The organism is Aliidiomarina sanyensis (genome assembly GCF_003987175.1).
Taxonomy (GTDB): Bacteria; Pseudomonadota; Gammaproteobacteria; order Enterobacterales; family Alteromonadaceae; genus Aliidiomarina; species Aliidiomarina sanyensis.
Window position 1 is genome coordinate 57,672 of sequence record NZ_PIPM01000003.1, and the last position, 57,671, is coordinate 115,342.

The window sequence follows — 57,671 nt, forward strand, 5'->3', positions numbered from 1 at the left end:
ATGTCTTAGTCTGCACGACCATTATTGAGACAGGAATTGATGTACCGAGTGCAAACACCATTATTATCGATCGGGCTGATCACCTCGGTTTGGCGCAACTTCATCAGCTGCGTGGTCGTGTGGGACGTTCGCACCACCAAGCGTACGCATATTTACTGACGCCTCATCCAAAACGCATGACTAAAGATGCTGTAAAACGCCTTGAAGCGATTTCCCAACTCGAGGATCTTGGAGCAGGTTTCGTACTGGCCACCCATGACCTTGAGATCCGAGGCGCGGGCGAACTGCTAGGCGACGTGCAAAGCGGTCAAATTGAAACCATCGGGTTCAGTTTGTACATGGATATGCTTGATCAGGCAGTCCAAGCTTTACGTGATGGTCGGGAACCTTCGCTCGATCAGCTTCTCAAACATCGGACTGAGATTGAATTGCGGATCCCTGCGCTGCTCCCTGATACTTATATTCATGACATCAATACACGGCTGTCTATGTACAAGCGAATTGCGGGAGCGGAAAGTAGCGAAGCACTGGAGCAGATTCAGATCGAACTAATTGATCGGTTTGGTTTACTCCCAGAACCGGCGAAAAATCTCATTCGAATGAGCGAAATCCGCTTACTCGCAGATCCACTTGGTATTCGAAAAATTGAGTTAGGTCCACAGGGCGGCTATATCGACTTTGCTGAAAAAACACCCGTAGAACCTGCTACGATTATCCGATTAATCCAGCAGGAGCCAAGTACTTTCGGAATGGAAGGCGCACAACGCTTGAAAATTCGCAAAGCCACCGAGCATACCCAGGAACGAATAAAACTGGTACAGTCGTTGTTAACTGAGTTTGCGTGAGCACTGTCCGGATAATGATGGAGTTTTACATGAGATTTAGCGGCACAGCCGTCAGCTTCTTAGCGCGCACTTTCAGCGGCATAATGCTCTTCACTACAGTGTTTCTTTTGGGCACCGTGAGTGCTGGGGAGTCGGTCGAAGACCGGGGGTATCGATGGTTTGAAGTTGAAGTTCTGGTCTTTCGATATACGGACGTCGAGATTGAAGATCCGGAACAATTTCCGCTCGCAGTTCGACCTATTTCGATTCACAACAGCCGAGATCTGTACACCGAACGATTGACTCCGCCAATCGAGTCGCTCTATTACGCGCTCCCAGTCTGTGAAGGCAAACGTCGCTGGGTTGCCCCTTTGCGTTCCGTGTTTCTCTCTGGCGCATTATTCGCTGAAGAAAATCAGCTGCCATCAGCACAGCGCATTGGCTGTCGTCGCCTTCATGATGACGCGCTCGTCCGTTCTTTTTACGCAAAGCAAACTGAACTCAAAACAGTCGCGCCGGCTCATCTCCCCCTCGTCATGAGCGGAACCAAACAAGGAACCCGCGAGGAAATGTTGAGAGCGGAGACTCCGTTCTTAGTGCCGCGTGAGCAATTCGCTCTGACACCTTTGCGTCAGCAGCTCGAACGTCGTCGCGATGCATCTCCGATTCTGCATACCGCCTGGCGACAGCCGGTTTTTACTCGGACGGTTGGACGTCGTCATCGTCTGGTCGGGGGTAAAAACTATACCGACCAATTCGACTATTTTGGTTTTCCAGTTTCACCCGCAAACCAGCAAGTTCAAGAGCGCTTACAGCACTACCTAAATTACCATCTGAATGGCGTTTCAATGGATGACGAAGGGCCGTTTGCCGGTCTTCTCACCGTGCTTGACGCTGCGGATCGCGGGGAGTTTCGACTCAGTCGGCCGAACTCAGACGATTTGCGTTTTCCCGAGCGACCAGGGCAAAACCCACGTGGTATACCCGAACAAGTGTGGGAGTTTGACGGGCTAATGCATATCTATTTAGTGGGCAATTACCTGCATATCGATACCGATTTCAATCTCCGCGAACCTATCACAGTGAGCGCTGCCGCACGGGATGTGCGGGAACAAGTTCGAGATTTTCTTGAACCCGATGCTCATGAATTGGAGTTTTTACGCGCCTACCCGTTTCAGCAGTTGCGCCGCGTGATTTCCCATCAGACGCACTATTTCGACCATCCCAACTATGGCGTCGTGGTCCAAATTCGCCGGACTGACCTCTCGAATCGAAGATAAAAAAAACCGGCGAAAACGCCGGTTTTTTTTTCAGGATGAAGGTGGGAGACTTCGAGGCTTTCTACGCCACCAACTGGCGTAGGACATGATGTAAAATACCACCGCTGAGGAAATAACGAACCTCATTCGCGGTATCGATGCGCGACTTGACCTTAAACTTAATTTCGTCGCCCTCTTTGGGCTTCGCCACGACATCATAGACTTCACCGGGTTTGATGTCCCCTGATAAACCAAGGATACTGATCTGTTCTGTTCCATCAAGTCCAAGACTCTGAGCACTCATATCCTCTTCAAATTGCAGAGGAAGCACCCCCATACCGACAAGGTTTGAGCGGTGTATGCGTTCAAAACTCTCTGCAATGACAGCCTTCACGCCCAATAACCGCGTACCCTTCGCAGCCCAATCCCGGCTTGAACCCGTGCCATATTCTTTCCCTGCAAGAACCACCAGTGGCGTTTTCTCTTCCTGATATTTCATTGCGGCATCATAAATAGACATCGATTCACCGGACGGAATGTGAACGGTATAACCTCCCTCACGACCATTCGCCATCAGGTTTTTAATGCGGATATTGGCAAAGGTGCCACGCATCATGACTTCATGGTTTCCGCGCCGCGAGCCATATGAGTTAAAGTCACGAACTTCCACGCCTTGTTCTTGCAGGTATTTTCCAGCGGGTGAATCCGGTTTGATAGCGCCGGCTGGCGAGATATGGTCCGTGGTAATGGTATCGCCAAATACAGCTAAAACATGCGCACCTTTAATATCCTTGGGCTCCTGCGCAGGTTTATCGATCCCAACAAAAAATGGTGGATTTGCCACATAGGTGGAATCCTCATCCCACGCATAGGTTTCACTGTCTGGTATCTCCAACGCCTGCCAGTGCTCGTCCCCATCAAAGACATTCGCATACTGGTGTTTAAACATCTCGCTTTGGACTTTCGCAACCTCCGCTTTGATCTCTTCAGTGCTTGGCCAAATATCTTTCAGGTAAACGGGGTCTCCTTCCGCTGTTTGGCCGAGCGGTTCGTGGGTTAAATCGATACGCGTCGTTCCTGCTAGCGCGAATGCGACCACCAGTGGCGGCGATGCTAACCAGTTCGCTTTCACTTGCGGATGAATACGTCCTTCGAAATTCCGGTTGCCAGAGAGCACTGAAGAGACCACCAAATCCCCTTTATCAATTGCGGTTGATACATCATCAGGAAGTGGTCCTGAGTTTCCAATACAGGTGGTACAACCGTAACCTACCAGGTCAAACCCGAGCCGATCTAAATAGTGATCAAGCTCTGCCGCAGCAAGGTAATCGGTCACTACTTTTGAGCCAGGTGCCAATGAAGACTTCACCCAGGGTTTGCGCTGGAGCCCTTTCTCGATTGCTTTCTTCGCGACGAGGCCTGCCGCCAACATCACACTTGGGTTTGACGTATTGGTACACGACGTTATCGCCGCAATCACGACGTCACCGTGGCGTAACATGTGATCGGTGCCCTCGAGTGGAACTCGAGTTTCATCATTCACGTCTGCCCGGGTTAACGATTCAGGCGCACCCATTTCTGGATCTTCAGCAATCCCGATGGAATCTAAAAGCAGCTCAAAACTATCATTCAATCCACCCAAGCTCACCCGATCTTGTGGCCGCTTCGGTCCAGCTAAAGAAGGTTCTACGGTTGCCATATCAAGCGTCAAAGTATCAGTAAATACGGGCTCAGCGTCCTCTTCACGCCACATCCCTTGTGCTTTTGCGTAGGCTTCGACTAACGCAATGGTTTCCTCATCACGTCCTGAGAGCTTTAAGTAGGTCAATGTTTCGTCATCGACTGGGAAGAACCCACAGGTTGCACCGTACTCTGGAGCCATATTCGCAATGGTTGCGCGGTCGGCCAAGGGAAGATGTTTAAGCCCTGGTCCATAAAACTCCACGAACTTACCCACGACACCTTGCTTGCGCAGCATTTGCGTCACAGTCAGAACCAAGTCCGTTGCCGTGACACCTTCGGGCAATGCACCCTCAAGACGGAAACCGACCACCTCGGGGATCAGCATCGAGATCGGTTGACCGAGCATCGCCGCTTCGGCCTCAATTCCGCCGACGCCCCAACCGAGCACACCGAGGCCATTAATCATGGTAGTGTGCGAGTCCGTTCCAACCAAGGTGTCTGGATAGGCAACCTGTTCACCGTCCTCTTCGGAAGTCCAAACCACTTTAGCCAAGTACTCTAAGTTCACTTGGTGGCAAATCCCAGTGCCCGGGGGAACCACGCGGAAATTATCAAAAGCCTTCTGACCCCACCGTAAAAACTCGTAACGCTCTTTGTTGCGCTCCATTTCAATTTTCACGTTTTCTTCAAACGCTTTCGGAGATGCAAACTTATCAACCATCACCGAATGGTCAATAACCAAGTCAACGGCAGACAGCGGATTAATTTTATTCGCGGGTAGCCCTGCTTTTGCTACCGCATCGCGCATTGCAGCGAGATCGACCACCGCAGGCACCCCTGTAAAGTCTTGCATCAACACCCGCGCAGGCCGGTACTCAATCTCACTGGTTGAGCGTCGTTCTTTCAACCAATCGGTGAGTGCCTGAAAGTCATCTTTCTTGACGGTGGTACCATCTTCATGTCGAAGCAAATTCTCAAGTAAAACCTTCAAAGAAACCGGTAGCTTCGAAATATCTCCGAGCGATTCTGCGGCTTTGGGAAGACTGTAATAGACATACTCTTTATCACCGACCGAAAGTTTCGAGCGGGTTTGCAAACTATCATGGCTCGCCATTTGGGTATTCTCCTCATTGGCAACGTCTCATGCGACGTGTGCGTGTGTGCGCAAACAATACAAGTAAGCTTGGGCTGAATTTGGAAAAATTCAAGCAATACTGACCATATACGCGAGAAATACGAAATCGGTCATGTCACAAAAAAGACCCGGACGCGCTCAGTTATTTTTCGGTATACTAAACGCCTGTATGAAAAAAGGATGTTTACATGAGCCAAGTTCTTGATGATCTTCTCAATCTGCTCCGTCTCGAAACGATTGAACAAGGCATTTACCGCGGTCAAAGCCAAGATTTGGGTTTTCGTGCCGTTTTTGGTGGCCAAGTTATGGGCCAAGCCCTCTCCGCTGCAAAGGAAACCGTTGCAGAGGATCGTGCAGTTCATTCATTTCACAGCTATTTTTTACGACCTGGCGATGCGAGCAAGCCCATCGTTTATGACGTTGAAAACGTGCGGGACGGTAGTAGTTTCTCGACCCGTCGCGTCAAGGCGGTGCAATTTGGAAAACCTATTTTCTACATGACAGCGAGCTACCAAGCTCCGGAAGCAGGTGCAGAGCATCAAGATACAATGCCTGACGTGCCCGGGCCGGAAGGCTTAGTTTCTGACCTTGATATCTATCGCGAGCATGCCGAGCTCATCCCTGAACCCATTCGCAATAAATTTATCAGTGAAAAGCCCATCATGATGCGGTTTGTCACCGAATATAATCCTTTCTATCCAAAGGCCTGTGAGCCAAAGCGCTATGTTTGGATGAAGGCAAATGGAACCTTGCCAGATGACTTGCGTGTTCATCAGTATCTGCTCGCCTATGCGTCGGATTTCAACTTTCTGCCTACGTCAATGCAACCACACGGGAAGACGTTTGCCGATCCGAAGATTCAAATGGCCACAATTGATCATGCCATGTGGTTTCACCGGTCGTTCCGCATGGATGACTGGCTGCTGTATGCCATCGACAGTCCAACAGCCCAAGGAGCTCGCGGACTCGTGCGAGGTCAAATCTTCAGTCGCGACGGGACGCTCGTAGCGTCGACCATACAAGAGGGTCTTATTCGCGAACGGAGTAAATGAACGTCTCTGGAAGCATAATGTTGCGTGGATATTGAGCTAAATCAACGCAAAGCACCAAATGCACGGGCACACTCTTAGCTGAGAGTGTGCTTTTTTTATGGCCAGTTTTCGAACCCTTGCTATAAATGAACGACATATCATTGTGTAAGGAAGCCTCTTGTGACAAATACTCCAGCCAATCGTAACTCCCAAACGCCCGTTTTTAGAGCAAAAGGTGTGACCAAGACTTACACCATGGGTGACGTGAAAATTCATGCCCTTCGAGGCATCGATCTCGAGTTGTTCGCCGGTGAATTTGTCGTCTTGCTCGGCGCCTCAGGCTCTGGTAAGTCAACACTGCTGAATATTTTGGGTGGTCTGGATACCGCGAGTACGGGTGAGGTTCAATATCAGAATCATGCATTGGTGGGCATCCCCGACCGCGAACTCACTCAGTTTCGCCGTGAACACGTCGGCTTTGTTTTCCAGTTCTACAACCTTATACCTAGCCTCACGGCGCGAGAGAATGTTGCTATCGTGACTGAAATCGCTCGCGATCCAATGACGCCCGAAGCAGCGCTCGCCCTCGTTGGACTCTCTGAACGCATGGACCATTTCCCCGCACAGCTTTCGGGTGGAGAGCAACAGCGTGTTGCTATTGCACGTGCCATAGCAAAACGCCCCGCCGTTTTACTCTGCGATGAACCCACTGGCGCGCTCGATTCCAAAACAGGGATTCGCGTGTTAGAAGTGCTTGCGCATATCAATCAGAGTCTCGGTACCACCACTGCGGTCATTACCCACAATGCGGTGATTGGCGATATGGCAGACCGCGTGATTCGACTTTCTGACGGCATGATCGCAGACATTCAGCATCGTCATGAGAAGCGTAAACCCGCGGAGCTATCATGGTAAAAGCGCTCCCCAACGGATCGTTAAAACGAAAAATGCTCCGCGAACTCAGTGGAATGATGGGGCAGCTCGTTGCCATTGCCTCCGTTGTTGCAATTGGAACCATGGTGTTAATTATTTCGCTCAGCACACGCCTTTCGATTGCACAATCTCAGCAGTATTTCTACGACCAATATCAATTTGCCGATGTTTTTATGCATGTGACGCGTGCACCGAATGACATGGCAATGAGACTGCAAGAGCTTCCCGGCGTTAATCAGGTTGAGACGAGAATTATCGCAAGTGCTCGTATTCAAATCGACGACTTTCCCGAGCCTATCCAGGGCCAATTTCAATCGGTTCCTGACTTTTCCGAGCCCATGCTGAATCGACTTTATTATCGGTATGGAGGACCACCTCAGGCAGGTCAAATTCCGCAAGTTGTCGTCACTGAGCCCTTTGCAGAAGCGCATCACCTGCAAGTAGGTGATTCAATTCAAGCCATCTTAAATGGTCGGTTACAACGACTCGAAATCAGCGGTATTGCGCTCTCGCCAGAACATATCTATCAGCTCGAGCCAAACTCCATTCTTCCAGATTACCAGCGCTTCGGGGTCTTCTTTATGCAACGGTCTGCCCTCGCGACAGTCTTTGATCTCGAAGGCGCATTTAATCAGGTTTCGGTGAGCATTCAATATGGTGCTGATCCCCACGACGTTGTATCGCAGATGAATGCTCTGCTCGAGCGTTTCGGAAGTCATGGTGCCTATCTTCGAGAGGAGCAAGCCTCGCATCGCTTCCTGAGTGAGGAACTTGAACAGCTGCGTATTCTCAGTTGGGTATTACCGACCATTTTCCTCAGTGTCGCTGCATTTTTACTGCATGTACTCATGGGTCGGATGATGCTTATGCAACGACAGACTATCGCCTTGTTAAAAGCATTTGGATACTCCAATAGACAAATCCTCACGCACTATTTGAGTTTCTCTCTATGTATTGTTGGTCTTGGCTTGATCGTTGGTACGCTTCTTGGTTATTGGGTTGCCGAACCCCTCGCGCGACTCTATGCCATGTATTTTAAGTTTCCCGAGTTTATGTTCGGCATCCAAATACAAGCGTTAGGTGTTGCTATGGCAATCACTGCTCTAGCTGCGCTCGCTGGCACCTTCAGCTCGGTTCGGAAGGCGCTCATCATGTCTCCGGCCGAAGCAATGCGCCCCCCTGCACCACCAAGTTTTCATCACCACCAAAGCATTCTGGGCCCTATGTATCAAAAACTCACGCCCGGGACACGAATGATCGTGAGAACCTTATCACGTCATTGGTTTCGCTCGGTTATCGCTATTTTTGGCATTGGCATGTCAGGGGCCCTGCTCATCTTGGGTGGTCATCAATTTAATGCCGTCGACCATATGCTCGATCACCAGTATCGGGGGGTATTCCGAATGGACTTGGACGTGCAATTCACTGAAGCTCGTCCACATCGAGTGATTCATGAGCTCACCTCAATCCCGGGAGTTTTCTTCGCAGAGGGCTATCGTCAAGTCCCTGTGCGTCTTCATAATCGGCACCGATATGAACGAGTCTCCTTGTCGGGCCTTCCAGAGCAACCTCACCTCCGCCATGTACTGAATCAACAGATGAAGAGCGAAACACTACCCGGTGATGGCATTTTGTTGACTCGCTATCTTGCCGAGAGCCTTCAACTAAATGCGGGTGACTCAGTCTATGTGGAGACGCTCGTCGGTCATCAGCGACGTTTAGAACTCCGTGTGGCGGCTCTTGTGGACGAGCCTATTGGCATTGGTGCTTACATGGAACGCGTTGCGCTCAACCGAACTCTTTTCGAAGATGATGTAGTGGACGGTGCGTGGCTCCTGATCGATGCGACAGATCCGACTGTGTACCAGACGCTTCAACGTCTGCCGTATATTGCGAGCATCGGTTCACTGCTCGATGCGGAGTCTGACATTCGCGACTACATTCAAGACACCGTGCTCTCCGTCATGATGATTATGTTTTTCCTGGCCGGCACCATGACCTTTGCTGTCGTCTACAACAACGCCCGAATCATGTTTTCAGAACGGGAACGAGAGCTCGCCTCCATGCGTGTATTAGGATTTACCCGTTGGGAGGTTCTATGGGTGCTGGTGGGAGAGCTTGCGGTACTTATTGTGATTGCAATACCGCTCGGATGGATTTTCGGCGCTGGATTTAGTTACGCAATGGTATCCGCACTCAGTATGGATATGTTCCGAATTCCATGGGTTTTAGATATGCGACTTTTCGCAATGGCAACCTTTGGTGTTCTGTTTGCAGCGCTTTTATCCATTGCACTCATTAGTCGACGTGTACTGAACCTCGATATGATTCAAGCCCTTAAAACCGAATAAGTGTGGAGACGCCCGATGATACATTGGAAACATAAAGGAATTTGGCTTGCGGCTTGTGCCGTGCTTATATTTATTTGGGCCATGCGCCCGTCTCCCGAACGAGTGACTACAGCACTCGTGGAGCAAAAGCCCTTTGCCGAATTTATTACCGAGGAGGGACTGACCCATCTTGAAGACACGTTCAATGTGGCAGCACCTATTCAAGGTTTTTTGCGCCGGGTTGAGCTCAATAGTGGAGATCCGGTCGAAGTCGGTGCTCCACTATTTTTCATGGAGCCCATGCCAGCTCCTGCGTTGGATGCGCGAAGCCGTGAACAAGCGCGCGAGTCAGTCAGTGCAGCGGAAGCTCGCCTTGAGGCAGCCCGCGCTGAATACGAAAATCGTCAATCAGAAACCCGTTTTGCCACCAATGAGCTTGCTCGGTTCCGACAGCTTTCGCAGGAAGGCGTCATTTCTGCAACTGAGTTAGAACGAGCAGAAAATAACCTGCAACGCTCCAGATCAGCAGAGCGAGCCATGCTGGCAGCCGTGGGTGCAGCTCAATCTGAGCTCGACAACGCACGGATTGTACTTGCCGTGACCGAGGGCACGCGGGCGGCAAGCGAAGTCCAAGCGCTGCAAATACCAAGCCCAATCGATGGGGTTGTTTTACGCCGTTTTCGTTGCTGTGAAGGGGTTGTGCAAGCTGGAGAGCGCGTTGTCGAGGTGGGGAATCTCGAAGCATTAGAGGTGCGGATTGACCTTCTGTCTCAGGATGCAGTCCGCGTGAGACCGGGAATGCGTGTTGAAATCACCCGCTGGGGTGGCGACGAGACGCTGATCGGAACCATTCGGCGGATTGATCCAGCTGGATTTACACGGGTTTCTGCTTTAGGTATTGAAGAACAGCGAGTGCGAGTTTTTGCATCCTTTGTATCTCCACCAGAAACCCGTCAGGCCCTCGGCGAAGGATTCCGCGTGGAAGCTCGGATCATTCTATGGGAAACAGAACAAGGTTTGGTCATTCCCAGTAGCGCGTTATTTCGTGATGGCGATCGTTGGTCTGTGTTTAAGATTCAGGATGGACGTGCGGTTCAACAGCCGGTTAATGTGATCCGCCGCAGTGGCATTGAGACACTCATCGATGACAATTTGGAACCGGGCAGTTTGGTTGTTACTCACCCTCCCCGCGGACTACGTCCTGGGCAACGGGTGCAAGAGATCTCTCGCTAGTAGAATGCCTGAGTCTATTTGACACTTGCAAACTACAGCAGGGTTGTTAACGTGGGTAAGACACCTGTGAGGAGTTTGACATGATTGCGACCTTTACACTTGCTGCCCGCGACCCGCAAACCCAGAGTTTTGCGGTCGTCACTGCCTCGAATTTTTTAGCGGTGGGCGCATTAGTCCCGTGGATTGACTGTCATGGCGGGATTGTTGTCTCTCAGTCATATGCACATCCCGATGCAGCGGGCGCAGCGCTCGCAAATTTGCGTCACCAGACCCCCCTTGATCGCGTATTGAGCTCGTTTCTGGAGGACGATCCAATCGCATCAAAGCGACAAGTTGGGCTCATGAATACGCAAGGAGAGATTTTACTCTACGATGGTCCTGACTGCACCGCATCGGTTGAGAGCCTGAAAGGTGAGAACTTCTTCGTGTGCGGCAACATGCTGGTGCCCGGAACGGTTGAGGCAGTGGCAAAAGCGTTTACTGAGGCACGTCGAAAAGGTACCGACTTGGGCGATGCAATGCTTCGAGCCATGTTTGCAGGTCAACAGCATGGTGGCGACCATCGAGGTAAACTTGCTGCCGCGTTGCTCATTAAACGCCCTGGAGCAGGATATTTAGAGAGCTCTGATACCTTCGTCGATTTACGTGCCGATGCGTCGTCACATCCACTTGCCTTGCTACGCGATCTCTACAGCTTATTTAAACTGTATAACCCACATCATTTTTCCCATCAAATGATTCCGGAGGCTCAGCTTAGTCCGGCTGACAATGATCTGATTGCGCAAATTCTCACCACATTACAAGGCGTATCAGAATTAACCCTAGATTCACCCGAATCTGTGCACGGGATGCTTGCCCGACACAACCTCGCACAGAACTATGAACCGGACAAACATCGGTTTAGCTCCTTGCTCTTGAGTGAAGGGCATGCGTTACTTCGCTTGCTTCGTGTATAGCCAATTCCGCGCACGCGAACGCCATTGCTTGAAGAAACCTCGGCGCTTTCTTTGGGGTTCAAAGTCCTGCCAATTCTCGACAAAAAACTTACTCTGTGAGCGAACAAACCGCGTGTGCATTGCCGGGAGTGGCTGAGCGGAGATATCCTCCGGAATCCGATATTTTTTGACCTCATTGAAGCGCGCTTGTAATTCAGGCACATGCCCTCGCGCAATGATATACAGCTCACAAAAGTCACCTTGTGCTGGATTCAGAACAATCTCACGTTCAGCGGTGCGGATCCGGACCAACCCCTCACTATCAACCTGAATATGTGGCGAGCTCATCGGTACCCGAAAACGGCTTGGAACATAGTTGTATGGTAGTGGGTAAAATGAATCCGCACGTAATGGGACTGGTATAGTATTCATTGGATAGCGACCACTTGCTTCTACTTCGTAGGCGGTCTCATAGGTTCGTAAGAAACAGTCAAAACGCAAGTTATAGAGGCGCAGTGATGATGCGATATAGAAATGAATATCAAGGAAGGTTTCACCCTCTTCTGCGCTCCACTCGGTTTTACTACGAAACACAATGTTGTCACGACTCAGGACGAAAAATTTGTAGATGATAATTCCGAGAAAAATCGAGGGTGATAACAGTGACAGGGTCGCCAAAAACGCACGAATATTTTGGTACATAAACTGATCAGGCAAACTCCACCGGGGCTCCTTACCGAACAGTTCTGTATAAATATGATAAAAGTATGTGACTGTATTCCTCGCATCCCCGACCACCCAGCCAATCATAAACGCGAGGAGTAACGCTAGCACCGCATTTACCACGACGAAGTCAAAGGTCAAACGCAGAATAGAATGCGATGCTATATATTGCCGGATTTTAAAGTTCTTCCTTGGATGAATCATGCGTGCCTTCGCTATATTGGGTGTTAACGCTGCAAGTAATTGAGCCCACCTACAATCGCAGCTACTTGCGCATCAATGCACTCCTGAGGCGTCGCATTTGCACTGTCGGGATAGACTTCGGTCGTCGATACATAGGGCGCATCGGACAGCCCCATGCACAGTCCCGCTTGTTTTCCAGGGTAGTGGATCACGCCAAATTGCTCCACCGGTACACCGATCAGCTCATTGCGTTCATCCGCCTCCGCGATGTGCGTGACTTTCTTAACCGAGTTTAAAATGGCCTTCTGAAAATCGGGTGTTGGACGTTCCGTATCACCGACTAAATAAAACCCGTCCGGAATATTCCAGTTGGTATTCACTGTGCCATCACGGGCCGCCAAAGCGGGACGGAACTCGGTGTTATCCGTATCTGTCGTCTCGTGAAGATCGATGTGCATTAGCAACTCAGGGGCATGTTTGGCAACATAAGCCATCGCCAGCTGTGCCTCTTGGGCCGGCGCATCCTCGGTGAACGAGCGATTAGGATCAACCGCATCTGGGTTCCAACGGTTAATCGTCTCATAGCCCCAAGGACTAATGCATGGCAGGACCAAAACATTAAAATGCGCTTGATATTGCGCCGCGACCGTCTCTAGGAACGCCAGAGCTCCTAAAACACCGGATGTTTCATACCCATGAACACCGCCTGTGACGAGAATCGTTGGACGCGAGTCTAGCCAATTTTTGGAGCGCACAGCAAAGAGTTCATAGTCGGTTCCAACCTGCTCCGAGTAAGGTAAAACGCCATAGACTTCGACATCATAATGAGCCCGTAAGGCATCAATACGGCTCACCACATCCTGAGTATACGAACGACGTTTACGTTGCTTCCGTAACCACGCTGCCTTCTCGTTATCACCCCAAGGGATTCCCGGGCTACCGATTGGATAACCTTCACTAAACTTCATATAAAGCCTCGATTCATAACGTCGCCGTGCAGCCAACATACGCGGCGGCCAACGCCACCAGGTATAGACTACCGCAAGAAAAAACAAGGCATAGGTTGCCATAAATATCCAAGCAGGCAAATCAAAGTAGATAAAACGCGATACCCAGTAGTCGATAAACGATGAATCGAAGCTTGGCTGACCCGCCGCAAGTCGCAAATCTTGTTCAACGTAGGTCAACGGGCAGTAACGCCCGGAAAATGACTGAATCACGACGACAACAATGATGGCAAAGTGTATCGTGCGAAACCATGAGTTGCGGATCCAATGCCACCGCCGATACCCGCCAACAATTGTAAGTGGCAATGAGAGAACAACAAAAACGACGATTAAGGCGTGAATAATCATCACGATATCGGCTGCAAGGCCCGGGAATGGAACCATTTGTGTCCACGTAGGGATCTCATTAATTTTCGACATTTATCTCGCTCGTCTTCACACTTCAGTCGGAATTGGTCTATTCTGCTTGTAACAGGGGCGCAAAAGCAAAAAATCCAACGGTCATCCGAATTTTTTCAGGTGGACAACAAATGGAATATAACGATACAAGGTTGCCAAGGACACCATGCTGAAAGGTTTTCTTTAAAAGGATTTGAATCGGTGCTTGAGAACAAACGTTGGCACGCCCTTCTTTGGGTGGTTGTTTCAACGATCTTCATTTCGGCGTACGCGACCGCACAAAATAGAATCGGTGGCGACGGCGTTGCTGTGTCTGATCGGTTTGAAGTGTATCCTCTCGACATGCGGGTTAGCATGCTCCGCGATCCAAGTCGTCGTCTCGATTTTGCACAGGTCCGTGAACGTCCCGATGACTTTGTTTTGGTCAATGACCGACGCCAACTCCAACTAAATTACACCGATGAGCATGTCTGGTTGCGCACGGACATACTCAATATGCAACCGCGCCAAGCCACCTGGTATCTGCAGTTTGAGTATCCGCTATTAGCCCATCTGACCGTTTACGTTGAGAAGAACGGCTCCTTAGACGTGATGAATTCGGGGGTTCAAGTCCCACAAAATCAACGTGCAATGCGGGGGCGATTGCACACATTTCCAATTACCATTGATGCCGGTGAAAGTGCGCGGATTTATGTGCAAGCGCGCTCTGACGCGAGCATGACATTATTTAGCGCCCTTCTCTCCGAACGTGCATATGCTGAGCAGAATAATCGACAAAACTTTTGGCTGAGCATTCACTTTGGAATGATCATTGCCTTGAGCCTCTACAACCTCCTGTTATTCTCAGGAGTTCGAGAGAAGGTCTTTTTATTATACTCTGTGTTTGTCATGAGCTTCGGGGTTGGAACCCTCGCCGCAAACGGTCTGGGGACCCTCATCTTGCTTGACTCCGCCACAATCGCAACAGAGCGGGTAGTCTCCATTGCCTTTATGTTATCCGCACTTTTCGGAACGTTATTTGTTCGAACCTTCCTCGATACGCGTCGGTATCAGCGAGGATGGCACTTTTTCCTAACCATATTGGCAGTCGGTGTCTTCCTTGCAATTGGAGGAAGTCTGTTCCTTGAGCTTCGACATGCGCTCATTTTGATGGACTTCGTCGGTTTCTCAACCTGTCTTATTTTGTTTGCCTGTGGGATTCAATTTTATCGCCGGGGCGTTTCTGGTGCGGGACTCTTTGTCCTCGCTTGGTCTATTTTGCTTACCGGTGCGTCCTTGTTTGCACTGCGCAATTTAGGAATTCTACCGTCAAACTTTATCACCTTGTACGGCATCCAGATCGGTTCTGCCATTGAGATGCTGCTACTGTCCTTTGCACTCGTGGCGCGGGTCAATAAATTGAAACGCCAGAAAGAAGAAGCACAAAGTCGTGTGGTTGCCACATTAAAAGCACAAGAGGCCGTGCTTGAATCCAAGGTTGCGCAACGCACGCGCGATCTTGAAATCATGGCCAACAGTGACACCCTTACGGGATTACTGAATCGAAACGGGCTGACCCGACACCTCAAAAGCGCCATTAAACGATGCCAACGGGAAGAGCGCGCGCTTACCCTATTCATGCTCGATCTTGATCAATTTAAACCAATCAACGATCAATACGGGCATGATGCAGGTGACTACGTTCTCCAACGAATCGCACAGCGAATCCAAGAAAGTGCCCGAGGCAATGACGCCGTTGCACGTTTTGGCGGGGATGAGTTTATCGTTGTGACCGAGAACATTCAGACAAAAGAAGATATTGAGGCCGTCAAGCGCCGCCTTAAACGTGTCATCACCCATCCCATCCAAATTCCCGGTGGCGATGAGGTCAGCGTGGGCGTGAGTATTGGTCATTGCATTGCTGAGGCACCGAGCAGCATCAACGAGCTGTTACGCAAAGCCGATGCTGCAATGTATACCGCAAAACACAAGCAAGGTTAACGCAGACTGTGGTAGCCGCCGATCACCCGCGTGAACGTGGTAATAAAGCACAGCGTTGCAAATGCGAGGGCTAACACCGGAAAAAACTGCGGAAAAATACAAAACAACACAAAAATAAAAATAGTTTCAAAGCCCTCGGTAAGACCACTCGCGTAGTAGAGCGACTTATTCGGGTACTTCGGGTTTTTTAGATTACGTTTAGCCGCCAACGCTGCAAAGGCAAGAAAACTCGCGCCCGTACCCATGAAGCTCAGCATTAACACAGCGCCCGCCACTCCGTTTAGGCTCGGATCAAAGAGAATAAATGCGAATGCAAACGCATTATAAAACAAGAAGTCGAGTACGATATCTAGAAACGCGCCTTGGTCGGTAGGTTCGGTCAATCGTGCAAGCTCGCCATCGACTCCGTCGCTCAATCGATTCAGCGCCAAGAAAAATAAAGCCCAGTAAAATGCTCCAAAAGTCACCGCCACACAGGCCAAAAGACCAAGAAAGAAGCCTCCAATCGTGACCTGATCAGCACGAACACCTTTGTTGTGTAAAAACTCCGCAATCGGGTGCGTGACTTTAAATACCAGGGGTTGAAGTCGATTATCAAACATAAATTACCTGCGCATGTTCAGGAATATCTTGAATATCATGAGTTACCAACAACGTCGGAAGCCCTTGACGCGCTAATTGCGCAAAGGTCCAAGCACGGACTTCTTCACGAGTCGCCGTATCCAGAGAAGAAAACGGCTCATCCAGCAACATGACCGCAGGTTGATTGAGTATTGCACGTGCCAAAGCCACTCGAGCCGCTTGCCCACCACTCATTACATCCGGCGCCTGTTCAGAAAGGTGAGCAATGCCAAAAGCATCAAGACACGCCTGAAGCTGCCGAGCTCGCTCAGCAGGCGTCTCTGTTCCCCTTTGGGCACATTGTAAGTTTTCGCGAACGGTTAAGTGAGGAAACAACCATGGTTGTTGCATTCGCAGTCCAATCCGCCGCGCTTGAGTTGGCAAAGCATCTACACGCACCCCACCGACTCGAATCTCTCCTGAACAGTCGAATTCAGGCAGTGAATCACCCACAAGCCAGTGGAGCAAAGAGCTTTTACCACTCCCACTCGGTCCCATCAACACGACAATCTCACCTTGTTGTATGGTGAGCTCTGGTAATTCGATTAGCGGACTCGATTGGCTACGGAGCTGAATGCGAATACCTCTAAGCTCAAGCTGACTCACCGTTCGCCCTCTCTTATGTTGCTATCTATTTGCATCTTAGGCCTCGGCTCTGCCCGTTGCAGGATCTTCAACCCGAAATCGTCGCGCAAGCCACGCTCCGCCGATAAAAACCACCAATGGAAGCACAACTTGGGCAAATGCGTAGAGCGCTGCTAAGGAACGATCAAACCCACTTCCATACGCTGTCGCTTCGACCGTGATCGTGATCACCCGTCCCGCACCGAGAATAACTGTCGGTAAATACAGCAAAACACTCACTGAAAAAGCAACAGTCCAAGCAAGTATAAGCGGCGCAAGTAGCATCCGAAGCTTTATCTTTACCCAAGCCTGCATATCACTATAGCCAAGCACCTTGGCCTGCAACAACCAGATCCGAGAAAACCGTCGATACGTGGCAGCAAGGGTAAGCCAGACATAACTAATCGCAAAAATCAGCTGTGCCCAGAAGACCCACAAAAATGGTGCCGTCAGCGAATGCACACCAACAACTTGCTGCCAAATAAAAACAAGCGCAAGTTGTGGAATGATTAGGGGTAAAAGCATGAGAATATCGGGCAGTTGACGTTGCGTCTTTGCTTCGAGTTCAAGTGCAACCACCACGAAAATGAGCGCCCCTGATGCAACGCCAAGGGCGAGAAAGCCCGTTTGCATAAGTGCGTTGACAACCTCCTCCCACTCCCATTGCCAATGACTCCATGTCCACGCCTGCGGAATCATGGTGTGGACAGGCCAAGATTCAATCACAGACCACAGGATTAAAGTGAAAAAGGCAGCCCCGGTCAGCAGGATACTCAGATACACCCCTGCGGTACCCATGATCCGACCGAATTCTTGATAAAGGTGCACTACTCGGCGCGACACCGGAACACCTTGAGACAGCTGTCTGCTGGCCCAGAGGCAGGCGCATCGTTCGTGCAACCAGACAAATGCAAGGGTGACCAGACCCATGATAAACAACAGGGCGGTCCCCCACAGTGCTCTTTGTTGGCTAAGGTCAGTAAACTCCTGTGACCACCCAAGCACTCGTACCGCGAGTGGCCCAGGCGTGTTTGGCCCCACAACCGACGCCACATCGACCACCGAAACACCATAGATAGCGACCACGCACAAGGGGAGCCGGAGCTTTTTCAAAAGGTAGGGAAAGACGAGGCGCCAAAAATAGTCTATATCACGATAGCCAAAGGTCCGGGCAACGAGGCGCCACTGCTTAAGCGGTGCACTGTGAAGCGCAACGGCTGTCATCAATAAAACGAATGGGAGTTCCTTAAGCCACAACACCACCACGAGGAATGAGAGGGATTTATCCACAAAAAGAGACTGGAAGAATTCCCAACTGCCCGGCAACATTCGGGATGCAAGTCCACCCGGCAATAAAAGCAAACCCATGCCCACCGCAAATGCAACATGGGGCATCGCTAACAAGGGTGCAATCCATGTGGGTAATTGCGAACGACGACTTAGAAACCAAAACGCCGTGTAACCTGCGAGCAAAGGTGGCAGGACGCCAAGTACCAGACTTATGCCCAATGACTGGCGAACCGAAGGTTCACCTATGAATTCCCAAAAATCAGCTGCAAATATGCTTGCGGTAACGGGAATAAGACCGATAACCGCCAGTCCAAGGGGAAGTAAAAATAAGCCGGTCAGCATGAGGATGCCCCCGCTCATGAAAAGGCGGCCAGCGCCTTTACTCATAACGAGCTCGCCATGCAGACTCAAGCGCATCATGCCATGTTACGTGGGGTTCAGGTGCAGGGGGAAACGGCATGCCGACCACGTCCTTCGATTCGGAAAATTTGATCACTGGCGGATCCCCCCAGATCTGCGGGTCAGCTTTTTGTCGTTGTGCGTCCTCTGACAGAAGAAAGTTGAGCACCACCAAGGCCCCTGCTTGATTTACGCTCGCTTTGGGGATAGCCAAGAAATGATGATTGGTTATGGCCGTCGCTCCGAATGAAGTCTGGCGAACGTGATTCGAAACCTGCCCGCGCGCTTGCAACCCTGTTAAAGCTGCGGGGTTAAAATTCGGAGCCATACTGAGTCGCCCATCAAGCATCAATCGTTGTTGCTCTGCGGCACTATTTGGGAACGCTTGCCCCTGTCGCCAAGCGTACGGATGGAGCGTATCGAGATAGGTAAACAATAATTCGAACAATTCTGACCGCGCTTCGTCGGTAATCGGCGCCTGCAGCCTCGGATCGTCCCCACTCAGCGCTAACAGCAGTTGCTTTAAAAACGTCGTCCCATGAAATTCAGGCGGCTTTGGGTAGGTGATGCGGCCCGGATTACGTTGGGCGTACTCAAGAAGCGACCTTGGAGTCACCGCACCATCCTCCTGCAATTCCTCATTTTTTATCCAAAGATGAAACTGGGCCATACCCCAGGGCAATTCATAGTCATCGGTAGGAACACCAAAGTCTTCAGTGAACGGCTGTTCGGGATCAAGAAGCGCGGCATTCGGCACTCGAGCCGAGAGTTCACCGAGGAGTGCACCGACATCTTTGAGTGCATGAAAGTTCTTTCCGTTTACCCAAATCAGATCCACAGCGCTGCGTGCTTGATTGTTGACCATTTCTTGACGAACCAAAGCGACACTTTCGCTGACGTCACCTAGACGTACATGCTGGAGTCGCACGCCATACTGCTGCTGAATTTCCTGAGCCGCCCAGCGCAAGTAGCGATTAGCTTCGGTCGAGCCACCCCAACCGTGAAAATAAACTGTTTGGCCACGGGCTTCCTGAAGCGTTACCTGCCAATCATCGGTGATTAATTCCTCGCCCTGCGAAAGCGCCACGCAAACAAGCCAGAGCGTCACGATGAGTGGCACGCGACCCGCTTTAAACATCCGTTTTCCCTCCGCGGCGCCAGCGATGAAAACGTTCGACGAGCTGCAACAGCTTCTCTGGTTTTCGTGCTTTACGCCATTCACCCGCAACATATTTATTTGCTTCATTCATGGTCGGATAAATATGAATGGTACCCAGAATCTGATTCAGACCAATTTTATGTTTCATCGCCAATACAAATTCAGCAATCAAATCCGAGGCCCGGGGACCGACAATGGTCGCCCCTAAGATCTTATCTTTGCCAGGCACAGTCAGGACTTTTACAAAACCATAATTAGCATGATCGGCAATCGCTCGATCCAAATCTTCTAAATCATAACGTGTGACTTCATAGTCCACTGACTGCTTCTGAGCTGCCGTCTCCGTCAGACCGACCGTAGCAATTTCCGGATCGGTAAAGGTCGCCCACGGTATTACTCGATAATCCACGACAAACCGCTTGAATGGACTGAATAGCGAATTAACTGAGGCGTACCACGCCTGATGCGCCGCCACATGGGTAAATTGATAAGGACCCGCCACATCCCCTGCAGCATAGATCGTTGGAATCTCTGTTTGCATCCAGCCATTCACCATCAGAGGCCGCTCCACATCGATTCCGAGCGCTTCCAAACCAAATCCTCGAAGATTTGCTTTACGTCCGACGGCGACCAGAATCTGATCAAATGAAATGCGTTCTTCGCGTCCATCCAAAGTAACTGAATAGCTCTGCTCGTCCGCATGAAACTCACGCGCCGCGGCACCCAGCGCTAAGGTCACTCCTTCAGCTTCAAGTCGACTCGCGACAAGTTCTGCCACCTCTTGGTCTTCACGCGGAAGAATCCGCTCTTGCGCTTCCAATAAGGTCACCTGACTACCAAGGCGCGCAAACGCCTGTGCCAATTCACAACCGATCGGGCCTGCCCCCATCACCACGAGGCGTTTTGGTAATGTCTTGAGCGACCACAGATTTTCACTGGTTAGGTAAGGAACGTCTTGCAGGCCTGGAATATCCGGTACAAAAGGTGATGCACCGGTTGCCACAATAATAGAACGTGTCGTGAGCGTTTGGGTGCCTTCCGAGGTTTCAATCTCGACTTTCCATGGTGAAATAATTCGTGCGTATCCTTGCACCACGTCGACGCCCAGCCCAGTGTAACGCTCGACCGAGTCATGTGGCTCGATCGTCTGAATCACTTCGTGGACATGCGCCATGGTCGTTGCAAAATCGATTTGCAGATTCGGTTGTCCCGGAATTCCCAGCCCGCCCAGCCGAGCTTGCTGCGCATGTTTCGCTACCTGAATGAGCGCTTTGGAAGGAACACAGCCCGTATTTAAACAATCCCCACCCATTTTGTGCGCTTCGACCAGTGTAACCTTTGCCTTCACCGTCGCCGCGATATACGAAGAGACTAGCCCTGCGGCACCGGCACCAATCACCACCAAATTACGATCAAATTGCTTGGGCTTGCGATACCCTTGAAGTGCCTTACGGCGTTTTATCCAAGCAACCATACCCTTCGCAATCAATGGAAAGAGAGCCAAAAGAGAGAATGAGAGCACTAACCGCAGCGAGAAAATATCACCCATGCGCTCAATCGTGGCCAGCTGTGTTCCTGCATTCACATAAACCGCTGTCCCCGCCAGCATCCCCACTTGACTTACCCAGTAGTAAGTCCAGATTTTAATGCGGGTTAACCCCATCACGAGGTTAATTAAGAAAAATGGAAAGACCGGAAGCAGCCGGAGTGTCAGGAGGTAAAACGCGCCATCTTCTGAAAAGCGTTTATCAAATAACTCCAAACGTTTCGAGAACTTCGATTGCACCCAATCACGGAATAAGAAACGAGCAGCGAGAAACGCAAGCGTTGCACCAATCGTGGACGCAAACGATGCAATCAGTAACCCCCAACCGAAGCCAAAGATAGCCCCCACCGCCAAAGTCATGACCGCAGCACCAGGAATGGAGAGCGCCGTCACTCCCACGTAAATAAGAAACGCAGCAGCGGCTAACAACAAAAAGTTAGCATCCCGCCACGCGGCCAAGCGTGACTGCTGATTTTGCAAGGTTTCAAGATTGAGGTACTGGGGCACATCGAAGGCAAAAACCAGCGCAATCATAAGCCCGAGGACCACCACCAACCCTAATTTTTTATAATTCATTGTATCGCCCTACTAGAATCGGTACGTCGCGCGGATTCGCCAATGACGCGGAAGATTTGGCATAACGAGGTCCGCACCAAAGTAGCCCCCCTCAAAAACCGCCGACCAGTTATCCTCGTTGGTAACGTTCAGAATGTCGAGTCGCAGCTGAAGCTGTGGATTCAGGTCATAACTTGCCATCGCATTCACTTCAAATTGATCGCGTATCCACACCGTTTGCAAGAAATCGAGCGGATAGGCTTCGCTATACCACGCATCCACACCGAAACGGAGCTGGGAATTCCATTGATATCGAGCCGAGGTAGCTGCCGTCCAACGCGGGAGACCTTGGACGCGATTACGTGATGGTGGGAATGCGGTGAAATTTGGCGAGCCGAGCCCTGTGCCCTGAATAATATCGGGACGTGAATCATCAAATACATCGCGGACTTGTCGCGTACCTTGCACCGACGATGAATTATCCCAGCGCGTATCTTGATATGCTAACAGCCCATTCCATTGCCACTGTGAGCCTACAAAAAAGACCTGCATTTCTGTCCCTTGGCTACGAATCCCCGAATTCGAACCATCTAAGTTCCGCAGGCTCCGTGTTTGTTGATACGCCGCGACGTCCGCATACCAACGGGTATCCAATGAGCTCCACTTGAGGCCCACTTCATACAGCTCATTTTCCGTGGCGAAATTCTGGCGGTTGATTCGATTATCAGCACCGAGCACGGTGCCGCCCGCCATACTATTGGAGGTTGATTCCATATAGCTTGCGCTGCCATAGGCGTTTAGCTGTGCAGTCACACGATACACAACACCAAACTCCGCAGCACCTAAAAACCGCTCAATAGAATCCCGAGCCGCCTCGAATCCCTCTGGCGGGATCGGATCCCGTGCGGTGACCCAATAGTGATCCCCGCGAACCCCGGTGCTGATGGTCAGTGCATCAGTCACTTGCCAGTCATGCTGTGCAAACAAGCCCCATTGCCAATTCGAAGAATCCGTCGTGTCGGACAGATTAAAATCGCCCTGCCCATCGCCGGACACATCATACTGCCCACCGGGCGACACAAACAGGCCAGGCCTAAGCTCCACGAACCGCGCCTGTTGCTCGGGCGTCAGTGGAATCCGACGCTGTTCAATGGTGCCGGTCAGATCAATCGGATTATCTGCTTCTGTCGTGAATTGACTGTAACCACGAACACCGGTGTAGCGAAGGCTGGATCCAAATACAATCCGCGCACGTGTCGCATAGTCGTAGTAAAGCTCAAGACGATTTTCCGCAGTGTGCGCTCGGTCAATGATCTCAACAAAACTATTTTGAGCAATATTTTCACGCTGCATGTTTTCATAATAGCTGCGATTGACTAATTGCCAGTCAGGGCCCAGATCACGCTCATACACGCCATGAAAAATATGGGTTCGCGCATCGGATATATTATCGGGGTCCGTCAACACACGATTGCGCGGAATTCGCACTTCACCCGTTGGGCTCACCACAGCAAGTGGTCCGGGCACTTGGGAGCCATTCGGTTGGCGCCCTTGCCCCGTGATGTAGAGGCCCTCATCAATCAGCGCTTGGGTTGGGCGATTCAATCCCGCATTGTCGGTAAATTCGACGTCGTAATATTCCCAGCTGATATTCCATTCAGATACATCATCCGGCCGCCAACGTGCTGTGACGAATAAATTCTGACTATCCCAACCGGTGAAATCATAAAAGCTATTTTCATCACGGATCTCAACACTCGCGCGCAGCGCTAGCACGTCCTCTTCGATCACCCGCGAACCGTCAAACTGCACCCCATAGTGGTCCCAACGCCCGACATGACCACTGAGGGTGCTAAACTCTCGCGTGAAATGCGCCTGCTTTGGCTGGATATTGAGAAAGCCCCCCACCCGTTGTGTCGTTCCAAGCATCACAGGGGGTGTCCCCCGAGCCACATCAATTTGCTCAGCACTATTAAACGATAAAGGGATTCCAAACCCGTTGTTGCCACCTTGACGTCTTAAGCCGTGGGTAAAGACCTCACCAAGCTGTCCACGCAATGTTGGCAAAGATGCTGAACCGAACCCAACTGCTCCATAACTTCCGGGGACAATGCGATTTAACTCATTCACGTCAAGAATCAGTTGATCACCCAAGAGCTCTGCGCTTAAGGGGGTCACCGCCCGCGGAATATCAATCAAGTCCTGGTCAAAACCAAAGGTCCCGCGTAAGCGAGCGCCTTGAACCGTCCGTTTCTCTTCACGGGACTCCCCGACGACCTGAATGACTTCAATGGGTTCTTCATTGTCAGCCAATACAGCCGAGGCGAGTAGCGATAATGGGAATAGCAGGGAACCAATAATCGGGCGTGACATGGGCGTCTCCAACGCACAGGTGAGCAGTAACTCACCAATTAATACAACAGGTTAAGTGTAATCGTTATTTGCTGAAAGAGATCAACCCAAACACTTTTTTTATCGCTTAAAAACCAGAAACCGCATTCTTATTGGAATGCGGTCTCCACGTTGGATTTAGATCGTGAACTCGCTCATTGAGGAACTAAATTAGGTCCTGAGCCGAAATGAACCGGTGAATTCGCTGAAAGCCAGGTGAAAACAAGCCATGCAGCAACATTCTGATCCAGATCCCGCCGATCGACTTGATCGAGGGTATCGTCTTTGGTGTGGTGGAAATCAAAGTAATAGGTTCCATCCTGTGCAAGATCCACGACCGACATCCCAAGCGCACGCATCGGCAACATATCCGGACCGCCGCTTGCGTCACGATTTCCAAGGGTAACCCCCAGCGGCTCAAGCTCAGCCGCAATCTGCTCAATCACCGGCCAAGCCCGCGAATGAACCCGTGCATTGATTTGATACACTCGACCAGCCCCAAAGTCAGACTCAGAGCCGACCTGATGATTTCGCACATTGTCCCCATGCTGTTCCGCATAAGCACGTGCACCGAGAAGGCCAATTTCTTCTGCTGCAAAGAGGATCAAACGAACCGTTCGTTTCGGACGCTCGTCCAGTGCTAACAAGCGCTTTGCCGTCTCTGTCACAATTGCAACACCAACACCGTCATCAAGAACACCGGGAGACAAGTCCCACGAGTCGAGGTGAGCCGAGATAATCACAATTTCTTCTGGCTTCTCAGAGCCTCGAATATCTGCGATCACATTATGCGAGGTGTATTCATCCCCATAACGTGGCTGCAAATCCAAATGCATACGGATGGGCTCGCCCAAATTCATCAGCACTGGCGGCTTGTAAGGCTGCGAGATCATCAAACATCACCACGTCCGCCTCGAGGCCACCCTCTGGCGTGGGCGGTGCATATCCAAGGGTCGTCACGATCAGTGGTTGCGCAAAGTTACCCACAATTCGGGCCTCTTCTTTGCCGCGCTGCCACGTGGGAAACGTCACCGGCTCTAAACGAACCTCATCAAACCCCATTCCCTCCAGCTTCTCTTGTGCCCATGCCACCCCACGAGCATCACCGTCACTGCCTGGCATCCGCGGTCCGACTCGGGTTGTTAAATCTTCCACAATTTCAAACGAACCCGTGCCTTGCATGGCTGCATCTCGCAATTCACGCGCAGTCTGTAAGTCTTCATCTGATAACGAGTTGGCGTTTGCACAGGCCACCAACCCGAGGACTAATGTTGCGCTCATCAGGATCCGCATGATGTCTCTCCATGTCTGTATTCTTGTTGTGCTGTAGCTGTCTCATTGTTACACGCCCTTTTTATTTTTGCACACTGCCTTGAACGTTTCATAATCATCCCCATCTAATGGCTAAGACGTGCGATGGATATTCGTAGCGCCTCAAAGAAGATTTCGATATACTAAGGAAAGTAACAACATCTGGGGCTGATTAGGATTCGACGGGATATATAAAGCTCAAGGTGCATGCCGAGGTGAGGCTGGCCTCGTAAAAAGCCTCAAATATATAGTTGCAAACGACGACAACTACGCTCTAGCGGCATAATAGCCCGCTAGCTATCCACTGGCGCTTTGTCTGAGAGACCAGGTCTGGATAGTCATCTAAGTCAGACTCGCGTGGCGGCTTCGTCCGGAGCCAAGACGTTAAACTTAATCGGACTCGCTGCTGAAAAGCCTGCCCCTCGGCGCTTCAGCAGTTAACTAAAAGAGACGGCTAAGCATGTAGGACCGAGGGTGGCGATATTGCGGACGCGGGTTCAAATCCCGCCAGCTCCACCAAATAAACAAACCCTGCGCCGAAAGGCGTGGGGTTTTTTATTGGCTGCTGGTGTGGATGCAGGACCCGCGTTACGGGTTCACCAAAACGCCGGGAGCGTTTTGGAACGGCGGCTCCACCGCCGGCCCGAAGGGCGCAAGCCAGGGATGGCTTGCGTAAATCCCGCCAGCTCCACCAAATAAACAAACCCTGCGCCGAAAGGCGTGGGTTTTTTTATTGGCTGCTGGGTAGCCAACGCACTGCGTTGGGTGACAGATTTACGTGTCACTTTGTTTTACGGTACCAAAACACGCCTTATTCGCTCGCAAAACCCATTTGCTACACTTACCTCGACACTTTGAAAATGGAAGCGAGGTGATGCCATGCATTTGGATTGGAAAAGTGATTATGCCTATGCGGGATCGGGTAAGGACATTCCCCTATGGATCAAGATTGGGTTCACGTTAATTGCAGTGGTGGTGCTTGGTTTTTGGTGGGACTACATGGGCCCTGCAAACTATCTGTGGTTTTCGGACATCGCGCTCATTCTTCTAGTCCCTGCCCTCTGGCTTGGAAACCGATTATTGGCGAGCACTATGGCAGTCGCGGTATTGATTCCAGAGCTCGTATGGGTGTTAGATTTCGTCACTTTAAGCCACTTTAGTGTGCTCGCGAATTACATGTTTGACTCCGATATGGCATTGCATATCCGCACTCTGTCCGCCATTTTTCATATCGCAATTCCGCTTGTCCTTTTTTACATGCTGTATCAATTTGGCTATGACCGGCGTGGATTTCCGCTGCAATGTTTAATTGCCTTTATTGTATTACCCGTCACGTATTTGGTGAGCGAACCCTCTGCCAACATCAATTGGGTCTATGGTCCGGGCGAACCACAAGAATTTATGAATCCTTGGCTTTATTTGTTGTTGCTCTGGTTTGCCATGATTCTTATTATTTATCTCCCCACTCACTTACTTCTCAAGCGCTATTTCCGAAAATGCCGGGTCACTCCCAAACACACTTGAGCACACATAAAAAAACCCGCAGCGAACTGCGGGTTTTTGATTCGAGAGAGACGGTTTAGTTGCGTCCGTTCCCACCACGATTGTTCTGATCACAACGGGGAACAGGTAACTCTTTACCCCGAGGGTGTGCTGGGCGATTGACAATACCTGGCGCACAGGTTGGCAATGCCGGAGCAAACTGCAACTCAATGACTAGCGGATCATGATCCGATGAGCGGTATGGGTCCGCATTGTAGAAGCTGCTAGGCTTAAACAATGAACTGGACGGTAAGCGCTCATTGAAGTTAAACGCTGGGGTTTCATCTGAATTAATATTCCATGCACGGGCATCCACCACGAATTGCATAAAGGCTTCATTACCCAGTGCGTGATCCAACGAACCTGCTTGACCCATAAAGGTGTAGCTATACACCGCTGGGTCACCGCCATTGGCTGCAATCGCGAGGTTGGTGTAACCGGCATCCATCAGAAGGACCATCGGGTCTTCCATCGCGTATGCGTTGAAATCACCTAAGATCACCACAGCTTCAGCGCCAGTATTCGTCGGATCGGTCTCAAGCCAACGATCCAATGCGCCTGCCGAGAGTGTCCGCCACTCATTCCAACAGCCTTGGCCATCGCCTGAGTCCGCGTTAGGACCTGAGCCGCTTGGGCATGAAGCTTTTGCGCGCAGGTGCACAGCGACCGCTGTGAATAGATCACCATCGAGTGTCCGGAAAGTCTGAGCTAACGCAGGACGTTGACGTGAGTCGTCAAAGTCAGGATCGACCGCTGAAGTCAGGACTGCAAAGTCGCCTTCCAATGCTAAACGGCTGGTGCGGTAGATAAAGGCTGGCTTAATCGCGTCAGTCCCCAGGTATCCCGTTGGGATAAAGGCCCAATCAGCCAGTTCATCTTGATCATTCAACGCATCTACGAGCATGGCCAACGTATCGTCTGTTGCGTCATTCTCAATCTCAATGAGCGCAAGCATATCCGCGTTGATAGCTAAGATAGCTGCGGTCACTTTGCCAAGCTGACGATCCAACTCGTTTTGGTTCGCCGCACCGCGACATCCTAAGCTATTTGGACCACACTCGTTTGCAGAACCAAGCGTCGCAAACAAGTTTTCGACGTTGTAGGTCGCGATACGCAGGTCACCTACACCCTGCATTTGCGGTGCTTCGGTACGAGGATTAGCTGAAGCATCGAACCGGGGCGATGCTTCGCTACGCAAACGGTATGAACCGAACGCAAAGCCCATGATGGCCTCGAATCCTGGCTCAACCACAAACCCATTGCGAATCGGGTTGCTGGCTGAAAGCTCAGAGAAGCCGTCCGCACCCGTCATGTACGGAGTACGGTAGCTGCCGCCACGAGCGTTATCGATAATCAAACGGTTCAAGTCATTGGCGGCTTGAACAGCACGGGCTTCATCACCACCGCGAACCACTTGGGTCGGTTGATAAAGACGACCGTTCGAAACCACGATTTCACCAAAACGAGCGACGTTAAATACGTCCGTGACTGTCAACGGTTGAGTCGTTTCGACCAACATGCCTTCGACCGCTTCTAACTGAATCAGATCGGTAACTGGTAGCTCTACCGTCGCAGGTGAGATTCGGTGGCTTTGATTGGTGTTACAGAGTTCGACTGCAGTGAGATCTTGAATCTGCGTATGTCCGAAGAATTCACCCACAGTGCCGGCAACCCGAACTTTGTCGCCAACTTGCACGTTGATGCGGTCAGCAAATTCCGCGTCGTAGACGAAGATACCTTCCGACGTGAGTGGGTTGTCATCGTGATTCTCATCCGCTTCTTGCAGATAGAAACCGCCTAAGCCACCGTCAAAAGTGTCTTGGAAGCTGGCCACAACAATTGCTTCAAGTTGCACTTGAGCGCGCTGCACTGGGCTTTGGAAGCCAGCACCTTGTACCCAGTGAATCCGATCCGTCGTTGCACCACATTGGAACGGCGCGTCATTCACATACACATCCGCTTCAATGAGGAAGTTCGCCACACGCCACGTGCTGCAGTTACCGCTATCAAAGGCATAGCGGAACGCGACATAAACGTCTCCTTCCAGTCCTTCAAGAACATCGAACGGACCAAATGTGACATTGGTATTGTTGCTGGTAAAGTCACTGCCGGTGATTTCGGTTATGAGGTTCCAATCGGCCATATCAATGGCGCCCGAACCGTCATAGGTGGTTGAGTACAAAACGTCAAAACCGTTTGTACCATTGAAACCACGCGCGATATCAAACGAAAGTTGCTGCCCAGTCAGACCTGTCGTATTAAATGCAGGAGAAATGAGCCAGCTATCAGCTTCCGTACATGTCCCCCCGCTGAAAGTAGTGTATGTCACGTTACCGAAACTACCATTCCAGTCCCACGGCACATCACCCACCACATTCACTTGGCTCCAGCCACGGGTGAATGGATTATCAACGAAATCACGCTCGTACACGGTCATCCGCGTCAAACTATCGAGGCTGGTTCCGGAGACGAGAATATTATCGAAACGATTGTTACCGGTAACGTTGGTCGCCCCATCGACGGTGATTCGGAAATACACCAGAGCGTTATCATTAAGGTCTTCAACGCTGCTCAAGTCGTAACTTTGGGTGAACCAAGAACCGCGGCGTACATCAACATCGATTAGGTTATAGTTACTGCCATCAGTTGACCACTCGACGGTGCGCGTATCGAAACCGGTCGCTGTCGTATTCACAGCAAAGCTAAACTGGATATCTTGGAACCCGCTTGTGTCCACTTCCAGAACAACCTGCGCGCCATTATTGAAAAAGCCTGTGCCCCCCTGGATCGAAAGTGAACCACCGGCTGGGAAGCTCGTATCGAGTCGGTTCTGCGTGGTCCCTGCAAAACTGATGATACGAGTGTAGGCTCCATTGGCCTGAAGTGTTTCCTCGAAGTTTTGCAAATACAAAATGCCGTTGCCAACATCTGCTTGTTGCGGGAAGCTTTCCGGTGCGAAACCACTGGTTCCGTCCGCTAGGGTGTTGTTGTTTTGCGCCCAATAGGCGATTGGCTCTTGCGCCCACGAAGGCGCAACTGCGATAACCAATAGTATTACCGCAAATAAAGTTCTCATGGTGAGAATCCCCATACAATGTTTTAGCTATAACGATTGTTTCATGACTGGCTATTCGGTGTTACGACAGACCGAACCGGCCGCTTCGCCATGTCGATAGATGACGTCGTTTTCAGACTAGGGGATCTTCGTTGCAAACGTGTGACAATGGAAGAGGGGTTTTCCCCTATTTTTATATGACAAACATCATATAGAGCGGGTAACCCCCTAAGACTTGATGAGTTTTTGTGCAATCGTCGCGGTGTGCTCCCCTTGAAAGAAAGCGCCCGCCAATTCATTCTCCGAAGGCTGACGGGCACCATCCCCGCCCACAATCGTGCTCGCTCCGTAGGGCGAACATCCGGATATTTCACTGACCGTCATTTGCCCTTGAAAGCTGTAAGGAAGGCCGACCACAACAAAACCAAGGTGTAAGAGAACAGTGTGGAAACTCAGGAGAGCAGCCTCTTGGCCACCATGCTGTGTTGCTGAGGCGGTAAAAACGCCCGCTGCTTTGCCAATTAATTCGCCCTTGGCCCATTGTGCGCCGCATTGGTCGAGGAAGTTCTTCATCTGTGCGGCCATCATTCCGAAGCGCGTCGGTGTACCAAAAATAATCGCATCATACTTGACGAGATCCATGGGCTTGGCCACAGGTGCTGCTTGATCGAGATGATAACCTGACGCACGTGCAACATCTTCAGGAACCAACTCGGGAACGCGTTTAATATCCACATCCGCCCCACCCGCTTGGGCACCTTTCGCCACTTCGTAGGCCATCCGCTCGATGTGTCCGTGGCTGGAATAATACAAAACTAAAACTTTGGCCATACTCTATCTGCCCTTCTATTCAGGTTGACTGAGCACCACGGCCGCACGCAATCGAGAACTCCCGTAAGCAAACGCCTTTTCAAAGGTAGCGCGCGGAATGGGTAAATACTGACGTTCAGTGATGGTTTGCCATGGCAAGAGATCATCGTCAGGATCATTCAAATACACATACTCTTGGTCGATTGCGGTCAACAATACCCAATGAGGTGCCTTTTGGCGGTCAAATTGCCAAGTACTGATCAATGCGATCACTAGTTTGCCCGCATTCAAGTCTTTTTCCAACCGGCTGAGGGCGTAATCACGATGACGCATTTTGACACCCGCAGCTTTTAATGCGGCGATATCTGCTTCTTGGATCCGCGTCATCACATGGCGCTTTTGTTCATTTCGAACTGAGTCAAGGAGCACAGGACCCGCTTGACTCGCGTAAAGCTCTACCTGCAAGCCGCGCCGATGCGCTGCGCGTGCCAATCCGTGCGGGCCGCATCCCCCATGACCCGAGGTCATGTAGATGGTGGTGGCTTCACGCCAAATCTCCAACTCTTCGTGTTGCGGGTTCGCCGGCGCAATCCCAAACCACCCCATCGCCATCAGCAAACTGGCCGGCCCGCAGGTGAATTCTGTACTTTGCGTGAGTAACGGAACCAAGCGAGGAACTTTCGCTGAATCAAAGAAATGCAGCTGCTTTTGCACCACCACTGCGTCCGAATGATCATCGTAGTAGTCGGTACGCAACCCGAGATGAACAAATCCGAAACGGCGGAAAAATTCCAAGGCCCGCTCGTTGTCAGCCTTGACCTCGGTTCGCAGAAACAAGCAGTGCACGGCGCGCGCTTGCTCAATGCAATAGTCCATCAGCCGCTGTCCGAGTCCGGTGCTCTGGAAATCAGGATGCACCGCAAAGGAGTACAAACGACAAAGTTTCGTTGCCTGGCGGAAGAGCAGAATGGCGTAACCAATCACCCGAGACTCGTCACGCAAAACAACAAAATCACCGTGTTCATGTTGCATAAAGCGCCGTAAGCTTCGCCGACTCATGGCGTCGTACGGAAAACAGATTCTGTCAATTTCCAATAACGCGTCTAAGTGTTCTGGCTGTGCTGGGCTGATGTGCACAGAAGTTGTTTGCGTGCTGTGAGACGGCATGTCATTCCCATATCGAGGTCGTGAGCGTCGCTTATTTGACGCTGAATTGAGTATAGGCACAAGCCCTTGGAAATAAAAAAGTTGGGGAAAATACCAACAAAGCATTCATCCGAGGGCTCGCTGCTGCTAAAATACTGCCCCGACAAACTCACCCCCGCCAACGCTCTGTAATCAGGGCACGAGAGGACCCGTCGTGAACGAACAAAAACCTTCGCTTAGCTACAAAGACGCTGGTGTCGATATTGACGCCGGAAATGCTCTGGTTCAACGGATCAAGCACGTCACCAAACGCACCCATCGCAAAGAAGTCATGGGAAATATCGGTGGATTTGGCGCCTTGTGTGAGATTCCTGCAGGTTACAAGCAACCCGTCCTCGTATCCGGAACCGATGGCGTTGGAACGAAATTACGCTTGGCGATTGACCTGAAAAAACACGACAGCGTGGGTATCGACTTGGTCGCCATGTGTGTAAATGACTTGATCGTTCAAGGCGCTGAGCCTCTCTTTTTCCTTGATTACTATGCCACTGGCAAGCTCGATGTCGATGTTGCAGCCGATGTAGTGGCCGGTATCGGTGAGGGCTGTGTGCAATCTGGTTGTGCCCTGATTGGTGGCGAAACTGCAGAAATGCCGGGCATGTACGAAGCTGGCGATTATGATCTCGCAGGGTTCTGCGTGGGTGTGGTGGAGAAAGAAGCGATTATCGATGGCAGCAAAGTCGCTGCAGGCGATGCGCTCATTGCAGTGGCCTCGAGTGGTCCACACTCCAATGGCTATTCGCTGATTCGTAAAGTCATTGAAGTGAGTGGTGCCGATCTGCAGTCAGACTTTCACGGAAAATCCCTTGCTGAACATCTGATGGCTCCGACCCGTATTTATGTAAAGCCTGTTCTTGACCTAATTAAGCAGGTTCCGGTTCATGCGATCTCCCACATTACGGGCGGCGGTTTCCAAGAAAACATTCCACGCGTCCTTCCGGAACACTGCAAAGCCGTGGTTCAACGGGAAAGCTGGTCATGGCCGGTCATCTTTAGCTGGCTGCAGGAGCAAGGAAATATTCAGCGGGAAGAAATGTTCCGCACTTTTAACTGTGGTGTAGGGCTTGTGATTGCAGTGCCGGCAGAAAAAGCCGAGACCGCAGTTGGAATTCTGAAAAACCACGGCGAAAATGCGTGGGTCATTGGTTCAGTTGCTGACCGGTTTGACGCAGAAGCGCAGGTGGAATTCGTCTAATGGAGAGCGGTGCGCGCAAACGAATTGTCGTTCTGATCTCAGGCTCGGGTACAAACATGGCTGCGATTATCGCAGCCTGCCAAGCCAACCAGATCCACGGAGATGTCGTCGCTGTGGTCAGCAACAAACCCGATGCAGGCGGTCTCGCAAAAGCCAGAGCGTCGGGGGTCGTTGCGGAAACACTCCCCCATGTGGATTTTTCCACTCGTGAAGCCTATGACGCTGCGCTGGTTGAAAAAGTCCAAGCCTATGAGCCAGACCTCATTGTACTTGCAGGTTTTATGCGGGTGCTGACACCTGTTTTTGTGGGGGCTTTTGCGGACCGAATCCTCAATATCCACCCATCATTACTGCCAAAATATCGTGGCTTACACACCCACCAGCGCGCGCTTGAAGCCGGTGATGAAACGCACGGCGTAAGCGTGCATTTTGTCACGGAAGAACTCGATGGCGGGCCTGTCGTGCTCCAAGCCGAGGTGCCAATTTTTGCGGGAGATGACGTGGAAGATTTACAAGCTCGGGTGCACGAGCAGGAATATCGCATCTATCCACTCGTGATTCGTTGGTTTTGCGCTGGGCGCCTTGCGCTGACTAGCGAGGGCGCAACACTCGATGGACATCTTCTCGGGCCGCACGGATACGCCACAGACGAATAGTCCCGTTGGCTTATTCAAAAAACTCCAACGATGTTAAGCTCAGCATGGCGGCTTCCCGGCCGCCTTCAATTTGTTGCATCCGAACCAAGGTGTAATTCCATTCTGGTGCAAACCAAAAGTAGGTTTGCCGACGATCATGCTCACGCACACGCGATACGCGAATGGTTTCAATTCGTTGGTCTCCGAGCACAATTACTTCACGTTTATCGATTTCGAACTCGTAGATCGATAACGAACCATCGTCATCGACGAGGGGATAGGTAAAAAAGGTCTCTTGCCCAAGGGCGACATCAATTTGCAACTGATGGAGCACGGCGTTCGGATCCAACAAGTCATCCTGCCACTCTACCGTAACCGGATCGCCGTTTGCCGGTAAAAGCTTTTGCTGCTCCCGATCAAAGGTTACTTTGTAATGTCGATTTGAACCGGTTCCACGCCGTTCATACTCGAACGAAAGTGGCTCTACCCGAGTCTCTGCAAGCTGAAAAACCGTGTCATTAAAACGTCGATCGGATAGCAACAGAAGTGATGCACGCGAAAACGTCTCGTACCGCCAGCTTCCGTTTTCCAAACGTGATAACTCGCGGCCAGCCGTACCATGATTTCGCCCACGACGGCTCAGATTGTACTCGGCTTTGTATGGGCGCGTGATGACTTGAGCAATTTGACTGCTGTTTTCCGCTGCGTCGGTTCGCTCTGCTACGTCTTCATCTTTGCCCGCCGCAAGAGCGCTAAAAGAGGTCATCAGAACGACCACACTGAACAGCGTGCGAATCGCTCGCGGTGTCCATCGACCCAAATTTGGGGAATGACCTTCGATAGAGCCATTTCTGGCTTGGAGTACCTGCATATACGACATTTTTTGCATGGGTTTCCTTTGTTTCAAATCGTCCATAAACGGCTCGCAATCCTTCTGGCAGGTCAGACCGTAGATCATAGGACAAGTTCACTGCGCTCGCACGCGCAGGCTTCGGAAACTGGGACATGAGTCGATGACGCTTTGCTTGCAATCAGGTGAAAATTGTTCTAGTTTAGAGCTACTGGTCAGACCTCAAACCTTAGGAGTTGAAGATGAGTGTCGCAATTTGGTGTATCGCTGCCCTAATCGTTCTGGGCGCGTTACTTTATCATCGAGCTTCCCTGCGCAGTTTCACTGTCGGGGTCGTTATTTTACTGGCCATCGGCACAGCCTTTGGACTATTTGCTGTGGTTCCGTGGATTATTGCCGCCGTGATTTTGGTTCCATTGAATCTGGGCTTTATTCGTACTTCGTTACTGACAAAACCCATTCTCAATGTCTATCGCAAGATCATGCCGGAGATGTCTCAAACGGAGCGAGACGCGATCGAAGCCGGAACGGTCTGGTGGGACGGTGAGATTTTCCGAGGTGAGCCAAACTGGAAGAAGCTGCACAGTATCCCAGCGCCTAAATTAACCGCTGAAGAAGAAGCATTTTTAAATGGCCCGTGCGAAGAAGTATGTGCCATGTTGGATGATTGGGAAGCCACTCATGAACTCGCTGATATGCCGCCTGAAGTCTGGCAATATCTGAAAGATCAGAAATTCTTTGCGATGATCATCAAAAAAGAATTCGGTGGCCTTGAGTTTTCAGCCTATGCCCAGTCGCGCATTCTGCAGAAGCTAGCCGGTCATTCAACTATTTTGGCAAGCACCGTCGGTGTACCAAACTCGCTCGGACCGGGTGAGCTGTTACAGCATTATGGAACCAAAGAGCAACAAGACTACTATTTGCCGCGTCTAGCAAGCGGCGAAGAGATTCCGTGTTTTGCACTAACAAGCCCTGAGGCAGGTTCAGACGCGGGCGCAATTCCAGATACCGGCGTTGTGTGCAAAGGCGAGTGGGAAGGCAAAGAAGTGGTCGGCATCAAGCTCAACTTCAACAAGCGCTACATTACACTTGCGCCGATTGCGACGGTCGTAGGTCTTGCATTCAAACTCTATGACCCTGACCAACTGATCGGTGAACAACAGGAACTTGGGATCACCTGTGCCCTCCTCCCACGTGATCTCAAAGGGATGGAAATCGGTCGGCGCCATTTCCCATTAAACGTGCCGTTCCACAACGGACCTATCCGTGGGAAAGACGTATTTATTCCGTTAGATTTTATTATCGGTGGCCAGAAAATGGCTGGCAAAGGCTGGCGTATGCTGGTTGAGTGTTTGTCGGTCGGGCGCGCCATTACCTTACCTTCCAACAGTGCGGGTGGTGCCAAGTCACTGGCTCTGGTGACCGGTGCTTACGCTCGCATTCGTCGTCAGTTCAAGCTACCGATCGGTAAGATGGAAGGCGTTGAAGAAGCCATGGCACGAATTGGCGGAAACGCATACCTGATGGATGCGGTGACTCGGATGTCGACCATCGGTATTGACCAAGGTGAAAAGCCTTCGGTTATCTCTGCTATCGCTAAATACCACATGACCGAGAAACTTCGTGAGTGTATGAACGATGCAATGGATGTCCACGGTGGTAAAGGGATCTGCTTAGGTCCAAACAACTACCTCGGTCGTGGCTATCAAGGCACACCGATTGCAATTACCGTCGAAGGTGCAAACATTCTGACGCGTAGCATGATGATCTATGGTCAAGGTGCGATCCGTTGTCATCCGTTTGTCTTAGAAGAGATGGAAGCCGCATCTACGCCCGGAAAAGAGGGCCTACAACGCTTTGATAAAGCCCTGTTCGGTCATATCGGATTTGTCTTTAGTAACTTCGTTCGTTCATTCTGGTACGGTCTCGGTGGCTCACGTTTTGTGAGTGCGCCCGCAAACGACAGCACGGCTGTGTATTACCGTCAAATGACGCGCTTCAGTACGAACTTAGCATTTATGTCCGACGTGGCCATGGGTGTACTCGGTGGTGAGCTTAAGCGTCGTGAGCGCATTTCAGCGCGCCTCGGTGACATGCTGAGCTACCTCTACATTGGCTCTGCTATCCTCAAACGATTTGAGGATGACGGTCGTCCAGCAGAAGACCTCCCTTTCGTTCACTGGGCAATGCAAGACACGCTGTACAAGTTGCAAGAGAGCCAACGTGGCATGCTTGAGAACTTTGGTGGTGTCGGACGTTTCCTGAATGTCCTGATGTTCCCATTCGGACGTGTCGTAAAAGCGCCTTCAGATAAGCTCGGGCACAAAATTGCTCGCTTGTTGATGGAGCCAAACGCAGCGCGCGATCGTCTTGGTGAAGGCCAGTTCTTGTCTGAACGCGGTCCATTTGGCTACGTCGAGCAGGTCTTGCGTGACATCATTGCCGTCGAGCCTCTGTACGACAAAGTCGTGAAGGCCTCAGGTGAAAAACTTCCATTCATGCGCTTGCATGAAGTTGGCCAGAAAGGAAAAGAGCTCGGTGTTCTAACGGATGAAGAAGTCGCGCTCTTCGTTCGTGCCGAAGAAGGCCGCTTGAAAGTGATTAATGTTGATGACTTTGATCCAGCGGATTTGCTGGCAGGTAAAGCAGCGCGCGAATATGCGTTGAAGACCCAAGCAAAAGCGAAGTCTGTGGCCTAACAAAAACTGAGGCCTCAATAGAAAACCGCCACTCCACTGTGGCGGTTTTTTTATACGTAAAGTTTCAGTAAAGCGAATCGCTTCTCTCCTCGCTTCCACGTACCTTGAATCTTGCCGATCGCAATCATCGTGCAACCCTGTATCGCTTTCTCGATTTTCGTTTTGTCCTTGTGGGGGACGCTTCGAGTGTGTGTTGTGAGAGAAAGCGGATTTTGAGCGCCTCATCCTCTGGGGCGCTTTTTTTTGCATAAAAAAGGCTACTCAAGGTAGCCTTTCGTGCTATTCAACTTTCAGTTGCCTATTTCACCAACCCAATCTCACGCAAACGTTCCATGAGATAGTCGTCCGCTGTGATCGGTGGGAATTTCTTCGGATTCTCTTCCGTAACACAATCCGGCAGCGCGTCGATCACAACATCTGGATTGAAGTGCAAGAAGAACGGAATCGAGTAACGAGAGACCTCATTGTATGGTGCTGGAGGATTGACCACGCGGTGCGTTGTCGAGGGCAAAACACCATTGGTCAGACGTTGAAGCATATCGCCCACGTTACAGATAATCGCCCCGTCAATAATCGTCACTGGGACCCATTCACCTGATTTCGACAGAACCTCTAACCCAGGTTCACGTGAACCGATCAACAAGGTAATTACATTGATATCTTCGTGAGCAGCTGCGCGCACTGAAGGAGTCCCCTTCTCGACGATCGGAGGGTAGTGCAAGGGACGCAAAATCGAGTTGCCCTTGTTCACGCGGGTCCGAAAGTAATCACGCGGCTGGCCGAGGTAAACCGCAATTCCTTCCAGGACCTGGTTCCCAAGCTCATCCAATGCATTGAACAATGCTGTCAGCTTCTCTTTAAACTCGGGTACTTCTGAAGGCCAAATATTTGGAATCAATTGTGGATACTCAGATGCATCATCCACTTCCCGACCAACATGCCAGAACTCTTTTAGGTCAACATGCTTTGCGTCTTTAGCAATTTCCGTTCCAAACGGTGTGTAACCTCGCGCACCACCGATCCCCGGTTTGTGATACTTACGCTTCACGTCTTCCGGAAGAGCAAATAATTCACGCGTGATATCCAATGCTTCCATGATGGTTTCGGTTGGAATTCCATGCTGGGTCAAAGCAACAAAGCCATTGACTTCATAACCTTGACCAATCGTCTGAACGAATCCGTCAAAGTCTTTTTGATACTCTGACATGTCTACATGAGGGATCGAACTCATTATCATTGACCTGCTGTTAATTTCGGGTTGATTCACATTACCAATGTACTGCCCGGCGCCATTGGCAAATCGCGGGCACAGATCCTTGATCCTAAACCGAGCAGGCTGTGCAAGCAATGTCAAAAACCATCATTTTTTCGGAGAGTAAGTGGCAAAGTGTTCACAAGGGCATACAACTTAAGCCTCCTTCGATCGTCTCAACCACCGGCTTATTTACTGTACCACGCGTTTACTAACTAGGTTATTCCGATCGATAAATGTAACAAAATGTTACAGGTATTTTCCCATAAAAACGCCCTTTTCGATCTATCTGTTTATTATTTAATGACTTTTTAAATTAACTTCTGTTGCAAATTTGTGAATAAAAATGCTTCGCAAGCGCGCAAATATACCGTACTATCAAGAGGCGCTTCGTCCGATGTCGAAGTTATACAACTTTTGCATACAACGAGACACTCAGAGCGCCACACCATAATCATAAGAGGAAGATCTGAGGATGAAGGTAACTAACACATTACCGCGAATTTCTCTGGTTGCTACGATGATTGCGTCCGCCCTTGCACTCGGGGCCTCCGCAAGCACTAAGGACGTACATAACCAGAATCTCGAGCGGGTCAATACAAATGATCGGACTATCTTTATCGATCAGACTGGACGTGACGTCCGCGGACAATTCCGCGATCGCAACCAGCTGACGCGTGAGATGCCGAACTACTACATCATCGAGCTGAAGGGCGCACCTGTCGCATTATACGACGGTGAATTGCCTGGGTTCGCTCCAACACGTTCATTTGCCGAGCGCGGTGAAAACTTCAATTTGAATGCCCCTGAAGTAACCACGTATCAAGACTACTTGTTGCAACAACAACAGCAGTTCGCAAGTAACCTGCAAGCACGGTTCCCGCAAGCTCAAGTCACTCGGAATCTAACGAGTACTATCAACGCGGTGATCGTTGAAGCCACGGGGCCAGACATTATCCGCGACTTGCGAAAGATGCCAGGGGTTGTGCGCGTTCATGAGCATCAGATCTATCACACGCAAATGGATGCTTCTAACCCTCTGATAAACGCTCCAGAGGTATGGGAGATGGTTGGAAGTCGAGCTGCTGCGGGCGCTGGTGTTCGTGTCGCAGTCATTGACAACGGCATTCGTCCAGAGAATCCAATGTTCCAAGTAAACGGTCACGCGCCGGTTCCTTCGGATCAACTTCCTGGCGATGATTTCTGTGCCGAGAACGAGGGGTTCTGTAACGATAAACTCATCGTTGCTCGCTGGTATCAGCCAACGTTCCAAATTCACCCTGAAGAAACACTCGATCCACTCGACTACAACGGGCACGGTACTCACGTGTCTGGCACAGCGGTTGGTAACGAAGTGACCATCACTTACAACGGTGTCGAACTGAATTTTTCAGGGGTCGCTCCAGGCGCATACTTGATGACTTATAAAGCCTTGTTCGCAACACCAACAGGTGGTGGTTCAGGAAGTAACGTCATGTTAGTTGGCGCACTTGAAGATGCATTCAACGACGGTGCCGACATTGTAAACAACTCATGGGGTGGTGGTGCTGGTGGCTTGCCAGGCTCATCTCCCTATCGGACCCAATTCCAAGCAATGGAAGCCGCCGGTGTTTTGATTGCAACTGCAGCAGGTAACTCAGGCCCTGGCCCTCGGACCATTGGTTGCCCAGCCTGTATCGAGTCGGGATTAGCGGTTGCGAACAGCCAGCACGGTCGTGAATTCGCGAACGAGGTTGATGCAGCCGGTATCACTGGAATTGAAGCCGTCATCGGTTCGGGTCCATTTATTATCAATGACGACATCGTCGCACCTTTGATGCCAACAATGGTGGTTGATGAGGCGAACGCATTAGCTTGTGACCCATTCGAGGCCGGAAGTTTTACAGGCCACATCGCCCTCGTGCAGCGAGGTATATGCGCATTTGAGGTCAAAGCGAACAACCTACAAGACGCTGGTGCGGTGGGAATGATTCTGTACAACAACACAACAGGATTTATCGCCCCATCAATGGGGGCTGCCACCCTCCCTACTGTGTCTATCTTGCAGGCAGACGGTGAAGCCATACTAGACGCCTTTGAAATTGGTGACCAAGCGCGCATCAGCGCGACCTTTACACGTATCAATCAGCAATTTGTTGATGCGATTTCAAACTCGAGTTCACGCGGTCCTAATGGCGACAGTACATTCTTGAAGCCTGATATTGCAGCACCAGGAACAGCCATTCTGAGTGCCTATGCACCGCGAGTGGGTCCTTTCAACGCAATTTCTGGTACCAGTATGGCGAGCCCGCACGTTGCGGGTGCTGCGGCATTGGTTCGTTCATTGCGTCCTGAGCTCGATGCTCATGAGCTGAAATCAGTACTGATGACCTCCACAACATCCGCTGTTCGTCGTCAAGATGGTGTCACACAAGCCACACCTTTTGATATGGGTGCTGGCCGGTTGGACATCGCGGCGGCAATGAACACGGCCGTCGCCTTTGATACAGCATCGATCGCAAATAACGCATGTGTCGTTACCTGCACATTCGAACGTACTGTATCTGATTTAGTAGGAGAGGATACCGAGTGGACACCATCGTTCAGCTTCCCAGGCAATTCATCTGTATTCGGTGAAGTTTCAGTTGATGTGCTCGAAGTTGAAGCGGATGGTGAAACCACCTTCACAATTACGTTAAATACCGCCAACGCCTCTGAGGGCTGGCAGTTTGGTGAAATTGTGTGGACCGATCGCAGCGGTAACTACGCCGATGCTCGGATGCCAATCGCAGTCTTTGCTCAGTTGTCTGACAACGAAGCGATCGCAGCGAACGCGCTACTGACTGAAACTGTCACCGTGGGTGAACCGGCACGCTTCCGTGCGCGGGTTGCCGATCCAGCAATGGATGGGTCGTTCAACGGTGAAATCAAGATGTCTATTACCAACCCAAGCAACACGGCGATTCAAGAAGACGGTCTGGAAGACCATGTCGGTACAGTTCTCCCTGACTCAGTTGTTGTCACCGCAGTTCGAGCTGAAGGTGAGTTCAGTGTGACCGGTAACGGTTCCTCACTTGAGTGGGTTGGTGAGTTTGATTCTGAACTTCCATCAGCAGGTTTTGCAGGCGCAGCAGCAGCGGGTGTCAACCTCCGCGGTCTGATTGGTCCAATCTATGCAAATGAAGCTGCCATTCCACGGATTCCGTGCTCAGCGGGCGAAGGTGAAGTGTGTGATGAAGTGATCGCATCGCTCGACGTGAGTGGCCGTGGTGGTCTGAACTATTTTGGTGTGAATTATTCCACCATCAACATTTCAGAAAACGGCTTTGTCACCTTGGGACAACAGGACCATAGCACTGGCTTTATCAACATGCCGTTCCCGAACGAGAATGCCCCAAACAACGTAGTTGCACCATATTGGTCTGACTATGTGTTCGGTGGGGATGTCGGCGGAAACATCTACGTTGAGAACAGCCTTGCATCAGGCGGTTTCCCAATCTTAATCATTCAGTGGGATGAAGTCGTTCTGTATGATGATTACGTGGATGCGCTGGAAAGCGATACCGATCTCAGCACGCTCGATCGTCACACCTTTACTATGTGGTGGTGGTACGATGGAAATGTGGGCGGCACCGATGATTTCGCGTTCCGTTATTTGCCGTCGGTGAATTCACCGAACTTCCCTGAGAACCTCTCAATTGGTTTCGAGAACGCCACAGGAGAAGTCGGTGCGACTTTCCACTTTAACGGTCAAGGCAATACTCCTCAAAGCCCTGCAACCTTATTCGGTGTCGTGACTCCGGGTGAGCAAGCGTCGCTTGCCGTTGAGTATGACCTCTTAGTCACTTCGTTTGGATCGGCCAGCAACACGACAGCTTCAGTCAATCGGACGCAAGAAGTCATGATCGACCTAAGCAGCCATGTTGATGCGTCTGCAATTGCGGCAACCTCACTGCTTCGAGTTGAGCACAATGGAACTGCCTACAATTCAGTCGTACCGTTCACAGTAGAGCCTGTTGGTGACGTAGAATTGGTTATCACGCAAGAGCCAAGCTCAGGTAGCCTAATGTTGATGGATGACTACGTAGTCGCTTATCAAGCAGCAGATGACTTCAGTGGTTCAGTAACCTTTAGTTACGTACTTGAAGATGAAGCGGGTAACCGTTCACCTGAAGGCACGGCCACTGTCACGGTCAATGATGTACCTCCGACGGCTATCGCGAGTGCAATTGCAACTCCGGTCCGCGCAGGTGATATCGTGCAGCTTAATGGTTCGGGTTCAAGCCCAATCGGTTTGCCACTGACCTATAGCTGGAGCCAAGTATCAGGTCCGTCCGTCTCTATCTCAAGCGGCAGTGCAGCGAACGCTAACTTCGCTGCACCACCGGTCTCAGAAGAAACCAAGCTGACCTTCCGCCTGACGGTGTCAGACGGTAACCGTTCTGCTTCAACGTTGGTTGATGTTGATGTTCGCCCTTCGAGCAGCCGCCCTTGGTACCGCGGTTCGTTCGGTGGTCTGATCGTCTTGTTCGGTCTACCGTTGCTTTGGATGCGCCGTCGCGCGGCTAAGAAATAAGCTCACTATTTGCTTAGATAAGGGGCCGCAAGGCCCCTTTTTTATTCTCAGCCTCGCCGAGAGGCTCACGGTCGATTTTATTTCGAAGTACCCCAACGAAAAGGGTTTTTTGAATGGGAAATCGTGGTAGATTCTAAACGTTACTGAAGCATAGACTCTATTCCATGAAAGGAGATTATCCATGACAAGAGCGCACCTTTCAGCCCTATTGAGCGCGTTATGCATAACTGTATTAGCAGCCTGCTCAGATAGAACTGATACCGCACAAGAGCGCGACATCTCTGATGAGCAAGTTACTCAGGAAACTAGTCCATCCGGAGAAAACTCCCGCGTGTACGACGAGCCCGTTCGGGAAACTGAAAATACATCTTTAACTGGCGATATGGAGCAAGATAGTGCAGTCATGCAACAACTACTCCGCCAAATGCGAATGCAACTTGGAACAGCAAGTGCCGATCATCCTGAACAATGTAAATTGTTGCCAATAGGTGAGAAGCCTTGCGGCGGCCCAGAGCGTTTTCTACTCTACTCTGAACAAGGAGTTCGAGATGAGGCTCAATTAATAAAGCTCGCTGAGCAATACACAGATTTAAGTCGTGAGTTCAATCGTATCCATCAAATGGTCTCTGATTGCCAAGTTCTCGTACAACCAGCTGTGACTGTGCGTGACGGTGTCTGCATGCCTATTGAGACAGCAATCTACTGATGACTGACTTTATTGAGATCATCGACAACGCGCTTGATCCAGCGTTTTGCCGGCAGCTCATTGATACCTTTGACCAAAGCCGTCATCGAGTTGCTGGGCGAACTGGCGGAGGGCTTGATTCTGAAAAGAAAATAAGTGAAGACCTTTACCTGAATAGGCACCCTGAGTACGTGGCGCAGCTAAAAAAAATACAGCAAGTCACGTACCGGCACGTAGTGGAATACTGCAAAAAGTATCGGTTTATGCTTATTGCTCCAGTGGGTATGACAGTTCGACATCCGCAGACAGGCGAAGCTATCAACTTAACTCACGAGAACTTTGACGAGGTGGCCGCGGGTAATGAAGGTGCTTACCTTCAATATCTCTACCGAATTGGTGATATTCAAACTCAAAAATATGTGGCCGGCAAAGGCAACTACAATTATTGGCATTGTGAAAACTACCCATCTCCTCAGGGGGCAGAACCTCTACATCGTACTCTATTGTTCATGTTCTATCTGAATGACGTGACTGAAGGTGGCGAGACCGACTTTTACTACCAGAACAAGAGCATTCAGCCGAAAAAAGGACGAATGGTCATTGCGCCTGCTTACTTCACACACACGCACCGGGGGCGGGTTCCCATATCGAACGACAAATACATTCTTACTAGTTGGGTGCTATTCAATCCAGCGTCACGGATTTATCAGACCGCCTAATCCGACTTCGACTCACTTGCCAACCCGCGACAAACAGCCCGCCGACCATACCAAAGAAATGAGCTGCGGTGGCGAGGTTTGCTGTACTTGCAGCGCCAAGTGCCACGGGTCCTGCAATATATTCCCAAGTCACCTTGAGGAGCACCCCTATTAATAGAATCCAGCCAAAACGCACTTTTTTATACACATCCAGCAAGGCTCCCCAAGCGAAGAGACCGTATAACACACCCGAAAAACCGACATAGCGATCGATTTCCGGGGCAAACCACAACATCCCTAAATTGCTGAAGAGTGCCAAGAGCGTTACAACAGCAACGTAATGCCAACGTGGAGCATGTTCAGCAAACAACAAGAACATCACCCAGACACCCAGAATATTGAGCACTAGGTGCGAGATATCGAGGTGCACTAACTGCCCCGTCAGAATCCGCCAGTACTCCCCCGCTTCAATCAAGTCTCGCTCAAATGTGAGTTGAAAGCGCCACGCGTCCGGCACCACATAGATCAAAAACAAAAGTGCTGAGACCCCAATAGGCCCCAGCACATAACGCCGTTCCAGTGGCAATGCGAGCACTTAATCACGCTCCGGGTACAAATAGTTCCACCATTCAGGCTGGTCTTTCAAATGCTTATCGAAGAATGCCATGTAGGTATCCCACCAATGGAAGCGCGCATCACGGCCAAGAATATGGTGATCCTGCCCCATGTACTCAACAAGTTCGACATCTTTCCCAAGCAGCTTGAGTGCCGTATACATATTATGGCTTTCGCCCGGAGGAACGTTGGTATCAGCATCACCGTGAATCAACAGCATCGGATTGGTCACGCGGTCCGCGCGATATACCGGGCTTTGCCCCACATAGAGGTCACGATTGTTCCAGGGGAAGCTGTTCTTGCTCGCTTCACCGGAATATAAGAAGCCCCACCATCCTTGTCCCCAATAAGAGGTAATGGCACTAATCCCTGCATGAGACATCGATGCTGCATAGATGTCGGTCATGGTGGCCAGTAGCATAGTCATAAAGCCACCGTAACTTGCGCCAAGGTGTCCAACCCGTTCAGCATCTACATAAGGATGCGCTTCTAAAAATTCTGTGGTGCCTTGAATGATATCTTCCGCTGTATATTCGCCCCATGCATTCACATGGCGCGCAGAGAAATCTTGACCATAGCCAATGGTGCCCGTTGGCTGCAATACATAAACGATATAGCCCTGAGCGGCCCATTGATTAAAAGGATAGCGTCCTGTAAATGCTCGCTGGACTGGCGTCGTACCGCCATAATAGTAGACCAAGGCCGGGTACGTGCTTGATTCATCGAAATTGGGCGGATAGTACACTCGCCCTTCAATGGTATCCCCGTGCTCGTTGGTGAAGTTCCATTCCTTGGTTGGCTTGATCACATTGTGCGCGAACGCAATCTCCTTGCTATCCCATAAGGTGCGCAACCGTCCATCCGCCACATCGAGTTGCACCACTTTCTGCGGTGCGGTGACCTGTGTTCCCGCAAACACAATGCGAGGTAATGCGCCATGGCTAGCAGTGACTTGATCGACCACCTCAATGTTAGTGCTCACTCGCATAAACCGACTGCGGCGCGTATCGAATCGATACAGCTGTGTTCCATCGCGCTCTGTCACACGCAACAGTAAATCGCCATTACCGAGTGACTGTGCACTGCTAATAGCGGGGTCAAACGAACGGCTTAAGCCCTCAATGGTTCCATCTCGACGCACTCGATAAAGTTGACCATCATAGTTATTGCTCAACTTATCTTCAGCCAAGCTTGGATCCCGTCCAGCCCCGTCTCCAAACTCAGGCCCAGCAACCATATAGACATCATCATTCACATACACAGCGGTGTTGAACGTCCGGTGTTGACCGAAATCATGGCGCTCACCATTTCGTAAGTCGAGTTCGAAGACATCCACGCGAAAATGAGGCGGCGCCGTGTAGTCGATTTGACGTTGCGAGAGCAAAATACGGTGTCCTGACGTGTGAACATCCTGTAATGTAATGGACGACGCGGCTGAGGTGAGTTGCCGTAAAGCTTTCGTCTCGGTATTCAGTGAGAACACTTGGCTATTGTCACGGAAGCTGCTCCAGCGATCTTCGAGCGCCTGATATCGCTTGCTCAGATCATTGTCAGGCTCACCGGATTTGCGCCAGTTAAAAACCAAGTGCGTATCGTTTAGCCAACGGAGTCCTTGCAATCCGTTGAGATCTGCCGAGACTTCATAGTGGTTCAAGTCATCTAAATTCAGGACCTGCACCTTCCCACCACTCACATAAGCTAACTTATGATCAGTGGGGTGCCACGCAAACTGCCCTGCACTGGTATCCGTAAAGCGAAACGCAATGCGATTGTTCTCAAGGTCGTGCACTACAAGCGTAGTCTGGGCCGTATTTCCAGTGGCTGGAGTGTAACGGTTCTCTCGCCATACCAGATATCGGCCGTCTGCTGACAGGTCGAGACCACTGACAGTCGGCGCATCGAACATTTGTTGTGCAGAGAGACGCCATTGTGCCGGCCATGCGCTGTCAATGACATCGTGTTCTGCTTTACCAGTCCAATCGAAATCAACCGAAGACCAATCCGTAACGCCTTCAACCAGCAGTACCAATTTGTGATCACCGGTCTGTAAATTCAGTTCCAACTGATTTCCGGAGAGATTGATCCGCTGCCCATTAAGGTATGCGGTGACCTGCTCGAGAGATTTGAGTTCGAGTTTTCCTTGAGTGAAACGGTCAACCCGTAGTGGAACACGCAATACATGCGCAGGAGCGCTTTCAGCGGAACGAAGTGCGGAGCCCTCTTCCTGAAAATAGAACAGCCACGGCTGAACCAAGCTGTCCCGCACCTGTTGAACGTGCAAGGTATCTTTTATCTGGACCAATTCGTTTTGCGCGTCAACTGCGTGAACGCGAACATTGCGTTGATCAACTGCTAACGCACTTAAACTCCACGTGCTCGTCAGAATGGTCGCAAGTGCAAGCGAGAGGGTTCTCATGTTCATAAAGAGACTTCCTGTTATCAATCGAAGTAATTTCCATCTGAGCTCGATGTGCTCATATGACGGCTTTTGACCCTATCTTACCGAAAACCGCCTCAATGCGAAGCATTGTTCGACCATGTCACGAATATCAACGTTAAAAAACGGTGAATTCTCAAACTATCCAAATACCAATGAACCATGTATGCTTACTCGGTTTTCAACGCATTTACTACGATACACACCATGATAAAAACAGTGGATAACCACGGGGAAATACATTTATGAGCGCACAGAAAGACGCCTCTCCAGCTGAGAGCGGTTTGCTCAACCGCATCCTCAATAAAGTCGAAGTCATTGGAAATAAACTACCCGACCCGGCCGTGATGTTCGCCGGCCTGCTGGTCATTGTGTGGTTTTTGAGCCTGATTTTTGCCCAATTTTCATATAGCGAAATCGATCCACGCTCCGGTGCTCCGGTTGTGATCAACAATTTGCTTGCGCCTGATGCGCTCGCGAACTTCTTAGCGACCATGGTCGTAACCTTTACATCATTCGCCCCACTCGGGGTGGTGTTAGTTGCGATGCTTGGTATCGGGGTTGCTGAACGCAGTGGCTTTATCAATGTAGGAATTAAGCTACTCCTGAATAACACTGCGAAATTCCTCCTTACGCCTATTTTGATTCTAGTGGCGATCGTCAGCCACACAGCGGTCGATGCGGGATATGTGTTGGTGATTCCGCTCGGGGGCATCATCTTCTACGCGGCGGGCCGACATCCTCTAGCAGGGATCGCGGCTGCATTTGCGGGTGTATCCGGTGGCTTTAGTGCCAACTTTGTCCCAAGCGCCATCGATCCAATGTTACAGGGGATTACGCAAGAAGCAGCGCGTCTTTATGACCCAAATATTCTTCTAAACCCTTTGAACAACTGGTACTTCACCGCAGCATCAACCTTGGTCGTGGTGTTAGTCGGTTGGTATCTGACGGATCGTGTTATCGAGCCACGTCTAAAGGGAACCGAAGTTGACGGCGATCCGGAAGAAATGCCTCAAATTGAGGAAGTGAATGCGCGCGATCGCAAAGCATTTACCGCTGGTGGTCTCACCATGATTGGTGGAATTGTCCTCCTCGTTCTTGCGGTGTGGCCAGAAACTTCGGCATTGCGCAACCCTGAGGGTGATATTGCCGCCTTTGACGCGCCTTTGATGCAGTCCATTGTGCCTATCATCTTCTTGTTGTTCTGGCTTCCAGGCATCGTCCACGGATATGTTGCGGGCACCTTCCAGCAGTCCAAAGATGTCATTATGGCGATGTCCAAGACCATGGAAACCATGGCCTACTACCTGGTCATGGCCTTTTTCTGTGCGCTCTTTATCAAAGCCTTTGGTGATTCGAATCTCGGTATTCTGTTGGCCATGAAAGGTGCAAATTTCCTCCAGTCACTTGCAGTCCCAGGACCCGTCACCTTGGTTGGTATCGTCTTCTTGGTCGCGGTAATTAACTTGTTTGTCGGCTCAGCAAGTGCAAAATGGTTGCTCATTTCACCCATTTTCGTCCCCATGCTGATGCAACTGGGGATCTCACCTGACTTAACACAGGCGGCTTACCGGGTCGGTGATTCTGTAAGTAACATCATTACCCCACTGCTGCCGTACTTCCCGCTTGTAGTGGTTTACTGTCAGCGATATGTGAAGAACACTGGAATCGGAACCCTCGTTTCCATGATGCTTCCATACAGTGTCGCCCTCGGTATTATTTGGACCGCATTCCTATTGCTCTACTGGGCGTTGGGAATCCCACTCGGCGTGCAAGCAAACTACGTCTATCCCGCGGGTTAACCTTCCCGCTGAACCCCCGCCAAACGCCCAGATAATCTCTGGGCGTTTTTCGTTCGCAGCCTCAACCAGCACTCCCTTCAGATAGCGAAGCATGGTAGGATGAACGACGTTATTTTGAACGGAGTTTTTTATGGCGTCGTCCACCCCTCCTGGTTTTTTAGAGATGTATCGGCAGCTGATAGCAGCCCCTTCCGTATCATGCTTAGAACCCAATTGGGATATCTCCAATCGTCAGGTGATCGAACTGCTTGGAGACTGGTTAAAAACACTTGGTTTTCACGTTGAAATTCAAGAGCTTGAACGACAAGCTGGGAAGTTTAATCTATTGGCTACCATGAATCCGCCCAACGGCGTGACCGATGGTGGACTTCTGCTCGCTGGACATACCGATACAGTTCCTTGGGACGAAGGCCGTTGGACACGCGATCCGTTCACACTCACCGAAGCGGATAATAAGCTCTATGGATTGGGCAGCGCGGATATGAAGGGCTTTTTTGCCTTTGTCATCGAAGCCATCCGTGATCTTGATATGCGTCGACTCACCAAGCCGTTGCGAATTCTCGCCACCGCAGATGAAGAAACCACGATGGCGGGCGCTCGGGAACTGCGCCGATTTGCCGACCTTCGTCCAGATTATGCTGTGATCGGCGAACCAACCAGTATGGTTCCAGTCCGCATGCACAAGGGTCACACGACAGACTGCATTCGAATCACCGGACGTTCGGGACACAGTTCCAATCCAGCCGCAGGTCTCAACGCAATCAACATCATGCATGATGTGATTGGTCGTTTGAAACACCTGGAACAAACGTTCAAAGATAAATTCCACGAGCCGGCTTTTGAAGTACCTTACCCCACATTAAATTTCGGACATATTCACGGTGGCGATGCTGCGAACCGAATTTGTGCCTGCTGTGAGTTACACATGGATATGCGGCCCCTTCCAGGAATGCATGTGAATACTCTCAACGAAATGCTCCATGAATGCCTTGCGCCAATTCGTGAGCAGTACGCTGGGGCTCTACAAGTCGTTGCAATGCACGAACCGATACCCGGCTATGCGACCCCCGCAGATGCCGCTTTGGTCCGTATGGCGGAGGCGATCAGCGGCCACACGGCCGAGCCTGCAAACTATTGCACTGAGGCCCCTTTTATTCATGATCTTGGTTGTGAAACCATTGTGATGGGCCCAGGCTCCATCCGCCAAGCCCATCAACCGGATGAGTTTATTACGCTAGCCGAGGTTCTGCCCGCACAGCAGAAAATTCGCGCATTAATTGAGAAGGCATGTTGCGCATGAGTGTTGCGAATGGGCCAATGCGGGGAATGAACGTTGAAACCCTCCCGGTCTTATCGGCCGAACTTCTGATCTGCGGAGCGGATGAAGCAGGTCGCGGCCCAATCGCAGGCCCAGTGGTTGCCGCTGCGGTGATACTTCACCCGGAGCAACCCATCGAAGGAATCAAAGATTCCAAGAAACTGAGCGAAAAGAAACGCGAACGGTTGAGCGAAGAAATCAAATCGAAAGCATACTGTTGGGCCATTGCTCAGTGTGATCCAGAAGAAATTGACGAGCTCAATATCTTGCAAGCGTCGTTACTCGCCATGAAGCGTGCCATTGAGGCCTTACCGGTTGCCCCAAGCAAAGCATTAATTGACGGCAACCGCGCGCCCAAATTATCGATTCCAGCACAGGCCGTTATTCAAGGTGATGCAACGGAGGCGACGATCGGGGCCGCTTCGATTCTTGCCAAGGTTGAACGCGATCGCCAAATGTTACTGTGGCATCAGCACTTCCCACACTACGACTTTGCGAAACACAAAGCCTATCCAACGGTAGCTCACCTCGAAGCACTTCGCACACACGGTATTTCGCCGATTCACCGGAAAAGTTTTCGACCGGTCCGTGAACTAATTGAAGCAAAAACGAATCCATAACATGTCCATCACATTTAAAAAAATAAAAATGAACGCAAAAGGAGTTTATTCCATGATGTTCCCATCTCGTAGCCGTTTACTTATGGCTACAATCGTCGCAAGCGGCATTCTTGCGACGACATTTAGCGCGTCTGCTTCGGCACAACAATTTACCGATGCGCAGCGTTCTCAGCATACACTTGCTTGTGTTCAAGAAGCACAAGCGGCACAGCCCTACATTCTGGGCGGTATTGCCATGAATGAATTAGCCGATATGATCCGAGATATGGACGCGCAAGCGGGCGACAGCCCCGGCCATATTCGGACACTGACTCGCATGGTTTCCATGTACGAAGCTTGGGAGCAGATTGCAAGTCGACACTCCGCTGATGAATTCCTTGAGTACGACACTTGTAGTTTTTCAGGTGGATTTGGGCTTCTTTTAGCGCCCGCAGTTGCCGAACACTGCAATCAATCTCAGTTTAATTTTTGGTGTGTCAGCATGATCACTGACTACAACTTTGTCGCTCCAATGCACACCAATGATCCCGGTCGCACCCTGTTTGCCGAGCGCGATCAGCGTTGCCAATCTTTCAATCAAGAATACGCACAAATTCTTGAAGAAGCGGAAATGGCAGGCGCTATTTCTGATGCTCGCCTACAGCAAATGCGGCAAGATATGTATCGCGTATTCGAACAAGCAGCGCAAAACCGTGCTTACGAGGACCCCGACCAAGCAGAAGCAACATTCCTCGACTTCGCAAATAAAGCGATAGTATTTGAAGAGCGTCGTCTCGCGGGCGTATACGGTTCGGTCCGCAATGGCATGCGCGCACTGATGCTCGAAAACACGCACCAGTGGGATACGTGTATTCGCACGGGCGGTGGTCCCGTTCCACAACAAGAAGCCAACTTCAGCCCGTTTCGGGCATTTGATGAGCTCGAATGGTGCAATATCGAGTCACAAGCCATGCTTTCAGATGACAACGTCACCCAGGAGCGCTTTACCCGTTACAACCAGCGCTGTGCTGAAATTGCCTTCTTCGATGAAGATATCGCGCTTGTCTGCGACCACGATGCACAAACGCCATTTTGCCAAGTGCATTACGAGAAAGCTGAATAGACTTATATTTCGATAATCCGAGCAAAGATAACAAAAAGCCAAGGCGCTTTGCGCCTTGGCTTTTCTTATTCTAAACACATCGCCTGAATGCGGATGAGCCGCTGTGTTTAGCGCATTACAGTGAGCATCTGGACGGGGTCCTCTAGGAAGGTCTGCCAGCGCTTGTTGAAGTTGGCAATGGTTGCCCCATCAATAAACCGATGGTCGCCCGACCAGCTCGCGGTCATGATGTCCCGCCCCACGACTGACCCATCGGCCGCGAAGCGTGGCAATGTCTGCACTTTTCCAAGAGCCACAATGGCCGCTTCTGGTTTATTGATAATAGGCGTTGTTACCGTCCCACCGACCACTCCGATATTCGAGATGGTAATGGTGCCACCTTTCATATCGGCTTGAGCTACTTTTCCTTCCCGGGCAGCAGCAGTTAAACGGTTCACTTCCTCGGCCACTTCAAGTAGTGATTTTTGATTCACCTGTTTGATATTCGGGACCATTAAGCCAACCTTGGTGGCCACGGCCATGCCGATGTTGTGGTCATCAAAATAGGTAATCTCAGTTCCTTCGTCGTTTAGCTGAGCATTGAGAATCGGGAACTCAGTCAGTGCGAGCGACAGAGCCTTAATAAAGAATGGCATAAGGGTCAGACGCACACCCTGCTCCGCGTATTGGGCCTTCATGCGCGCATGAAGCGTACGCAATTCTGTAAGGTCAAATTCCTCAGCATAGGTAAAATGCGGAATGGTACGAACCGACTCGGCCATTTGACGCGCCATCGCTGCTCGAACCCCACGCATCGGCTCCGTCCGAGTACCACCTGATTTCGCCACGGGCTTCGAGGACGTGGCCTCCGCCTGTGAGGCAACAGGTGCATTGGAGGTTTTCAGATCTTCTTTTAGAATCCGGCCTTTCTTACCAGAACCTTGGACTTGCGTGAGATCAATACTCTGCTCACGTGCACGTCGACGCACGGCTGGGCTCGCCAGAACTTTGCCGGGTGCCGCCGCTTGCGGCGCCTCATACTGACCGCCTGCGGCACGCGCTGTATCGGCCTCCCGCTGGGTTGATTCAGCGGTCTCGCTTTTCTTAACCGCTTCCGCTGATGGTGTAGTAGTTGACGTTCCTCCAGCACCAGCACCCGCTTCAGCCAATGCAAATAAAGGTTCGCCTACTTTCGCAATCTCGCCTTTCGCATAATACAATTTTGCGACGGTTCCATCGGACTTCGCTGGAATCTCAACCACCGCCTTATCGGTCATCACTTCAACGACTACTTCGTCTTCAACGACCGAATCACCCTCGGCAACTCGCCATTCAACGATTTCGCACTCAACAATGCCTTCACCAATATCCGGCAGAATAAAATCGCTCAGGGCGGCAGATCCCGCATTCGACGTAACCTGCTTGATCTCTTCCGGTGCCGAATCTGCTGGTTTTACGGGTTGTGGCTTACTCTCCGCTTGTTTTGGCGCTGCGGCCGCCGCTTCGCCTTCAGCATCAATGGCGAATAATGGCTCACCCACTTTCGCGATATCACCCTTGGCATAATAAAGCTTCGTGACGGTCCCATCGAATTTCGCCGGGATCTCGACCACCGCCTTATCGGTCATCACTTCGACAACGACCTGATCCTCTTTCACTGAATCGCCTTCCTGGACCTGCCATTCGACGATTTCACACTCAACGATACCTTCGCCGATATCCGGTAAAATGAAATCCGTACTCATGTGCGTTCCTCTTAATAATCCAGTGACCGTTTGATCATTTCATAGGTCTTCAGGTGATCCGAGAAGTATTCCTTCTCATGTGCCAGCGGATACGGAGTATCCAGTCCAGAGGCACGCATCACAGGTGACTCAAGGTATAGGAAGCAGCGCTCTTGAATAGTCGCTGCGACCTCACTACCGAAAGCCATCGTGTGGGGTGCTTCTTGGCTTACGACAAGACGGCCAGTTTTCATCACTGATTTTGCAACGGTGTCGACATCCCAAGGAAGGATGCTGCGGAGGTCGACGATTTCAACGCTCACCCCATCTTTCGCAGCCAACTCAGCGGCTCGCTCGATCACTTCAATCTGAGCACCCCAACCCACCACGGTAACGTCACTGCCATCTTGTACGACTTCAGCTTTTCCAAGCGGAATGGTGTATTCCTCTTCGGGAACCTCGCCCACTGCGGCACGATACAAACGCTTTGGCTCCATAAAGAGCACTGGGTTTGGATCAAAAATAGCACTTAACAACAGGCCTTTTGCTTGGTATGGATTCCGAGGAATAACAATCTTCAAGCCGGGCGTATGCGCAAAATAGGCTTCCGGTGATTGTGAATGATAATGACCACCGTGAATTCCACCACCGTAAGGAGTTCGGATGGTTAAACCACCGACATTGAACTCATTTCCTGAGCGGTAGCGAAACTTCGCAGTTTCATTCACGATTTGGTCAAACGCTGGGAAAATATAGTCACCGAACTGAATCTCAGCGATCGGGAAGCTCCCTTGCGATGCTAAACCGTTGGCAAAACCAATGATCCCTTGCTCAACCAATGGTGTGTTAAAGCAGCGATGGCGGCCATACTTTTCTTGCAGACCACTGGTCGCACGAAACACGCCACCGAAATGCCCCACATCCTCCCCGAACACCGATACTTTGTCATTTTTTGCCATCGCCACATCAAGGGCACTGTTGATGGCTTGGAGTAAATTCATCTTGGCCATTACTGCACGCCCCCTGACGTTTTTGGATACGCATCTGGATATTTTTTAATGTGTGCTTTGAGTTCTTCAAGCTGCGCTTTCAAAGCATCCGTCGGTGCATCGTACACGTCGTTGATGATCTCATCTACGTGGGGAACTGGAACCTTTTCAGCATCTTTCAATGCCGCAAGCACTGTCTCTTTATGGGCTTGATATTGTGCATCAGCCTCATCTTCGGTAATCCAGCCTTTCTTAACCAACCAATTGCGGAACCGAATCATCGGCTCGCGTACACGCCGCGCCTCTTCTTCTTCTCGCGTACGGTAACCTGTTGGATCATCCGAGGTCGAGTGACCCGCCATCCGGTACGACATCGCTTCAATCAACACCGGTTCATTCTCTTCCACCGCTAAACGACGCGCCTCTTGGGTCGCCGCATAGACCGCAAAGATATCGTTACCGTCAACGCGAATCGCTTTCATACCGTAACCGGTGGCGCGCGGCGCAATACCGTCGCCAGCAAATTGTTCAACGGCTGGCGTCGAGATGGCATAGCCATTATTCCGACAGAAGAAAATCACCGGTACTTTAAACACTGCTGCCATATTAAGGCCTGCGTGGAAATCGCCCTCTGACGCAGCCCCTTCCCCGAAGTAGCAAAGCGTACACGTCTTGTCGCCACTTTGCTTTTGACCAAATGCGTACCCAGTGGCTTGGGGAATTTGGGTGCCCAAAGGCGAAGAGATGGTCATAAAGTTCAGTGCGGCGCAGCCATAATGCACCGGCATCTGACGTCCTTTGCCTAAATCTTTGGCGTTCGAGAACAGCTGATTCATAAACTGTTCAATGGTAAAACCGCGAAAGGCGAGCGCACCTTGTTCACGGTATTGTCCCATAATCATGTCTTCGAACTGCAACGCTGCAGCAGAGCCGATCGCTGCTGCCTCCTCGCCCAGTGAAGATAGATAGAAGCTAATCCGTCCTTGCCGTTGGGCAGCAATCATACGCTCATCCAATACGCGAATGAACTGCATCGTGCTGAACATTTTCAATGCCAAATCTTTCTCAATCTTAGGCAGTTTGGCGCCTTTATGGACGGTTCCGTCCTCTTTCAAGACTTGGAACATCGGGATATCCAGCGCATTTGCTGGAATGACCTGAAGCTCGGTCGTGACCGCAGTTTTTTGCGGGTCCTTTGCCATTTGCTTAGCCATAGCTTTCTCTCGTGTACTGACCATCGTCAGCTCAGTTCTGGATTTAGATTTTTATCATGGTTCCGGTGAGCACGCACGTCCACCCAAACCTTAAATTTGTTTCGCCAACTTTACCTTTACGTAAACGTCGTTGCAAATATCTTCCGGGCCATCATCTGCTTCTATTTTACCTTGTGCGTACACGAGACGATACAACCGAATTGCAACGCCTTTGAACGCATGGGAACGCCTGTGCACCATAGTGTACAGCCAAGTTTATAGCGCCACGCGTTAATCTGTTCAGACCAGATTCAATGTATCTGCGGGAATCGCAGTCACTGTCAATAGTGCACGCTGACCGAGGGCGACCTTCGCATTCGGGAAAATAATGGACTCTCCCTCCTGCTCGGCTTGATAGACGATATCGCCATCTCGGGCGAGGACATCGCCTTTTGCGAAAGACGTGAAGTTCGCAACATCGTCTGGAAAGTTCAGAGAAAAATCCGCTTGGGTTCGATTGATGCTCCGTAGCACCTGATATACGTGGTAGTCACCGGCGACAAAGCTTCCATCCACTTCAGCCCCTTGGGTTATGAGCCGCTTGAGTTGATTCTTTGTTTTCGCAAAACGCGTCATGTCGTTTTGACCAAACGGACGCACTTTACCAAGTTCCACCGTAAATCCGTGCGCTCGAAAGCGATTCACAGAAAAATAGGAGAAAGTCGTCGTAGGGCCGTCATTTAACAGGATAACTGGCACATCCATTTGTTTGAGGAGTTGCAGCTGTCGCTTGGAATAAGGGCGTCCATCTTGAAACGGATACACCGCAAATTTTTCGTGTGCCGAGTCCCGAATAGCCGTATGCATATCGTAATGGATTCGTTCCCGTGGTTCTGAAGCTGCGCGAGAAGAATTGAAAAACCGATCCATGTATATTTCGAGCTGTTTTGCACGCTCTCGCTCGCGATTAATCAATCCCTCTCCACGGCTATGAGCACCTGAAAACAAGCGATTCATGTTTTCTTCAACGAATCGCTCACCGATATTCATAGCAGCTGGATTAGCAATAAGAAACATCACGCGGCAGGTTGGGACGAGCTCACCTGTTCGAATTGCCTCAATTAACTCATCGACAATCTCAATTGGCGCCGTCTCATCC

General features: G+C 50.8%; 41 protein-coding genes, 1 other RNA gene and 1 pseudogene (2 of these 43 cut by a window edge). 20 read left to right on the top strand and 23 right to left on the bottom strand.

Translation table 11 applies throughout. From position 1 onward, the window contains the following. A protein-coding gene (mfd, locus tag CWE11_RS04050; RefSeq protein WP_126776337.1) for a transcription-repair coupling factor crosses the window boundary here: on the top strand, positions 1-845 show its 3' end. It extends 2,635 nt beyond the left edge of the window; 845 of the gene's 3,480 nt are visible here — the last part of the coding sequence; its start codon lies off the left edge, out of view; its stop codon occupies positions 843-845. A gap of 29 nt (positions 846-874) precedes the next feature. Continuing rightward, entirely contained in the window at positions 875-2,104 is a 1,230-nt protein-coding gene (locus CWE11_RS04055) for a CsiV family protein (RefSeq protein ID WP_157981283.1), read from the top strand. Between the two features lie 61 nt (positions 2,105-2,165). Here the strand turns inward: CWE11_RS04055 and acnA are convergent, their stop codons facing one another. Then, the gene (gene acnA, locus CWE11_RS04060) at positions 2,166-4,880 is read right to left on the bottom strand and encodes an aconitate hydratase AcnA (protein ID WP_126776339.1); all 2,715 of its coding nucleotides are present in this window, start codon (positions 4,878-4,880) and stop codon (positions 2,166-2,168) included. A 209-nt stretch (positions 4,881-5,089) separates the two neighbouring features. Here acnA and tesB point away from each other — a divergent pair, with 209 nt between their 5' ends. The 5 genes from tesB (at position 5,090) to CWE11_RS04085 (ending at position 11,384) form a co-directional block, all read left to right on the top strand. Next, positions 5,090-5,953, top strand: coding sequence for an acyl-CoA thioesterase II (gene tesB / locus CWE11_RS04065; protein WP_126776340.1), 864 nt, complete (start codon positions 5,090-5,092; stop codon positions 5,951-5,953). A gap of 159 nt (positions 5,954-6,112) precedes the next feature. Then, positions 6,113-6,847, top strand: a complete 735-nt coding sequence (locus CWE11_RS04070; protein ID WP_241971721.1) for an ABC transporter ATP-binding protein — start codon at positions 6,113-6,115, stop codon at positions 6,845-6,847. Next, positions 6,841-9,216 carry an ABC transporter permease gene (locus CWE11_RS04075; protein ID WP_126776341.1) on the top strand — a complete coding sequence of 792 codons (2,376 nt, stop codon included), beginning with the start codon at positions 6,841-6,843 and terminating at the stop codon, positions 9,214-9,216. The genes CWE11_RS04070 and CWE11_RS04075 overlap by 7 nt, the downstream gene beginning before the upstream one ends. 15 nt (positions 9,217-9,231) lie before the next feature. Continuing rightward, a complete protein-coding gene (locus CWE11_RS04080; RefSeq protein WP_126776342.1) occupies positions 9,232-10,428 on the top strand; it encodes an efflux RND transporter periplasmic adaptor subunit in 1,197 nt (398 codons plus the stop codon). Positions 10,429-10,508: 80 nt separating this feature from the next. Further along, a complete protein-coding gene (locus tag CWE11_RS04085; RefSeq protein ID WP_126776343.1) occupies positions 10,509-11,384 on the top strand; it encodes a DUF1028 domain-containing protein in 876 nt (291 codons plus the stop codon). Here the strand turns inward: CWE11_RS04085 and CWE11_RS04090 are convergent. The 3 genes and pseudogenes from CWE11_RS04090 to CWE11_RS12125 all read right to left on the bottom strand — a co-directional run. After that, the gene (locus tag CWE11_RS04090) at positions 11,361-12,197 is read right to left on the bottom strand and encodes a hypothetical protein (protein ID WP_126776344.1); all 837 of its coding nucleotides are present in this window, start codon (positions 12,195-12,197) and stop codon (positions 11,361-11,363) included. The two genes, CWE11_RS04085 and CWE11_RS04090, sit on opposite strands and share 24 nt — an antisense overlap. A gap of 116 nt (positions 12,198-12,313) precedes the next feature. Next, positions 12,314-13,237: a M14 family metallopeptidase gene (locus tag CWE11_RS04095; RefSeq protein WP_241971732.1), complete on the bottom strand. Its 924-nt coding sequence runs from the start codon at positions 13,235-13,237 to the stop codon at positions 12,314-12,316. 57 nt (positions 13,238-13,294) lie between these two features. Beyond that, positions 13,295-13,696 (bottom strand): annotated as a pseudogene (locus tag CWE11_RS12125) (DUF2784 domain-containing protein); the annotation flags it as partial. Between the two features lie 180 nt (positions 13,697-13,876). On the opposite strand from CWE11_RS12125, the gene CWE11_RS04100 reads away from it, so the two are divergent. After that, positions 13,877-15,655 (top strand): diguanylate cyclase, encoded by a 1,779-nt coding sequence (locus tag CWE11_RS04100; protein WP_126776346.1) that lies wholly within the window; start codon positions 13,877-13,879, stop codon positions 15,653-15,655. Here the strand turns inward: CWE11_RS04100 and CWE11_RS04105 are convergent. The 8 genes from CWE11_RS04105 to CWE11_RS12085 form a co-directional block, all read right to left on the bottom strand. Further along, entirely contained in the window at positions 15,652-16,257 is a 606-nt protein-coding gene (locus CWE11_RS04105) for a CDP-alcohol phosphatidyltransferase family protein (protein ID WP_126776347.1), read from the bottom strand. The two genes, CWE11_RS04100 and CWE11_RS04105, sit on opposite strands and share 4 nt — an antisense overlap. Next, positions 16,250-16,882, bottom strand: a complete 633-nt coding sequence (locus tag CWE11_RS04110) for an ATP-binding cassette domain-containing protein (RefSeq protein ID WP_126776348.1) — start codon at positions 16,880-16,882, stop codon at positions 16,250-16,252. Before CWE11_RS04110 ends, CWE11_RS04105 begins: the two co-directional genes overlap by 8 nt. A gap of 36 nt (positions 16,883-16,918) precedes the next feature. After that, a complete protein-coding gene (locus CWE11_RS04115) occupies positions 16,919-18,577 on the bottom strand; it encodes an ABC transporter permease family protein (RefSeq protein ID WP_126776349.1) in 1,659 nt (552 codons plus the stop codon). After that, the gene (locus CWE11_RS04120) at positions 18,570-19,727 is read right to left on the bottom strand and encodes an ABC transporter substrate-binding protein (RefSeq protein ID WP_157981284.1); all 1,158 of its coding nucleotides are present in this window, start codon (positions 19,725-19,727) and stop codon (positions 18,570-18,572) included. Before CWE11_RS04120 ends, CWE11_RS04115 begins: the two co-directional genes overlap by 8 nt. After that, the gene (locus CWE11_RS04125) at positions 19,720-21,870 is read right to left on the bottom strand and encodes an FAD-dependent oxidoreductase (protein ID WP_126776351.1); all 2,151 of its coding nucleotides are present in this window, start codon (positions 21,868-21,870) and stop codon (positions 19,720-19,722) included. The genes CWE11_RS04120 and CWE11_RS04125 overlap by 8 nt, the downstream gene beginning before the upstream one ends. A 12-nt stretch (positions 21,871-21,882) precedes the next feature. Next, on the bottom strand, positions 21,883-24,222 hold the full coding sequence (locus tag CWE11_RS04130) for a TonB-dependent receptor (protein ID WP_126776352.1): 2,340 nt from the start codon (positions 24,220-24,222) through the stop codon (positions 21,883-21,885). A 173-nt stretch (positions 24,223-24,395) separates the two neighbouring features. Further along, on the bottom strand, positions 24,396-25,076 hold the full coding sequence (locus tag CWE11_RS12080) for a M20/M25/M40 family metallo-hydrolase (RefSeq protein ID WP_198675590.1): 681 nt from the start codon (positions 25,074-25,076) through the stop codon (positions 24,396-24,398). Continuing rightward, positions 25,042-25,533, bottom strand: a complete 492-nt coding sequence (locus CWE11_RS12085; RefSeq protein WP_198675591.1) for a zinc-binding metallopeptidase family protein — start codon at positions 25,531-25,533, stop codon at positions 25,042-25,044. Before CWE11_RS12085 ends, CWE11_RS12080 begins: the two co-directional genes overlap by 35 nt. Positions 25,534-25,715: 182 nt before the next feature. On the opposite strand from CWE11_RS12085, the gene ssrA reads away from it, so the two are divergent. Both ssrA and CWE11_RS04145 read left to right on the top strand, forming a co-directional pair. Beyond that, positions 25,716-26,070: a transfer-messenger RNA gene (gene ssrA / locus CWE11_RS04140) on the top strand. A 360-nt stretch (positions 26,071-26,430) separates the two neighbouring features. Next, positions 26,431-27,075 carry a membrane-associated protein gene (locus tag CWE11_RS04145; protein WP_126776353.1) on the top strand — a complete coding sequence of 215 codons (645 nt, stop codon included), beginning with the start codon at positions 26,431-26,433 and terminating at the stop codon, positions 27,073-27,075. A gap of 55 nt (positions 27,076-27,130) precedes the next feature. Here the strand turns inward: CWE11_RS04145 and CWE11_RS04150 are convergent, their stop codons facing one another. The 3 genes from CWE11_RS04150 to CWE11_RS04160 form a co-directional block, all read right to left on the bottom strand. Next, a complete protein-coding gene (locus CWE11_RS04150; RefSeq protein WP_126776354.1) occupies positions 27,131-30,169 on the bottom strand; it encodes an ExeM/NucH family extracellular endonuclease in 3,039 nt (1,012 codons plus the stop codon). A gap of 207 nt (positions 30,170-30,376) precedes the next feature. Next, positions 30,377-30,979, bottom strand: a complete 603-nt coding sequence (gene wrbA / locus CWE11_RS04155) for an NAD(P)H:quinone oxidoreductase (protein WP_126776355.1) — start codon at positions 30,977-30,979, stop codon at positions 30,377-30,379. Positions 30,980-30,994: 15 nt separating this feature from the next. After that, complete coding sequence (locus CWE11_RS04160; RefSeq protein ID WP_126776356.1) at positions 30,995-32,125, bottom strand: peptidase C39 family protein; 1,131 nt, start codon at positions 32,123-32,125, stop codon at positions 30,995-30,997. Between the two features lie 193 nt (positions 32,126-32,318). On the opposite strand from CWE11_RS04160, the gene purM reads away from it, so the two are divergent. Beyond that, a complete protein-coding gene (gene purM, locus CWE11_RS04165) occupies positions 32,319-33,359 on the top strand; it encodes a phosphoribosylformylglycinamidine cyclo-ligase (protein WP_126776357.1) in 1,041 nt (346 codons plus the stop codon). Then, positions 33,359-34,015, top strand: coding sequence for a phosphoribosylglycinamide formyltransferase (gene purN, locus CWE11_RS04170; RefSeq protein WP_126776358.1), 657 nt, complete (start codon positions 33,359-33,361; stop codon positions 34,013-34,015). The genes purM and purN overlap by 1 nt, the downstream gene beginning before the upstream one ends. A 10-nt stretch (positions 34,016-34,025) precedes the next feature. Here the strand turns inward: purN and CWE11_RS04175 are convergent, their stop codons facing one another. Beyond that, a complete protein-coding gene (locus tag CWE11_RS04175; protein WP_157981285.1) occupies positions 34,026-34,883 on the bottom strand; it encodes a DUF3108 domain-containing protein in 858 nt (285 codons plus the stop codon). Positions 34,884-35,086: 203 nt separating this feature from the next. Here CWE11_RS04175 and fadE point away from each other — a divergent pair, with 203 nt between their 5' ends. Further along, the gene (fadE, locus tag CWE11_RS04180; protein ID WP_126776360.1) at positions 35,087-37,543 is read left to right on the top strand and encodes an acyl-CoA dehydrogenase FadE; all 2,457 of its coding nucleotides are present in this window, start codon (positions 35,087-35,089) and stop codon (positions 37,541-37,543) included. Positions 37,544-37,841: 298 nt separating this feature from the next. Here fadE and CWE11_RS04185 read toward each other — a convergent pair whose 3' ends face one another. Then, positions 37,842-38,774, bottom strand: coding sequence for an isopenicillin N synthase family dioxygenase (locus CWE11_RS04185; protein WP_126776361.1), 933 nt, complete (start codon positions 38,772-38,774; stop codon positions 37,842-37,844). Between the two features lie 496 nt (positions 38,775-39,270). Between CWE11_RS04185 and CWE11_RS04190 the strand changes: the two genes are divergently transcribed. The 3 genes from CWE11_RS04190 (at position 39,271) to CWE11_RS04200 (ending at position 44,754) form a co-directional block, all read left to right on the top strand. Continuing rightward, entirely contained in the window at positions 39,271-43,350 is a 4,080-nt protein-coding gene (locus tag CWE11_RS04190; RefSeq protein WP_126776362.1) for a S8 family serine peptidase, read from the top strand. Positions 43,351-43,531: 181 nt separating this feature from the next. Further along, entirely contained in the window at positions 43,532-44,056 is a 525-nt protein-coding gene (locus tag CWE11_RS04195) for a hypothetical protein (protein WP_126776363.1), read from the top strand. Next, positions 44,056-44,754: a 2OG-Fe(II) oxygenase gene (locus CWE11_RS04200; protein ID WP_126776364.1), complete on the top strand. Its 699-nt coding sequence runs from the start codon at positions 44,056-44,058 to the stop codon at positions 44,752-44,754. The genes CWE11_RS04195 and CWE11_RS04200 overlap by 1 nt, the downstream gene beginning before the upstream one ends. Here the strand turns inward: CWE11_RS04200 and rrtA are convergent. Both rrtA and CWE11_RS04210 read right to left on the bottom strand, forming a co-directional pair. Then, on the bottom strand, positions 44,720-45,328 hold the full coding sequence (rrtA, locus tag CWE11_RS04205; protein ID WP_126776365.1) for a rhombosortase: 609 nt from the start codon (positions 45,326-45,328) through the stop codon (positions 44,720-44,722). The two genes, CWE11_RS04200 and rrtA, sit on opposite strands and share 35 nt — an antisense overlap. Continuing rightward, positions 45,329-47,770 (bottom strand): alpha/beta hydrolase family protein, encoded by a 2,442-nt coding sequence (locus CWE11_RS04210; RefSeq protein WP_126776366.1) that lies wholly within the window; start codon positions 47,768-47,770, stop codon positions 45,329-45,331. Between the two features lie 260 nt (positions 47,771-48,030). Between CWE11_RS04210 and CWE11_RS04215 the strand changes: the two genes are divergently transcribed. The 4 genes from CWE11_RS04215 to CWE11_RS04230 all read left to right on the top strand — a co-directional run bounded on the left by CWE11_RS04215 (position 48,031) and on the right by CWE11_RS04230 (position 52,627). Beyond that, a complete protein-coding gene (locus CWE11_RS04215; protein ID WP_126776367.1) occupies positions 48,031-49,587 on the top strand; it encodes an AbgT family transporter in 1,557 nt (518 codons plus the stop codon). Positions 49,588-49,717: 130 nt separating this feature from the next. After that, positions 49,718-50,887 (top strand): acetylornithine deacetylase, encoded by a 1,170-nt coding sequence (argE, locus tag CWE11_RS04220; RefSeq protein ID WP_126776368.1) that lies wholly within the window; start codon positions 49,718-49,720, stop codon positions 50,885-50,887. Between the two features lie 26 nt (positions 50,888-50,913). Further along, entirely contained in the window at positions 50,914-51,525 is a 612-nt protein-coding gene (gene rnhB, locus CWE11_RS04225) for a ribonuclease HII (RefSeq protein ID WP_126776543.1), read from the top strand. A gap of 52 nt (positions 51,526-51,577) precedes the next feature. Next, positions 51,578-52,627, top strand: a complete 1,050-nt coding sequence (locus CWE11_RS04230) for a hypothetical protein (RefSeq protein WP_126776369.1) — start codon at positions 51,578-51,580, stop codon at positions 52,625-52,627. Between the two features lie 107 nt (positions 52,628-52,734). Here the strand turns inward: CWE11_RS04230 and CWE11_RS04235 are convergent, their stop codons facing one another. The 4 genes from CWE11_RS04235 to astE form a co-directional block, all read right to left on the bottom strand. Next, on the bottom strand, positions 52,735-54,351 hold the full coding sequence (locus CWE11_RS04235; RefSeq protein WP_126776370.1) for a dihydrolipoyllysine-residue acetyltransferase: 1,617 nt from the start codon (positions 54,349-54,351) through the stop codon (positions 52,735-52,737). 11 nt (positions 54,352-54,362) lie between these two features. Beyond that, the gene (locus CWE11_RS04240; RefSeq protein WP_126776371.1) at positions 54,363-55,340 is read right to left on the bottom strand and encodes a transketolase C-terminal domain-containing protein; all 978 of its coding nucleotides are present in this window, start codon (positions 55,338-55,340) and stop codon (positions 54,363-54,365) included. Next, positions 55,340-56,533, bottom strand: coding sequence for a thiamine pyrophosphate-dependent dehydrogenase E1 component subunit alpha (locus CWE11_RS04245; RefSeq protein WP_420808385.1), 1,194 nt, complete (start codon positions 56,531-56,533; stop codon positions 55,340-55,342). The genes CWE11_RS04240 and CWE11_RS04245 overlap by 1 nt, the downstream gene beginning before the upstream one ends. A 279-nt stretch (positions 56,534-56,812) precedes the next feature. After that, positions 56,813-57,671 carry the 3' portion of a succinylglutamate desuccinylase gene (astE, locus tag CWE11_RS04250; protein ID WP_126776545.1) on the bottom strand. Its footprint extends 185 nt past the window's final position, so 859 of the gene's 1,044 nt are visible here — the last part of the coding sequence; its start codon lies beyond the right edge, outside the window; it ends in the stop codon at positions 56,813-56,815.

Bases quoted from the DNA above. Each gene is read 5' to 3' on its own strand.
- CWE11_RS04160 (WP_126776356.1), bottom strand. From the start codon at position 32,125: ATGCCGTCTCACAGCACGCAAACAACTTCTGTGCACATCAGCCCAGCA.
- CWE11_RS04190 (WP_126776362.1), top strand. From the start codon at position 39,271: ATGAAGGTAACTAACACATTACCGCGAATTTCTCTGGTTGCTACGATG.
- tesB (WP_126776340.1), top strand. From the start codon at position 5,090: ATGAGCCAAGTTCTTGATGATCTTCTCAATCTGCTCCGTCTCGAAACG.
- CWE11_RS04245 (WP_420808385.1), bottom strand. From the start codon at position 56,533: ATGGCTAAGCAAATGGCAAAGGACCCGCAAAAAACTGCGGTCACGACC.
- rnhB (WP_126776543.1), top strand. From the start codon at position 50,914: ATGAACGTTGAAACCCTCCCGGTCTTATCGGCCGAACTTCTGATCTGC.
- fadE (WP_126776360.1), top strand. From the start codon at position 35,087: ATGAGTGTCGCAATTTGGTGTATCGCTGCCCTAATCGTTCTGGGCGCG.
- CWE11_RS04210 (WP_126776366.1), bottom strand. From the start codon at position 47,770: ATGAACATGAGAACCCTCTCGCTTGCACTTGCGACCATTCTGACGAGC.
- CWE11_RS04105 (WP_126776347.1), bottom strand. From the start codon at position 16,257: ATGTTTGATAATCGACTTCAACCCCTGGTATTTAAAGTCACGCACCCG.
- CWE11_RS04185 (WP_126776361.1), bottom strand. From the start codon at position 38,774: ATGAGTTCGATCCCTCATGTAGACATGTCAGAGTATCAAAAAGACTTT.
- acnA (WP_126776339.1), bottom strand. From the start codon at position 4,880: ATGGCGAGCCATGATAGTTTGCAAACCCGCTCGAAACTTTCGGTCGGT.
- CWE11_RS04075 (WP_126776341.1), top strand. From the start codon at position 6,841: ATGGTAAAAGCGCTCCCCAACGGATCGTTAAAACGAAAAATGCTCCGC.
- CWE11_RS04095 (WP_241971732.1), bottom strand. From the start codon at position 13,237: ATGAAGTTTAGTGAAGGTTATCCAATCGGTAGCCCGGGAATCCCTTGG.
- wrbA (WP_126776355.1), bottom strand. From the start codon at position 30,979: ATGGCCAAAGTTTTAGTTTTGTATTATTCCAGCCACGGACACATCGAG.
- CWE11_RS04150 (WP_126776354.1), bottom strand. From the start codon at position 30,169: ATGAGAACTTTATTTGCGGTAATACTATTGGTTATCGCAGTTGCGCCT.
- CWE11_RS04130 (WP_126776352.1), bottom strand. From the start codon at position 24,222: ATGTCACGCCCGATTATTGGTTCCCTGCTATTCCCATTATCGCTACTC.
- CWE11_RS04235 (WP_126776370.1), bottom strand. From the start codon at position 54,351: ATGAGTACGGATTTCATTTTACCGGATATCGGCGAAGGTATCGTTGAG.
- CWE11_RS04215 (WP_126776367.1), top strand. From the start codon at position 48,031: ATGAGCGCACAGAAAGACGCCTCTCCAGCTGAGAGCGGTTTGCTCAAC.
- CWE11_RS04200 (WP_126776364.1), top strand. From the start codon at position 44,056: ATGACTGACTTTATTGAGATCATCGACAACGCGCTTGATCCAGCGTTT.
- CWE11_RS04085 (WP_126776343.1), top strand. From the start codon at position 10,509: ATGATTGCGACCTTTACACTTGCTGCCCGCGACCCGCAAACCCAGAGT.
- CWE11_RS04240 (WP_126776371.1), bottom strand. From the start codon at position 55,340: ATGGCCAAGATGAATTTACTCCAAGCCATCAACAGTGCCCTTGATGTG.
- CWE11_RS12085 (WP_198675591.1), bottom strand. From the start codon at position 25,533: ATGCGGATCCTGATGAGCGCAACATTAGTCCTCGGGTTGGTGGCCTGT.
- CWE11_RS04115 (WP_126776349.1), bottom strand. From the start codon at position 18,577: ATGAGTAAAGGCGCTGGCCGCCTTTTCATGAGCGGGGGCATCCTCATG.
- purN (WP_126776358.1), top strand. From the start codon at position 33,359: ATGGAGAGCGGTGCGCGCAAACGAATTGTCGTTCTGATCTCAGGCTCG.
- CWE11_RS04125 (WP_126776351.1), bottom strand. From the start codon at position 21,870: ATGAATTATAAAAAATTAGGGTTGGTGGTGGTCCTCGGGCTTATGATT.
- CWE11_RS04080 (WP_126776342.1), top strand. From the start codon at position 9,232: ATGATACATTGGAAACATAAAGGAATTTGGCTTGCGGCTTGTGCCGTG.
- CWE11_RS04195 (WP_126776363.1), top strand. From the start codon at position 43,532: ATGACAAGAGCGCACCTTTCAGCCCTATTGAGCGCGTTATGCATAACT.
- CWE11_RS04145 (WP_126776353.1), top strand. From the start codon at position 26,431: ATGCATTTGGATTGGAAAAGTGATTATGCCTATGCGGGATCGGGTAAG.
- CWE11_RS04175 (WP_157981285.1), bottom strand. From the start codon at position 34,883: ATGCAAAAAATGTCGTATATGCAGGTACTCCAAGCCAGAAATGGCTCT.
- CWE11_RS04230 (WP_126776369.1), top strand. From the start codon at position 51,578: ATGATGTTCCCATCTCGTAGCCGTTTACTTATGGCTACAATCGTCGCA.
- CWE11_RS12080 (WP_198675590.1), bottom strand. From the start codon at position 25,076: ATGCATTTGGATTTGCAGCCACGTTATGGGGATGAATACACCTCGCAT.
- CWE11_RS04055 (WP_157981283.1), top strand. From the start codon at position 875: ATGAGATTTAGCGGCACAGCCGTCAGCTTCTTAGCGCGCACTTTCAGC.
- CWE11_RS04120 (WP_157981284.1), bottom strand. From the start codon at position 19,727: ATGTTTAAAGCGGGTCGCGTGCCACTCATCGTGACGCTCTGGCTTGTT.
- argE (WP_126776368.1), top strand. From the start codon at position 49,718: ATGGCGTCGTCCACCCCTCCTGGTTTTTTAGAGATGTATCGGCAGCTG.